General features: G+C 56.4%; 55 protein-coding genes (2 of these 55 cut by a window edge). 15 read left to right on the forward strand and 40 right to left on the reverse strand.

Features of this window, described 5'->3' with window-relative positions:
• The 5 genes from gntK to GT003_RS21025 form a co-directional block, all read right to left on the reverse strand.
• Positions 1–394 carry the 5' end (the start) of a gluconokinase gene (gene gntK, locus GT003_RS21005; RefSeq protein WP_161701492.1) on the reverse strand. 1,157 nt of this gene lie to the left of the window's left edge, so only the first 394 of its 1,551 coding nucleotides appear in the window; the start codon lies at positions 392–394; its stop codon lies beyond the left edge, outside the window.
• A 117-nt stretch (positions 395–511) separates the two neighbouring features.
• Positions 512–1,222: a DNA alkylation repair protein gene (locus GT003_RS21010; RefSeq protein ID WP_161701494.1), complete on the reverse strand. Its 711-nt coding sequence runs from the start codon at positions 1,220–1,222 to the stop codon at positions 512–514.
• A 193-nt stretch (positions 1,223–1,415) separates the two neighbouring features.
• Positions 1,416–3,041, reverse strand: a complete 1,626-nt coding sequence (locus GT003_RS21015) for a glycoside hydrolase family 140 protein (RefSeq protein WP_161701496.1) — start codon at positions 3,039–3,041, stop codon at positions 1,416–1,418.
• 34 nt (positions 3,042–3,075) lie between these two features.
• Positions 3,076–5,436: a beta-galactosidase gene (locus tag GT003_RS21020; protein WP_161701497.1), complete on the reverse strand. Its 2,361-nt coding sequence runs from the start codon at positions 5,434–5,436 to the stop codon at positions 3,076–3,078.
• Between the two features lie 222 nt (positions 5,437–5,658).
• Positions 5,659–6,252 (reverse strand): sulfite oxidase-like oxidoreductase, encoded by a 594-nt coding sequence (locus GT003_RS21025; RefSeq protein WP_420831458.1) that lies wholly within the window; start codon positions 6,250–6,252, stop codon positions 5,659–5,661.
• A 211-nt stretch (positions 6,253–6,463) separates the two neighbouring features.
• On the opposite strand from GT003_RS21025, the gene GT003_RS21030 reads away from it, so the two are divergent.
• Positions 6,464–7,273 (forward strand): phytanoyl-CoA dioxygenase family protein, encoded by an 810-nt coding sequence (locus GT003_RS21030; protein WP_161701498.1) that lies wholly within the window; start codon positions 6,464–6,466, stop codon positions 7,271–7,273.
• 111 nt (positions 7,274–7,384) lie between these two features.
• Here the strand turns inward: GT003_RS21030 and GT003_RS21035 are convergent, their stop codons facing one another.
• From GT003_RS21035 to ilvB, 17 genes are all read right to left on the reverse strand, one after another.
• Positions 7,385–8,146, reverse strand: coding sequence for a sugar phosphate isomerase/epimerase family protein (locus tag GT003_RS21035; protein WP_338045972.1), 762 nt, complete (start codon positions 8,144–8,146; stop codon positions 7,385–7,387).
• Between the two features lie 223 nt (positions 8,147–8,369).
• Positions 8,370–9,695, reverse strand: a complete 1,326-nt coding sequence (locus GT003_RS21040; protein WP_161701499.1) for an MFS transporter — start codon at positions 9,693–9,695, stop codon at positions 8,370–8,372.
• Between the two features lie 41 nt (positions 9,696–9,736).
• The gene (locus tag GT003_RS21045) at positions 9,737–11,299 is read right to left on the reverse strand and encodes a leucyl aminopeptidase (RefSeq protein WP_161701500.1); all 1,563 of its coding nucleotides are present in this window, start codon (positions 11,297–11,299) and stop codon (positions 9,737–9,739) included.
• A gap of 139 nt (positions 11,300–11,438) precedes the next feature.
• Entirely contained in the window at positions 11,439–12,812 is a 1,374-nt protein-coding gene (locus tag GT003_RS21050) for an ATP-binding protein (RefSeq protein ID WP_161701757.1), read from the reverse strand.
• A gap of 3 nt (positions 12,813–12,815) precedes the next feature.
• A complete protein-coding gene (locus GT003_RS21055) occupies positions 12,816–13,214 on the reverse strand; it encodes an ATP-binding protein (RefSeq protein ID WP_161701501.1) in 399 nt (132 codons plus the stop codon).
• Between the two features lie 204 nt (positions 13,215–13,418).
• On the reverse strand, positions 13,419–15,029 hold the full coding sequence (locus GT003_RS21060; protein WP_161701503.1) for an anti-sigma factor domain-containing protein: 1,611 nt from the start codon (positions 15,027–15,029) through the stop codon (positions 13,419–13,421).
• Positions 15,026–15,847 (reverse strand): RNA polymerase sigma factor SigI, encoded by an 822-nt coding sequence (gene sigI / locus GT003_RS21065; RefSeq protein WP_161701505.1) that lies wholly within the window; start codon positions 15,845–15,847, stop codon positions 15,026–15,028. The genes GT003_RS21060 and sigI overlap by 4 nt, the downstream gene beginning before the upstream one ends.
• Positions 15,848–16,003: 156 nt before the next feature.
• Positions 16,004–16,429, reverse strand: coding sequence for a hypothetical protein (locus GT003_RS21070; protein WP_161701507.1), 426 nt, complete (start codon positions 16,427–16,429; stop codon positions 16,004–16,006).
• A gap of 186 nt (positions 16,430–16,615) precedes the next feature.
• Positions 16,616–17,164, reverse strand: coding sequence for a peroxiredoxin (locus GT003_RS21075; RefSeq protein ID WP_161701509.1), 549 nt, complete (start codon positions 17,162–17,164; stop codon positions 16,616–16,618).
• Positions 17,165–17,298: 134 nt separating this feature from the next.
• Positions 17,299–18,378 carry a 3-isopropylmalate dehydrogenase gene (leuB, locus tag GT003_RS21080; protein WP_161701511.1) on the reverse strand — a complete coding sequence of 360 codons (1,080 nt, stop codon included), beginning with the start codon at positions 18,376–18,378 and terminating at the stop codon, positions 17,299–17,301.
• 194 nt (positions 18,379–18,572) lie between these two features.
• The gene (locus GT003_RS21085) at positions 18,573–20,255 is read right to left on the reverse strand and encodes a DUF2339 domain-containing protein (protein WP_161701513.1); all 1,683 of its coding nucleotides are present in this window, start codon (positions 20,253–20,255) and stop codon (positions 18,573–18,575) included.
• A 194-nt stretch (positions 20,256–20,449) separates the two neighbouring features.
• Complete coding sequence (locus tag GT003_RS21090; protein ID WP_161701515.1) at positions 20,450–21,109, reverse strand: response regulator; 660 nt, start codon at positions 21,107–21,109, stop codon at positions 20,450–20,452.
• Positions 21,106–22,470, reverse strand: coding sequence for a sensor histidine kinase (locus GT003_RS21095; RefSeq protein ID WP_161701517.1), 1,365 nt, complete (start codon positions 22,468–22,470; stop codon positions 21,106–21,108). Before GT003_RS21095 ends, GT003_RS21090 begins: the two co-directional genes overlap by 4 nt.
• A gap of 657 nt (positions 22,471–23,127) precedes the next feature.
• On the reverse strand, positions 23,128–24,672 hold the full coding sequence (locus GT003_RS21100; protein WP_161701519.1) for a 2-isopropylmalate synthase: 1,545 nt from the start codon (positions 24,670–24,672) through the stop codon (positions 23,128–23,130).
• 156 nt (positions 24,673–24,828) lie between these two features.
• Positions 24,829–25,821: a ketol-acid reductoisomerase gene (ilvC, locus tag GT003_RS21105; protein ID WP_161701759.1), complete on the reverse strand. Its 993-nt coding sequence runs from the start codon at positions 25,819–25,821 to the stop codon at positions 24,829–24,831.
• A gap of 220 nt (positions 25,822–26,041) precedes the next feature.
• The gene (gene ilvN, locus GT003_RS21110; RefSeq protein WP_161701521.1) at positions 26,042–26,527 is read right to left on the reverse strand and encodes an acetolactate synthase small subunit; all 486 of its coding nucleotides are present in this window, start codon (positions 26,525–26,527) and stop codon (positions 26,042–26,044) included.
• The gene (gene ilvB / locus GT003_RS21115) at positions 26,524–28,269 is read right to left on the reverse strand and encodes a biosynthetic-type acetolactate synthase large subunit (RefSeq protein WP_161701523.1); all 1,746 of its coding nucleotides are present in this window, start codon (positions 28,267–28,269) and stop codon (positions 26,524–26,526) included. The genes ilvN and ilvB overlap by 4 nt, the downstream gene beginning before the upstream one ends.
• Positions 28,270–28,806: 537 nt before the next feature.
• Here ilvB and GT003_RS21120 point away from each other — a divergent pair.
• Positions 28,807–29,253, forward strand: a complete 447-nt coding sequence (locus GT003_RS21120; RefSeq protein WP_161701525.1) for a GNAT family N-acetyltransferase — start codon at positions 28,807–28,809, stop codon at positions 29,251–29,253.
• Between the two features lie 29 nt (positions 29,254–29,282).
• On the opposite strand, the gene GT003_RS21125 is transcribed toward GT003_RS21120, so the two are convergent.
• From GT003_RS21125 to GT003_RS21155, 7 genes are all read right to left on the reverse strand, one after another.
• Complete coding sequence (locus tag GT003_RS21125) at positions 29,283–29,657, reverse strand: hypothetical protein (protein ID WP_161701527.1); 375 nt, start codon at positions 29,655–29,657, stop codon at positions 29,283–29,285.
• A 296-nt stretch (positions 29,658–29,953) separates the two neighbouring features.
• Positions 29,954–31,051, reverse strand: a complete 1,098-nt coding sequence (locus GT003_RS21130) for a M24 family metallopeptidase (protein ID WP_161701529.1) — start codon at positions 31,049–31,051, stop codon at positions 29,954–29,956.
• Between the two features lie 109 nt (positions 31,052–31,160).
• Entirely contained in the window at positions 31,161–31,520 is a 360-nt protein-coding gene (rplT, locus tag GT003_RS21135; protein WP_161701531.1) for a 50S ribosomal protein L20, read from the reverse strand.
• Positions 31,521–31,556: 36 nt separating this feature from the next.
• Positions 31,557–31,760, reverse strand: a complete 204-nt coding sequence (gene rpmI, locus GT003_RS21140) for a 50S ribosomal protein L35 (RefSeq protein ID WP_161701533.1) — start codon at positions 31,758–31,760, stop codon at positions 31,557–31,559.
• A gap of 27 nt (positions 31,761–31,787) precedes the next feature.
• Positions 31,788–32,378 carry a translation initiation factor IF-3 gene (gene infC, locus GT003_RS21145; RefSeq protein WP_161701535.1) on the reverse strand — a complete coding sequence of 197 codons (591 nt, stop codon included), beginning with the start codon at positions 32,376–32,378 and terminating at the stop codon, positions 31,788–31,790.
• A 399-nt stretch (positions 32,379–32,777) separates the two neighbouring features.
• Positions 32,778–34,016, reverse strand: coding sequence for a glycosyltransferase family 2 protein (locus tag GT003_RS21150; RefSeq protein ID WP_161701537.1), 1,239 nt, complete (start codon positions 34,014–34,016; stop codon positions 32,778–32,780).
• A gap of 301 nt (positions 34,017–34,317) precedes the next feature.
• Positions 34,318–35,499 carry a glycosyltransferase family 4 protein gene (locus GT003_RS21155; protein ID WP_161701539.1) on the reverse strand — a complete coding sequence of 394 codons (1,182 nt, stop codon included), beginning with the start codon at positions 35,497–35,499 and terminating at the stop codon, positions 34,318–34,320.
• Positions 35,500–35,743: 244 nt separating this feature from the next.
• On the opposite strand from GT003_RS21155, the gene GT003_RS21160 reads away from it, so the two are divergent.
• Positions 35,744–36,301, forward strand: a complete 558-nt coding sequence (locus tag GT003_RS21160; protein WP_161701541.1) for a phosphatase PAP2 family protein — start codon at positions 35,744–35,746, stop codon at positions 36,299–36,301.
• Here the strand turns inward: GT003_RS21160 and trmB are convergent.
• Positions 36,220–37,005: a tRNA (guanosine(46)-N7)-methyltransferase TrmB gene (trmB, locus tag GT003_RS21165; RefSeq protein ID WP_161701543.1), complete on the reverse strand. Its 786-nt coding sequence runs from the start codon at positions 37,003–37,005 to the stop codon at positions 36,220–36,222. The genes GT003_RS21160 and trmB overlap by 82 nt on opposite strands.
• Positions 37,006–37,215: 210 nt before the next feature.
• The gene (locus GT003_RS21170; protein ID WP_161701545.1) at positions 37,216–37,401 is read right to left on the reverse strand and encodes a hypothetical protein; all 186 of its coding nucleotides are present in this window, start codon (positions 37,399–37,401) and stop codon (positions 37,216–37,218) included.
• Between the two features lie 315 nt (positions 37,402–37,716).
• Between GT003_RS21170 and mnmL the strand changes: the two genes are divergently transcribed.
• The 4 genes from mnmL (at position 37,717) to GT003_RS21190 (ending at position 40,849) form a co-directional block, all read left to right on the forward strand.
• Complete coding sequence (gene mnmL / locus GT003_RS21175; protein ID WP_161701547.1) at positions 37,717–38,685, forward strand: tRNA modification radical SAM protein MnmL/YtqA; 969 nt, start codon at positions 37,717–37,719, stop codon at positions 38,683–38,685.
• The gene (mnmM, locus tag GT003_RS21180) at positions 38,686–39,291 is read left to right on the forward strand and encodes a tRNA 5-(aminomethyl)-2-thiouridylate-methyltransferase MnmM (protein ID WP_161701550.1); all 606 of its coding nucleotides are present in this window, start codon (positions 38,686–38,688) and stop codon (positions 39,289–39,291) included.
• A 95-nt stretch (positions 39,292–39,386) separates the two neighbouring features.
• Positions 39,387–39,785, forward strand: coding sequence for a VOC family protein (locus GT003_RS21185; protein ID WP_161701552.1), 399 nt, complete (start codon positions 39,387–39,389; stop codon positions 39,783–39,785).
• A 98-nt stretch (positions 39,786–39,883) separates the two neighbouring features.
• Positions 39,884–40,849 (forward strand): type I phosphomannose isomerase catalytic subunit, encoded by a 966-nt coding sequence (locus GT003_RS21190; RefSeq protein ID WP_161701554.1) that lies wholly within the window; start codon positions 39,884–39,886, stop codon positions 40,847–40,849.
• 150 nt (positions 40,850–40,999) lie between these two features.
• Here GT003_RS21190 and GT003_RS21195 read toward each other — a convergent pair whose 3' ends face one another.
• The 3 genes from GT003_RS21195 to GT003_RS21205 form a co-directional block, all read right to left on the reverse strand.
• A complete protein-coding gene (locus tag GT003_RS21195) occupies positions 41,000–41,857 on the reverse strand; it encodes a hypothetical protein (RefSeq protein WP_161701556.1) in 858 nt (285 codons plus the stop codon).
• A gap of 19 nt (positions 41,858–41,876) precedes the next feature.
• Positions 41,877–42,941 (reverse strand): hypothetical protein, encoded by a 1,065-nt coding sequence (locus GT003_RS21200; protein WP_161701558.1) that lies wholly within the window; start codon positions 42,939–42,941, stop codon positions 41,877–41,879.
• 109 nt (positions 42,942–43,050) lie between these two features.
• Positions 43,051–44,331, reverse strand: a complete 1,281-nt coding sequence (locus GT003_RS21205; RefSeq protein ID WP_161701560.1) for an ArnT family glycosyltransferase — start codon at positions 44,329–44,331, stop codon at positions 43,051–43,053.
• Positions 44,332–44,449: 118 nt separating this feature from the next.
• Between GT003_RS21205 and GT003_RS21210 the strand changes: the two genes are divergently transcribed.
• Genes GT003_RS21210 through GT003_RS21220 form a run of 3 tightly spaced genes read left to right on the forward strand, consistent with a single transcriptional unit; the run spans position 44,450 to position 45,918 of the window.
• Positions 44,450–45,154, forward strand: a complete 705-nt coding sequence (locus GT003_RS21210) for a glycosyltransferase family 2 protein (protein ID WP_161701562.1) — start codon at positions 44,450–44,452, stop codon at positions 45,152–45,154.
• Positions 45,155–45,187: 33 nt separating this feature from the next.
• Positions 45,188–45,550 (forward strand): DUF2304 domain-containing protein, encoded by a 363-nt coding sequence (locus GT003_RS21215; protein WP_161701565.1) that lies wholly within the window; start codon positions 45,188–45,190, stop codon positions 45,548–45,550.
• Positions 45,547–45,918, forward strand: a complete 372-nt coding sequence (locus GT003_RS21220; RefSeq protein WP_161701567.1) for an EamA family transporter — start codon at positions 45,547–45,549, stop codon at positions 45,916–45,918. Before GT003_RS21215 ends, GT003_RS21220 begins: the two co-directional genes overlap by 4 nt.
• A gap of 124 nt (positions 45,919–46,042) precedes the next feature.
• Here GT003_RS21220 and GT003_RS21225 read toward each other — a convergent pair whose 3' ends face one another.
• Positions 46,043–46,777: a DsbA family oxidoreductase gene (locus GT003_RS21225; protein WP_161701569.1), complete on the reverse strand. Its 735-nt coding sequence runs from the start codon at positions 46,775–46,777 to the stop codon at positions 46,043–46,045.
• A gap of 168 nt (positions 46,778–46,945) precedes the next feature.
• On the opposite strand from GT003_RS21225, the gene GT003_RS21230 reads away from it, so the two are divergent.
• On the forward strand, positions 46,946–47,536 hold the full coding sequence (locus GT003_RS21230; protein WP_161701571.1) for a DUF1349 domain-containing protein: 591 nt from the start codon (positions 46,946–46,948) through the stop codon (positions 47,534–47,536).
• Between the two features lie 68 nt (positions 47,537–47,604).
• On the opposite strand, the gene mgrA is transcribed toward GT003_RS21230, so the two are convergent.
• The 4 genes from mgrA to GT003_RS21250 form a co-directional block, all read right to left on the reverse strand.
• The gene (gene mgrA / locus GT003_RS21235) at positions 47,605–48,600 is read right to left on the reverse strand and encodes an L-glyceraldehyde 3-phosphate reductase (RefSeq protein ID WP_161701573.1); all 996 of its coding nucleotides are present in this window, start codon (positions 48,598–48,600) and stop codon (positions 47,605–47,607) included.
• Positions 48,601–48,702: 102 nt separating this feature from the next.
• Entirely contained in the window at positions 48,703–50,517 is a 1,815-nt protein-coding gene (locus GT003_RS21240; RefSeq protein ID WP_161701575.1) for a B12-binding domain-containing radical SAM protein, read from the reverse strand.
• Positions 50,518–50,663: 146 nt separating this feature from the next.
• The gene (locus GT003_RS21245; protein ID WP_161701577.1) at positions 50,664–52,205 is read right to left on the reverse strand and encodes a stalk domain-containing protein; all 1,542 of its coding nucleotides are present in this window, start codon (positions 52,203–52,205) and stop codon (positions 50,664–50,666) included.
• Positions 52,206–52,346: 141 nt separating this feature from the next.
• Positions 52,347–53,225 (reverse strand): helix-turn-helix domain-containing protein, encoded by an 879-nt coding sequence (locus GT003_RS21250; RefSeq protein ID WP_161701579.1) that lies wholly within the window; start codon positions 53,223–53,225, stop codon positions 52,347–52,349.
• A 175-nt stretch (positions 53,226–53,400) separates the two neighbouring features.
• Here GT003_RS21250 and GT003_RS21255 point away from each other — a divergent pair, with 175 nt between their 5' ends.
• The 3 genes from GT003_RS21255 (at position 53,401) to GT003_RS21265 (ending at position 56,566) form a co-directional block, all read left to right on the forward strand.
• Positions 53,401–54,234 carry a phytanoyl-CoA dioxygenase family protein gene (locus tag GT003_RS21255; protein WP_161701582.1) on the forward strand — a complete coding sequence of 278 codons (834 nt, stop codon included), beginning with the start codon at positions 53,401–53,403 and terminating at the stop codon, positions 54,232–54,234.
• A gap of 263 nt (positions 54,235–54,497) precedes the next feature.
• Positions 54,498–55,550 carry an RluA family pseudouridine synthase gene (locus GT003_RS21260; RefSeq protein ID WP_161701584.1) on the forward strand — a complete coding sequence of 351 codons (1,053 nt, stop codon included), beginning with the start codon at positions 54,498–54,500 and terminating at the stop codon, positions 55,548–55,550.
• A gap of 41 nt (positions 55,551–55,591) precedes the next feature.
• A complete protein-coding gene (locus GT003_RS21265; protein WP_161701586.1) occupies positions 55,592–56,566 on the forward strand; it encodes a helix-turn-helix transcriptional regulator in 975 nt (324 codons plus the stop codon).
• Here GT003_RS21265 and GT003_RS21270 read toward each other — a convergent pair.
• On the reverse strand, positions 56,555–57,256 hold the full coding sequence (locus GT003_RS21270; protein WP_161701588.1) for an MBL fold metallo-hydrolase: 702 nt from the start codon (positions 57,254–57,256) through the stop codon (positions 56,555–56,557). The two genes, GT003_RS21265 and GT003_RS21270, sit on opposite strands and share 12 nt — an antisense overlap.
• A 152-nt stretch (positions 57,257–57,408) precedes the next feature.
• On the opposite strand from GT003_RS21270, the gene GT003_RS21275 reads away from it, so the two are divergent.
• On the forward strand, positions 57,409–57,671 hold the 5' end (the start) of the coding sequence (locus GT003_RS21275; protein WP_161701590.1) for a tryptophan-rich sensory protein. Its footprint extends 502 nt past the window's final position; only the first 263 of its 765 coding nucleotides appear in the window; it begins with the start codon at positions 57,409–57,411; the stop codon falls past the right edge of the window.

Raw genomic sequence — 57,671 nt, forward strand, 5'->3', positions numbered from 1 at the left:
TGCCTGTCCGCCGGTAGACCGCATGGCCGTTCATCTCGTTCTTCAGCCGGTCGGACCAGCTCGCGCTGCGATTGTCCGCCCAGGTCAAGCAGTTCATGAGCGGCTTGCCTGCCGCATCGATCGGAATTACGCTGTGCATGGCCGAACTGAAGGATGCCAGCAGCACGGCTCCCGCTTCGATCCGCGCCATCGCCATCACCTGCTTGACGACCTGGATCACCGCCGCGAATATCTGCTCCGGATCCTGCTCCGCCACGTCCGGCGTCGGCGTGTAGAGCGGATACTCCGCATGCGCCGAAGCCGCGACTTCCCCATTCTCGCGAAACAGCACCGCTTTCGTGCTGGTCGTTCCGATATCAATGCCGATCATATAATTATCCAGCCGTTGCTCCATTGGTTCCCGTACCTTCTTTCCGTCTGTCTGCCTTGCTGCCGTGAATAATTGCTGAACGATTTTTTAAGAATGAATTCGAATGCGGTCCAACCTGGACCGATTTATCCACGCAAGAACTTAACAAATGCAAGTCTTGCGTTTCTGCCCTCGTTTGCCCATGGCGTCCATTTTGGCCAAATAATCCTTGGCGACCGGCACCTTGCAAGCGGTATTGCCGACTTGAACGCGAACCTTGCCGATCGCGGCCGCAGCGGCCGACGCTTCTTCGTACAACGCCTCTACGTAGGCGCCGACCGAAATCACGAACCCGTTCATCGTGTAACGTACCCGATCCCTGGCTTCCCGATGAATCTGCTCCTCTACGGCGCGCAGCAAGTCCTGCAGTTCCCCGACCTGCAGCCGGTCATCCGGCAAGATGGAGACCAGGTTCGCATAGGTGCTCCAGCCGCAGGCTGCGACCAGCTCGTGCGGGGACGCCATCCATTCAAGCGCAAGCTCCCGTCCGTGACGGCTTTCCGCGGCAAGTCCCGCCATCGTTGTCTCCGCCAGCAGGTACCAATTCGCGCGCAGCACCCACTGCCGAAGCTGCACCTTGGTCAGCAGCTCGGGGTCGAGCGTCAGGCCGGCCAAATACATGGCGTCGCTCACGCCCGATTCATATAGGGCAGCCGCAAGCGCCTGATCCTTCTTCACGGACTTGGCCAGCTTCTTCAAGTCGCCGATCTTGACGCCGAAGAGCGGTTCCTGCGCCCCGTGATTCAGGAACGTCTTCTTCGTCTGCTCGGAGCCTAAGCCTTCGAACTGCCCCATGACTTCTTCGTAGGTCATCCTAACGCCCACCGCCTCATAGACAGAAAGAAAGAACGAATGATAGGAGCGGGAAGCCGCCGGCAGGGGAATTGCTTCCCCTCCCGTCCTGCTTGGCTTGCCGATCCAGTCACGCGTTCATCTTCGTATAAGTTATTTAATTACTATAGCATGTTTGGTCCGCAATCTCACTACGAAAGGGAGGAGCTTCGGATTACTTCGCCCGTTCCAGCACCAGCACCCAGTCGTGGAAGACCGGCAGCGGGCCGGTGTACCACGTGCCCTCCGCATCCGGTTCGACGATCCCTCTGTCGGTCTCTTCCCCCGTAGCCGGATCGAACAGGAACGCCCGATAGCGCACGTCCGGCTCGATGCCGCGCACCGTCAGCCCCGGGAACACCATATGAATCGAAGCGTAGATTACCCTGACCTCGCCGGGAATGCCTGCCGCATACGGCCGCGCATAGACGTCGGCATTGTCCGGCACCGGATTCAGCCACTCCGGATGCGCCCTGAACGCCCACCAATCGTAACGTTCAAGCAGCCGTTTGCCGATGCCGAGCTGTCCGGAGCCCGGCAGCTTGGCCGCATCCTTCCAGAAGCTGTGCCCCCAAGCGATACCCGTCGGCGATGCGCCGTACGGCCGCTCTTCGTCGTTCACCTGCCAAATGCCGTTCGCGCCGTACGTATGGCCGCACGCGCCGTTCAGCACGCAGTTCCAGAAAAGCATGCGCTGCGTATCCTGAAAGCTCGTCCCGCCGATGCCCTCGTAGCAGACCTCGGAATTGATAACCGGCGTCTTCGGCTCGCGCGCGACGGAGGATTGGATCCGCTTCGTCGTCGCTTCGACGGTCAGCAAGCCGGAATGCCCGGTTTGGAGCATGTCGAGGTCCAGCATCGAAGCATCCTCGACCATGTCATGGCCGTATTCCGTCGGATGGATCGTCAGGGCGCGGCGGAACGGATCGATGCCCTTGATAAACTCGCCCATCTCCGTCCATTCGACTTTATGCCGCAGCATATAAGTCTCTTTCAACGCAGCATCCTTGAAGGAATCCGACTGGTAGTAAGGCATATTCGCTTCGCCGGCCGCGCACCACATCACGGGATATGCGCCATAGCGCGCCACGAGGTATTCCCAATGCTGGCGAAGCTTGTCTTTTCCAAGAAAATCCAAGTAATAGCCCCAGCTGCCGACGATGCATGGCATCAGTCCGGACTGCACCATCCAATCGATTTTGCGGTCCGCCGCTTCGAAGAAGGCCGGGTTAAGCCGTTGGAAGCCGGGCTCCCATGACTGACCGCCTTCGTTTGTGCCCCGTTCGTCGAACGGCCCCATGTCCGGATAGAGTCCGGCTACGACTTGGATGGCGGTATAACCTTTGTCCACCCGATCCTGGGTCAGCCACTTGAAGTCGTCGGGCCACTGCAGCCGGTCGGTCAGCGACATCCACCACGTATCGGCCAGCCAGAAGAACGGCGTCCCGTCTTCGTGCTCCAGATGCGAGCGGTTCGCGGATGCGTGTACCGCGCCATGCTTGAACAGCGGGTTGTCGCCTTCGTACGCCTCGATGGAGATCACGGCGGACCGAGCGTCCAAGCCTTCGTCGACGTGGTTGGAGCATTTGGTAATGACGCGATGCTCGCCGATCTGCGAGGAGGCGTAACGGATCTTCCACTGTTCGCCGCCGGCCCAGAAGCCTGGGACCTTGAGCGTTTGACCCGAGGGCGTCGAGACGAAGGCCTCGAATTTGACATGGTTGAACGGATCTTCGTAGTCGATGCTGGCATCGAATGTCAGCTCGACCATCTGATTCTGTTTGCTTTGTACGGTTGTCATGGGTATCGTTCCTTCCGGATTCGAAATGGATTGGCTAAGATGATGTCGCAGATAACAAGGTACAGCGATAGACCTGAATATCGTTTGCCGCCAAAGCAATGCGGATCGACTTGCCCTCCACGCTCGCTTCGCCGTCTTGGAACCATGGTTCGCAGCGGACCGGCGTCCTTCCGCTGATGGAGATGCTGCGGACGGCGGGCTCGCCCAGCAGATTTTGCACGAAGAGCAGCGCTTCGGTCGTGCGGCCGCCTTCGCCGGCTTTACTGCCTTCGTCAGCTATTCCGCCCAGGTCCGCGTTTCCGCCCTGGTCTGCGTTTCCTTCTGCTCCAGCACCGGAAAGCTCGCTTCGCTGCATGTCCCGCTCCAGAATATCGACGCGGAACCCGTATCCATCCGCAGCGAGGCCAGGCGCGCAGCCGGCCCGATGCAGCAGCCGTTCCGCCAGATCCCGCGTTTCTTCATCCCGGCTGTGCCAATACGCAGCCCCCATCAGCGTGCCGATCCACGCGGCGCTGCCGCTGCCGTAACGATTCAGCGTAACGGCGGCATTGGCAGCCGCGTTCGGATCAGCACCGGCGCCTGCAGCACTTAAGCTAGCAGCATTTAAGCTAGCAGCTCCCGCGCCGCCAAAGCTTGCGAGGATTTCCGTATCGGGCGACACGCGAATTTCCGATTGGTAATACGCCCCTTTGGCATAACGCGTTTTCGCTGTTCCGTCGGAGTCGTACAGGGCATTCTCTTCTTCATAAGCAACCCGAATATCGTCGCCGCGCCCGTCGATCGTCCGCTCGTGATAGCTGTGATCCAGATGGGCGGCAGCATGGATCCACTCCTCGCGCACGCCGAACACCGCGTCGAACCCGAAGCCCGGTATTTGATAGCTGTGAAAGCCGTTCTCCGCCCGAATCATGCCGAAGGAACACTCGGAGATGAGCGTTCCTCCGCCCGCGATCCACTGCCGCAGCAGCCGACTGTCCGCCTCGTTCAAGTAGATCGGGAACGGCATCCACAGGCAGCGATAGCGTGGCAGCTCGGCCGCCAGATCTCGCTCGTGCACGAATTCGGCTTTATAATTCAGGTCATGAAGCAGCTGGTGCGCACCCTGAAGCGATTCGAAATAGGTGTCCAAATGGCCGAACGCGGCGAAGTTCGCAATCTGCGTCTCCGCGCTGTATAGAATGGCAACGCCGTCGCTGCGCGCGTCATGCCGCAGGATAAGATCCTGGTTGGCCTGTACGATCCGGTTCAATTCCGCCGTTTGCAAGAGCCAGGGCGTCGGGTCTCCGTTCAAATAGGTATGACCCCATGCAGGCGCCTCATAGCCGAGCACCTCCGCACGATATTGCCAGAACACATAGCCGCTGATGCCGCGGGCCAATGGGATCAAGATATGCTCTTTGAGGGTACGCCAATCCAGCTTGCGCGGCTTCAGCGCCGTCGTGCCTGGCATCGCATGGATTTCGGAGTTGATCAGCTTCTTGCCTTTCGCTGCCGATATCAGCAAATCCGCCGCCCATGCCGAAGACCCCAGGCTGTTGCCGAACAGATCGCATGGCTCCGCCAGCTGAAAATCGTCGGAGCCCGCCGTGATCAGATTGAAGATCGGCGCAGGCACGGTATGGCACATGACGGAATGATACGCATCGTACTGCTTTACGACGGCAATCCGCCGCTTCAGCTCGCCTGTCACCGTGTCCGCCATGAACATGCGCCAGTCGACGAGATCGTTGACGATCGCCTGCTGCCGGGGGGCTTCTATCTCTTCCCAATGGACGTAAGTGCGCTGCCACTTGGCGTTGAGCGCGGCAAGACTGCCGTATTTGTTTCGCAGCCACTCGTGAAAGGCCTCCACGGAATGACCGCAGTAACAGACCTGATTCCCGAACGACAGCTCGCGCTTGATGGAAACCGTCAGCTCGGGCTCGTTCCATAGGTCCCATACGTACAACGCCGGATGATCCTTGTATCGGTTCACGGCAGCCGCCAGAAACGCATCCTTCCAAGCGCCCGCTTGCTCATGATGGAAGCAAGGCCCCGGCGCTCCGCCGATCTGCCTGCAGGATATCGCCGTCGGTTCAAGAACCTGCCCGCTCGCCGTGGTCATCTTCGAATCGGGATACCGCATATATACCCATGCGGGGGCGGTATCGAAAATCACGTTCAAAATGACCTTCAAGCCGTGCTTGGCGGACAGATCCATTAATTCGTCCACGTCGCCGAATTCGAAGCGGTCCGGCTCCGGATGGCTCGCGCGCCACTGGATCCACAGCTTCACGGTGTTGAAGCCGAGCGCCGCTTGCTGCGCCAGGTCCTTGTCCCAGTCCGCGCGAACCGGCGTTGGCGAACGATAATACTGGAATCCGAACGGAATGAAATCTTCGTCGATGGACGGCATCTCTCGCTGCGACCCCCTTATAAAAACGTTTTTATTGGCGTTAGCTATTAGGTTTCTGCATAACGCGACAATCTCCTGCCTCTCCACGCAATCGCTTACAAAAAATAATCCTCCCCTTAACGGATCGTCTTCTATCCCGTGCGCCGCGCGCAAAAAAACGAGCACCTCGCTGCATTTTCGCAGTCCGTGCTCGCTTCTTGGTCGCCCGTCGAGAGGCGTCTCTCAGTCGAAGTCGTACCGTTCCTCTTTCCAGGGATCGCCGTACATGCTGTACCCGTTCCGCTCCCAGAAACCCGGCTTGTCGCTGGCCATGAACTCGATGCCGCGCAGCCACTTGGCACTCTTCCAGAAATACAGATGGGGCACGACCATGCGAAGCGGATACCCGTGCTCCGGCGTCAGCAAGGCGCCATTATGCTTAAGGCCGAAGAACGACGTCTCCCGCATGAAATCCGCGATCGGCAAATTCGTCGTCCAACCATGCTCCGCGTGCAGCATGACGTATTTTGCTTCGGGCTTGATCTCGATGCCCTGCAGCACCTCTTGAACGGCGATGCCTTCCCATTCGTTATCGAGCTTGCTCCAGGTCGTGACGCAATGAATATCGTTGTTGAACGTCCGCCTCGGCAGCTGCATCACTTCTTTATAGCTGAGCACCTTCTCCTCCGCTACCAAGCCGAACACCTTCAGATTCCATTTGCTCATGTCATTGTAATACGGCACCTCGCCATGGTGAAGCACGGGAAAGCCATTCGTCAATCGCTGTCCCGGCGGGACTCTGGTTTCGTTAGGGATACTGCTGCTCACAGCAATCACGCTCCATTTTGAATGTTCTTCCAGCCCATACGGTTAGTTTACCCCAATTACGGGTCAAAAGCCCGCAATCGTATTAGTGCCGCAACGGGCTAATTAATCACGCGTCATGATAAATTTTTGGTGATGGAATCGCAATAAAGCTGTTTCTTTTCAAGCAATGCGGCATTTATAATGAGAGATAGAAGAGCGATTCGTGGAGGAGGAAAGAGAAATGGCCCTGCACGGCATGACGATAGAGCAGAAGCTTTCTTGGGAGCGCGACGGATATTTGGTTGTGGAAGGGTTCCTGGACGCCGCTCAGGTAGACTTTTATAACGAACGTCTTGACAGCGCTTTCCAGATATGGGCGACAAAGGGAGGGTTCAATCCGTCCTCCGGCCAACTGCAGAACGTGCAGCAGGTTTGCAATGTCATCGAATACGACGATGCGCTGCTGGAATTGATGGAGAATGCCCGAATGATGAATATACTGCGCGACGCGATCGGCGACTCCTTCGTCATGATCGACAATGACGGTCTCATCAAGCCTCCGCAAAAGGAAGCTCATACGAATTGGCATCGGGACACGAGTACCATGCTGTTCATGAACGAGAAGAAAGTGCCGTTTATGGCAAAGGTATTCTATTTCCTGTCCGATGTGCGGCATGACGGCGGCTGCCTCGCCTTCCTGCCCGGCAGCGTGCATATGACGAACGAGCAGCTGCCGAAGGTGCAAAAGCAGGAGGATATGCCCGCACATGTCCGCATGTCCGTCAAAGCCGGTACCGCCGTCATCTTCAATGGCTATACCTACCATTCCGCGCTCAATAATTTTACCGACGAGACGCGCCGTTCGCTGATTTATAACTACGCGCCTTCATTCCTTCGGACATGGCCCGGCTATGAGCCGTCCGAGACGCTCAAAGCCAAAGCGGATACCCGGCTCCGTCAAATGCTGCTTGGCATGCTGCCCTGGACGGACGACCCGAAAGCGTTCGAAGAACCTGCACCTGTCATTATTCCCGGCAGCGTCGAAGCTTGATAGCGTCTGCCGCGCAAGAATCGCTAGACAACGAAACATCCTGCCGGATCCTCTCCGGCAGGATGTTTCCGTTGGTCCCGCGCCTTTGTCCGTGCGGGTGCCTTTCGCCCCTTACCCTTCCAAACCCAGCTTCTTCAGCTGCGCGAGGCTGATCGCCAAGCTGTCGAACGGATTGCGATCATAGCAGGAATCCTGCTCGACGGCGCCCCATTCCACGCCGATCTCGCGGCAGGCTGCCAGAATGCCGGCGAAATTCATGTTGCCTTCGCCGATCTCGGCATAGCGCTGCTCCCGCGCGCTGGTGACCACCATGTCCTTGAGATGGACGACTTCCATCCGCCCCTTGAATCGGCGAATCCAATCGATCGGATCCGCTCCGCCGGCTTGCGCCCAGTACACGTCCAGCTCGAAGTGGAAGGCTTCCGGATCGGATTGCTCGAGCAGGATTTCCATGCCCGTTCTGCCTGCGAATTTGGCGAATTCAAAGTCATGGTTATGATAGATAAACGTAAGTCCCGCGTCTTGCAAGCGCTTGCCAATCTCTGATGCCTCGCTGGCGAAAGCGGCATATCCCTCCGCGCTCCCCCTGTAGGATTCAGGCAATCCCCCGATCCCAACGTAACGGCATTCCCAATTATGATGCTGCTCGATGATCTCGTCGATCCGAGTCGTTAGATCCGCATACCCGACATGCGTCGCGCAAATCTCCAGACCCTCGCGGTCGGTCAAGGCTTTCAGCTCCCGATGGCCGATAGGGCCGATTCCCGATACTTGAACCGCGTTGTATCCGATCTCTTTCACTCTCTTGAGCGTCGCTGCCATATCTTCGGGTGTCTTCAAATAATCGCGTAACGTATAGAGCTGAGCTGCCACTTTCAATCCATTCACCGCTTTCTATCAGAATGTATCTCTAGTTTTACACAAAAGGGGCATTCTTCCAATAGGAGGATAGGCGGGGATAAGCGCGGAAACGGGCGCACGCGGCAGGCCATCCGCCTGAAACCGGGCCGGATGCCCTGTCATGACGCAAAGAGGCGACCTGCGGTATGCCGCGGTCGCCTCTTGCAATGCGTGAATGGACAGGATAAGGGCGGGATCAACGATCCGCTTCTACTCCCTTGCGCGCTCCTGGCGGTGCCGCCGCCGGAGCGTCATCGCCTCCCGACTTCAATACGAACGGTCCTACCGCAAAGGTCAACGCCAGCAGGCCCACGCCGATGAAGAAGGAAATGCCGTAACTCTGCAGCCAGTACGCGCCGTCTTCGATCCGCCTGTAAATCCATCCGCCCAGCAGCGGGCCGATAAACCCGGTTGCGCCGGTCAGCGCGGAGAATACGGCGACGTACATCGGACGGTCCGACTTCGGGGTATCGCCGATAATGAAATTGAAAATCAATAAATTATAGCCGCCAAGGCCGACGCCGAGCGCGATATTGACGATGATCAACACTAGGATCACAGGCAGGATGGCGATCCCCGCCCAGAGCACGCAGGATGCCGCGATAATCGGCAGCGTCCAGAGCAACAGCGTTCGCGTCGCGTATCTCCCGTTCAGATTGCCCCAGTAATAGTAACTGAACATCGTCACGATCATCTGAATCGTCGTGATCAGCGTGATCCACATTTTGCTAAGGTCCAGCGTCTCCAGCATGACGTACGAGAATAGCGGAATAGCGATATTTTGCAGCAAAATGAATGCCGCAATGAACGCCGTCGCCTTCATATAGGAAGAATCCCTGAGCGGCTTGCCGAACAAGGCCGCTGTGCTTGAAGCCGCCGATCGTTCGAACGGCAGGTCGGGATATCGCCACAGCTCGATGCCGTTCCACGCGGTGCAGATCGCACTGATTCCATAAATCACGATGAACGCGGTGCGTTCGTCCACCTGCTCCAATATTTGTCCGCCGATCAGCAGCGACACGCTCGCGACGGCCCAGTGAATCGTATTGCGGATGCCGAAGTAACGGCCCCGTATTTGAGCCGGCACCAAGTCTGCGACGATCGATGTCCAGAACACCGAGGAGGTGGATGCGCAGATAAAGGAGAGCAGGAACATGCCGATAAACACGTCCACGCGAAGCGATTCCGTAACCAGGAAAGGAATCAGCCCCGTCGCGACCCATAAGGTCCGATGCGTAAGCGCGAAACCGAACAGCAGCATGCGCCGGTTCGTGAAGCGCTGAATATAGAAGGCCGCGACCAGCTGGACCAGGTTGGCAAGCGCGGGAATGGCGACGACCAGCCCGACGTCCGATGCCGTCCCGCCCAGATAAACGACATAAATCGTAAGAATCGGACCGCCCAGCAGATTCGCGATAATATTGGCGGGAATGCCCTCCGTGATGGTCGTAAGCAGACCTTTCCGCTGCACGGACAGATTTTTTCGGCGGAATACCGACGTGACGTGGCTCAAAAATGACATGACCTTGTTTCCCAGCTCCCCATGATTTCCCTAGTTGTACATCAGGCCTTATCGTCAGCCAACAGCTCGCCGAGCGTCCGTACCATAACGCCGGTTCCGCCCTTTACCTCCCATGAGCGGTCCCGTTCGAGCCACGCCGTTCCCGCAATGTCCAAATGCACCCAGGGCCGCTCCTCGGCGAACGCGCCGATAAACATGCCGGCTATGCTGGCCGCGCCGTAACGGCTTCCGCCGTTCTTCATATCCGCCGCCTCGCTGTCCAGCTGCCGGCGGAATTCCGGATACGGCGGCAGCGGCCAGATTCGCTCGCCCGCCTGCTTGGAGGCAGCGATCACTTGCTGCTGCAACGTCTCGTCGTTCGTGACGGAGCCGGTTGCCGTATCCCCGAGCAGCACCATGACGGCTCCCGTCAGCGTCGCGATATCGATCAGCTTCGTTGCGCCGCCGCGAATCGCCGTCGTCAGCCCGTCGGCCAGCACAAGCCTGCCTTCCGCATCCGTGTTCACGATCTCGACCGTCGTGCCGTTCATCATCGTCAGCACGTCCCCTGGCTTGAACGCGCGGTCCGACGGCATATTCTCCGCCGTAGGAATCACGAATAACGCATTGCGCTTCGGTTTCGTTTCGCCGAAGATACGAACGAGGCCCAGCACCGCGGCAGCGCCGCCCATATCCGAGATCATCTCTTCCATGCCGGGACCCTTCTTGAGCGAGATGCCGCCGGTATCGAACGTAATGCCTTTCCCGATAATGCCCCATTTCTCCTCGTCGTCCGGATTGCCGGCGTACGAGATGACGATCATGCGCGGCGGATGGATGCTGCCCTTGCCGACGCCGATCAACCCGCCCATCCCCTGGGCTGCGGCCGCGGTCTCGTCGATAATTTCGCAAGCGAACCCATAACTCTTCGCCAAGCGCTCCGCTTCTTCGGCGAGCTTCGCGGGCACGAGCGTGCTGCCGGGCAGATTCGTCAGGTCCCGGGCATACATCACCGCTTCGGCAAAGATGCTCCCGCGGCGAATGCCGGCTTCCCATTCTTTGGCGACCGCGGCCGCCTCGGCCGCCGGCACCGTAACGGATGGCGCATATTCAACCTGGGCAATCAGCGACTTTCTGCGCGTGTCGACTTTCTTGGCGGTCGTGCGCGTGTACGCGCCGAGCGTATAGCCTTCCGTCAGCGCTTGCGCGGCTTGCTTCGCCGCAATGGTCGGCGTGCCGAACGCCAAATAGACCGGAAGCAGCTGTAAAACCTTGACCGCTTTCAGCCTCTTCGCCGCTTTGGCCGCGGCTGCCGCCGCGTCGCGCAAGCCGTCCGTCGTCAAGCTTTCCTGCGGCGGCAGGCCGACATAGACGACATGCGCGGATGGATACAGACCGAGCGTAGGCAGCACGAGCGTCTCTTTGGGATCGGCCTTGAACAGTTCCTTCGCCGCATGCTGGCGCATCGCATCGTCGAGCACGGTATGAATCCACGGGTCGATCTTCGGCGTCCCGGCGGAATTCGGGACCCCGCCGTTCAGCTCCGGCTTGCTCACGAACGCAAAGACAACGTCGGGGGCATCCTTCTCGTCGATCCGCCCGCCATATGTGAATTGAATGCTCATTCGAATGAACATCCTCCAATCTTTTCAACTAGAAATCCTGCGATTTGACCGCTTTTCCCGATCCGCACCGGCAAATAAAAAAACCGGGTTTCCCCGGTTGGTTATGGTCGGAACCGAGGCTTACCCCGATTCTAATCGTTTATTCAGCTAATGGCAAATAGATATTGAACTCCGTGCCTTCGCCCGTATTGCTGGATACGCGAATCTTGCCGCCATGGTTCCGTACGATGCGATAACTGACCGACAGACCTAAGCCTGTACCCGCCGCCTTCGTCGTATAGAACGGATCGAACAGCTTGGATTTGGTCACGAGATCCATTCCGTTGCCATTATCCCGGATCGTAATCTCGGCATCGCGCCCGTCGCGCCTTGTGATGATATCGATTCTTCCTCCCCGCTCGCCCTTCAGATCGCCGATGGCATCCATCGCATTACGGATAATGTTCAGCACGACCTGCTTGACCTGCTTCACGTCGATGGATACCGCGAGTTCCTCGTCGTAGGTCTCGAAATGAATTTGGCACCCCTTCATCAACGCCTCGCTGTCCGACAAGAGGATGACCTCCTTCAGCAGGGAATTGATCTTCACTTTCTGCTTCATCGGCGCGGATGGCTTGGAAGAATTCAGAAATTCATAGATAATATCGTTCGCGCGGTCGATTTCCGTTAAAATAATACGCGAGTATTCTTCCTTCCCAAGCTGCGTCAGATGGGGGTTCAACAATTGGATAAACCCGCGGATCGAAGTGAGCGGATTGCGGATTTCATGCGCGATCGAAGCCGCGATCTTGCCGAGCATGGCAAGCTTATCGTTCTGATACGCGGACTGCTCGATTTGCTTATACTCCGTCACGTCCTTCACGCTGAACAAATAATCGCCCTCGAGCTGATCCCCGTATGTAACCGTTACTAGCAGCGTGCGCCCGTCTTCATCCACGAACTCCATGTACCGGCTGCGCCGGAGGAAGACTTCCTTATACAACCTCAAAATGACCCGTTTCGTGCTTTTTCGCAGCCTGCTGTGAGACAAAATATTAATTAAATTACAGCCGATCAGCGTTGTCCGGGGAATATCGAGCAGCTTGGCCATTTGAACGTTGATGAACGACAGCATGCCCTCTCCGTCAAAGATCGCGATGCCGCTGTCCATATGCTGCAGCACGTTTTCGTATTTGTTCTTGACCATCCGGAACGAACGGTGCGAACGAAGCATCATATCTCTCATCTCGCTGAAACGCTGCTCCGAAGTTTGTTCCGGCTGCAAGCGGAAGCGAAACGCCACCATAAGTTCGATCAAAAAAATAAAAGAACGGCTATACAGCCGCAGCGCTTCATCCGAATCGACGTTGGCAACCAGCATCTGCATGGATTCTTCATGGACGGCGATAATATCTTCCGGATGAATATTTTCCAGCAGTTTTCCAATTTCCGTTGCTTCAAATAACGATGCTTCACTGCCGCTGCGAATGTACTCAGCCAGCGCAGGGAAGTAACGCATACGTATTGCCTGCATCATTTACTCCTCTCCTGCCGCGTAAATCGGTGAATCGACGCGCAATGGAGCGTGAACCCATTTTTGGAACGTAATCATGGTTCCGCGCGATTGGTCGTGACTGAGCTCCAGGGAGTCCGTCAATTCCTTCATCCATTGCAAATGAATTCGACTTGGCCCCGTGAAATGATCGAATAATCTGACTTCTATCCCACTAGCTGGATCTCCTTTGCAGAGACTTACTGGACGGATCATCATATGCCCTTTCGCCGAGATTGAAACTAGCTTCTGGGCAAGCTCTGATATGGTATATGCGATGATGGTCTGATCAACAAGGCTGAATCCAATCGCTTTGGCGATTTCCCTTCCTCTTTGACGTGCCATGATTGCGTCCGACGTTTCCCAAATATGAAACATTTCCACGTTGTAAGCTCGCCTCCACCCTTAAAAAATGTTCAAGCAAATTCCGAGTTGAGATCGCTTACAGTAATCATAGTTATTTATCCTAATTATTGTCAACAGGAGATCCTGTCGAAAATCATCGATCGAACTCGGTTTTTCTTCACGGCGCCACGGTAAGCGGCTCTTTCGGATTCGAGCGAAAAACCAAAGGAAAAGGCGCTGAAATCAGCGCCCTCTCAAGTTATCCGAGTCATTATTCGCTCGATCGCTTCCGCCCGAGCCTTTGCGATTGCTGTCATCGTTTCCGTTATTCATGCCGTTGTCATTGCTCTTTCTCGTGTCTTTCCCTTTGTCCTCGTTTGCGCTGCCGCGATTTTGATCGTTGTTTCTACTTTTATCTTTATCGTTGTCCCTGCTGCTGGCGGAACCCTTGTTCTTACTGGTGCCTTTGCTGTTTATATTGTTGTTATCCTTGCTGGTATCCTCGCGCTTGTCCTTATCCTGATCTCGCGTATCCGAAAACATATTTCCGGTGCTTGAACCGGCATGCATGCCGACCATTGCGCCGCTGCCTTGGATAACGCCGCTAGGGCGGCTGTCAGAAGCTTTTTTCGCCTCTTCGCCGCCGCCTTTTACTTTGCTGCCCGAATCCTTGGAAGGATTGGAGCCGATATGGGATTGCTGATGAGAAGGTGCTTTTGAAGGCGGTTTATCATTATCGTCCTTCTTCTGACCACCTTTGCTTACGCTGTCATGACCTCCGCCATTATTGCCCGGGGAATGCTCCATGACATTAATGAAGCCGCCCTGCTGCAAGATTCGGCCGCTATCGGATTCGCCGTTGGTGCCGCGGCCATCATCCTTATTTCCTTTATGCGCGCCATGCTTCTCCTGTTCGTGCTTGACCAGCGCTTCGAGCTGCTTCTTCTGCTTCTCCAGCTGCGCTTCTTTCTCCGCTTCCTTCGATGCATCCGACTTGGCCGGCTGCGGCTTGAGCGTCTGTTGTTTAACCGGCGCGGAAGCGGATGGGCCGGAATTCTTCGCTTCGTTATCTTCGCTATCGCGACCGTTCATGATCGCCGCAACGCCGCCCATCTTCTTCGCCGCTTGATGGATGGATTCTTTCTTCAAGTTATCGATGGAAATCCGGTAGCCTTGCTCCTTCGCCATCAGGTAGAACGCCATTTTACCGGAAGATACGCCTTCACGCTTCGCTTCCTCGCGCACTTCCTTCGGCGCGGACAACGTGGTCACTTCGACCTGCAGCTTCCGGCCCTTGTCGGTCTTGGCGAGCGACTTGCGCACGGCCGAGTCCATATGCGCAGTGAGGTTGATTTCCTCCGCCGGCTTCATAACGTCCTGGACGGCTACGCTCGTAATCACGACGTCGCCTTCGCCGCTGTTCAAGTACGGACCTGCGCTGATCCGGTCCATGATGGCCTCGGTAACGGTCTGCAGCGGAAGCCCTTTATATTTCAAGTCCTTCGTTACTTTCTCGCCATCGACATTAATCGGCCTCAGCTCTTCTACCTGCTCATCCTTGTTGATCCCAAGCTCGATACTCGGATTGACATCCATCGTTAAATAAGCGACGACGGAGGATGGCTTCGAGAATTGCTGTGCAAGGAGAGGGGCGAATAGTACGAGCACGATCGCTGCTGCGCCGGCGCTGAAACTGTACAGCTTGCGCGGCCGCTGCATCCGCCTTTGCTCCGAGAAGGTGAATTCTTCGCCGATCTCGGGCTTGAGCGCAGTTCGCACTTTACGGAATTGACCGTCCGGCATCATTACGATGACGTGTTTGCTGCCAGTTTCCATTACGATTCCACGGCTCATGCTCTCACTCCTTCCACTGCGGGCTTTTCCTTTTGCACCGGGTCTTGAGGTTTAATGTACTGCTGTAAGTAAGGGAAATCTCCATTATGTAAAATCGTCAGCGCGATAATATATTTGCGGTTGCGCTCGATGGTCTTACGCGATACGCCGGTAATTTCGCAGAGCTCCTTGATCGGCAGCTTCTGCTTCGTCTCCAAATAAGCGTAGAGCTCGGGGTCGTTCGCCAATCGTCTGCTGATTGCGATCAGCAGCTGCCTGGAATCGGTATGTTTGGGCGAAATATCGGGCAGTTCGGCGAACGCAATGTCGAATGCTTTGAGCTTGCCGTCGTATTCGCCGATCTCGAGTCTTCGGGCTTCGGCCTCCAGCGTTAGCGAATAGCGATGCATCGCCTCGTTCGTTTCGATCGTGTTGACGGTCGATTCCTCTTCGTCCTCTTGATCGAACGCGCTGTAGGGCACCGTTACGTGATGCCTGCTTTCTTTTCGGACATAGTCAATAAGCCTGCGCCGAATGACCGTTTCGGCGAAGCCGAGGAACGATTTTCCTGCCTGACTTGAGAACTGTCCGATCGCTTCGTCGAAAGCAGCGAGCGCGATACTGAATTCATCCGCTCTTGCGGGATCAATATAACGTTTGCAAAATCGGCTCGTTACTTTTGCGATATAAGGCTGGTAAGCGTTGATGAATGCGTCGCGGGACGCTTCTCCACGGCGAATCTGCTCGATCATTTCTTCCGGAGCGATTCGGTTATCGGGGGTGACCGCGGACGTATCGTGCTTGCCGCCGAAAATTCGTTTGAACAGAACGAGTAACAACCAGCTCCACCTCACATGTACAGTATTCGAGTCCTCTTGTTTGGTTTGAGGGGGTAGAGATTAGTGATTTCTAATAATTTCGCGAAAGACCCGGCAATCCAGCAAAACCAAGTCCCGTGCAATAAAAAAGCCCCCTTCGTCAGGAGGCTTTTGCCGCTAACAATATCCTTCAGAGGTTTTGCGTTGTCTGAGCTTGTTGCGCCGTTGATTCAATACGCCAAGCCGCTTCTTTAAATCGCCCTGCCAGCTTTCGTCGCCGATTTGCTTCGCGAAGCTGAGCAGGTCCAGCGCCATGTCGATCTGATTGCTGACGACTTCCAGAGGATCTTCATTCTCGTTATTGACGCAATTCTCGAACAGCTCTTGATCTTCCTGTTCGACGTATTCAATGAAATCGACCTCGGATGCGCCGTCCCCATGCGCATATTCCGCCAGGATTTCATATTCGTTCTCGATTAAATAATGAATTTCGACGCGATGACAAACCGGACAAAACAGAATCGGGACATTGTGAATATGGGTACGAAAATGCTTCAACGTACCGTTCGTGCCAATCATGCTGGCACCGCAGCAAAAGCTCATGCCGGATTCCCTCCTTAACTGCTTACCACAATTCTCGCCTCTTGAAACATGATTTAACTTATTCGCACTGCGACGGCAAAATTCCTGCTTGCGCACGGCAACCTGTTCTAATCCGGTACTTTAGGAATAGGAAGAAAGCCCGAGGTCTGTGAAAGACCTCGGGCTTTGTCGGACATGGGCTCTATATTATTTCGCAACCAGGTTTTTGTCGCCTGGTTTCCAGTTGATCGGGCACAGGCCGCCGGATTGCAATGCTTGCAATACGCGCAGCGTTTCTTCAACGGAACGGCCAACGTCGTTGTGGTTAACGACTTGGTATTTGATTTCGCCTTCCGGATCGATGATGAACAGGCCGCGAAGCGCGATGCCTTCTTCTTCGATCAGAACGCCATAGTCGCGGGCAACGTTTTTCGTGATATCGGCTGCAAGCGGGAAGTTCAGCTTGCCAAGACCGTTGTCATTGACAGGCGTATTGATCCAAGCACGGTGGCTGTGTTTGCTGTCTACGCTGACGCCGAGGATTTCGGTGTTCAGTTTCGAGAATTCTTCAGCCGCCGAGCTAAGCGCCGTAATTTCTGTAGGGCATACAAACGTGAAATCCAATGGGTAGAAGAAGAGTACCAGCCATTTGCCTTTGTAATCGGAAAGAGCAGCCGTGCTGAAATCTTGACCATTGCCTGTTGCGGTCTCCATCGAGAATTCAGGAGCCGGACGACCAACCAAACGTTCTGCCATGTAAAAAACCTCCTAAAAGTTTGAATGATATACGGTTGAGAATGAAACTCATTTGGTGACTACGTTTAGAATAATACCAACTATTAAGAACGAAGTCAATATTGAAGTTATTACTTACTTATAATTATTCTAAATTACTTCTTCATTGCGGCGATGATGAGATCGCCCATTTCGATCGTGCCGATCGCTTTGCTCTTATCCACAGCGATATCGCCGGTACGATGTCCTGCATCCAGTACGGACTTCACCGCATCCTCGATGCACTGCGCTGCTTCAGCATAGCCGAATGTCAGGCGGAACATGAGCGCTACGGACAAAATCGTCGCGATCGGATTGGAGATACCTTGGCCCGCAATGTCGGGAGCCGAGCCGTGTACCGGTTCGTACAGGCCGAAGCTGCCTTCGCCGAGCGATGCGGAGGACAACATTCCGATCGAACCCGTCAGCATTGCGGCTTCATCGCTGATGATATCGCCGAACATGTTCTCCGTTACGATAACGTCGAAACTTGACGGACGACGGAGCAGCTGCATCGCGCAGTTGTCGACAAGCACATGCTCCAATTCGACATCCGGATATTCGACCGCGATCCGATTCACGACTTCGCGCCACAGGCGGGACGTTTCCAGCACGTTCGCTTTATCGACGGAAGCCAGCTTCTTGCGGCGGGTACGCGCGATTTCAAAGCCTTGGCGGGCGATGCGTTCTACTTCCTTCACGTTGTATACGCATGTATCCACCGCTTCTTCGCCGTGCTCGCCCTCGCGGCGGAATTTCTCGCCGAAGTAGATGCCGCCCGTAAGCTCGCGCACGACGATCAGGTCCGTGCCGTCAAGCACTTCCGGTTTCAGCGTGGATGCTTCTTTTAAACAGTCGAACACGTTCGCCGGGCGAATGTTGGAGAACAAGCCGAGCGCTTTACGAATGCCGAGCAAGCCGGTTTCAGGGCGAAGCTCTTTGGAATTGTTGTCCCATTTCGGGCCGCCGACCGCGCCGAGAAGTACGGCATCGGCGTTCTTGCAGATGTCGAGCGTTTCCTGCGGAAGCGGCGTACCTTTCTCGTCGATTGCGATGCCGCCGAACAGGCCGTGCTCGGTTTCGAATTGATAGCCGAACAGTTCTTCCGTTTTCTTCAATACTTTCAGCGCCTCGCCGACTACCTCCGGGCCGATGCCGTCACCGGCGATTACTGCGATTTTTTTTACGTCCGCCATGGAATAAACGCTCCTCTTATTCAGGACCTGCTAGCCGTCCTTGATTATGGTTCTCAGTCTACCCTAGTTGTACCACAACGACGCCATAAAGACAAAGATATGAAAGCTATGACTTTTATAGGCTCAGCATATAAGAGGACGATTCAGACTAGCTTTCGCCGGTCTGCGCGGCCTGGTTTGGTTCTAATTTGGTTCTAATCCGGAGATTGATCGCGCGTTTGTGAATGTGCTTGATCTTGCGATTGAGCTTCTCCATCGAACTCCGGCCGTTCAGACAACTCGGCAAGGTTCGGCTGCGGATGCTGCTGTGCCGCGCCGGCCAGCTCGCGGTCGCGCCACCGCTGGTTCACTCCTGTTATTCCGAAGCAGATCGCGCCAAGCAATGCGAATGCGATGATTTTATAGAACGTATCCTCGCCCGATAAATCGAACAGCATCGCTTTGAAGGCCACGATGACCAGCACGGCCGAGCCGAACCAGCGGAACAAACGTCCTCGGCTGTATGCGCCCCATAAGTAGAGAAGCAATGCATAGACCGCCCATGCGACGGACAACAACAGTCCGGTCCCCATGTGCCAATCGTATTCATCCGCCGCATTCGTAAGCTGAACCGTCAGCAGCCCGCCGACGACCAGATGCGAGAGAATGGCGTACATATGGCCCAGCAGCATATTGTCCGCTTCCCTATGGAGGCTCTTATAGCGGAACATTCTAGAGAAGCAGAAGCCGATGGCGGCCAGCAGCATCCACGCCACAGCGCCTCCGTTCAGAAAAGGTACATAGACCGCGAACCAGTCCATTCTCGGTACGTCCCACGTCGTTCCGAACCAATACGTGCCCGTGAACAGCCAAATCATCGATGCAGCCAGTTTAAGCAGGTCCGATCGAAGCTTCATGCCGGCAATTCCGATCAGCGCCGCCACCAACGACCAGACATAGACACCGATGACGGGATGATATTCCGAGCCTCCGCCGATCTCGGCTAGCCCGATCAAGAGCATGAAGGCACCGAACAGCAGATGCGACCAAAATGCGGTCTTCATTTGTTTGCCGAACTTGATGACGATTTCGCTCATGGCCAAATACAGGATGCCGATCGCCGCGAACAGCAGCGTCATCGACAATCGGCTGCCCAGCAGCGCAGGCGCCCACAAGCAGAAGATGACCGTATTCGCGAAGCTCGCATAGAGGTTCCAACCCGCGAACCCGCACTTCTCCCGCCATGCGGAGACGAAGAACGCGAGCGCATAGAAGACGAAAGCGGCAGAAGCATAGGACATCGGCATCGTAAACCATCCGCTGTCGAGATGCGTGAATTGCATGTAGTACACGGCATACAAGAGCCATGTGGCTGCGAAAGCGCCTATTCTCGGCTCCAGCCAAGACTTTGCGACGCCGATGGCGAAGTACGCGGCATTCACGACCAACAGATACAGGAAGAGCGGGAATACATGGTCCGCATCCGGCCGAAGCACAAGCGGCGCCAGCAGCGCTCCGCCAAGTCCGAGCCCCAACAGCAGCCGGTAATCGAAGCGGTACGCGTAGAGCGTTATGCCGACCGTAATCGCCGTCATGACGATGAAGACGGTGAGCGGCTCCCAGATCGCTTCGTAGACGCCGGCGTACGCGCTGGTCATATACCAGACGGCCGCTCCGAGTCCAAGCAGGATTTCACCGGCGAGTCTTCTCTCGGCGCGCTTGGCGAATGCCAGTCCCGACATGCCGGCAGCGGCTCCGAATAGCATGCCGAAGCCTAGTTTCATAGGTACGGTGATCAAGTCTTGCTCGACGGTGTACTTGAACAGCGTCGCAAGCGCAGCAAGCAGGAATAATACGCCAATCAGCGTCGTCCAATGCCTTTTCCACAATTCATTCATTCGGGCAGCCCCCAGTTGGGATGAAGTTTTAGGATGTGCTCCTAATTCCCATTGTAGAGCCGACAGCCCCGCCTCATAAGTACTAACTTTCTCTGGTACCTGGCCTTTGGCACATCACTTGTCTGCGCCTGCATTTGAAACCGCGACTGTGACTGTATCCGCGACTACAACTGCAACTACAAACTCAGGCCGAATCAAAACAACTCGTGATCCTTCGCTTTCTGCGCCGCATCCTTGCTGCTCTTCCCGCCGATTTTGCGCAAAATATTGCCCACGTGATTCTTCACCGTTCGCAGCGACAGAAACGACTGCTCCGCTATCTGCGTCTGGCTGTAGCCTTCATGGATCATCGACAGCAGCTGTACCTCCGAAGGCGTCAGCATGCGCTTGAATTTGTCCGTCTCGTACTCGCGCTCCACCTTCTTCAGCCTGCGGAATTCCTCCAGCATCTGTCTGGCGGCGAAAGCGTCGATGGCGGAACGGTCCGCCGAAGCTTGCCTGACCGCTTCCGGAATGGCGGCAAAGTCCGACTTTACGAGATAGTTGACCGCGCCGGCCCGGAACGCCTCCGCGACGAATGCCCGATCCTCCATCGACGTTAGCATAATGATGCGCGCCTGCGAGGCTCCGCCCAAAGCGCCCGCCAGCTTGAGCCCTTCAGGGCTGTCCGCGAGCATAATATCAAGCAGGATGACATCCGGCACGGCCTCTGCTGCCAGCTGCACCGCCGCAGCCGGGTCGTCCGTCTCGGAGACGACCGTCAAGTCCGGCTCGTTGTTCAAGTACGCGATCAACCCTCTGCGCCAATCCGGGTCGTCTTCGACAAGCATGACGCGTATCGGTGTGCCGTTCATCGCCGGCCTCCTCTCTGTCTTCGTACGGCGCGGAAATGAAACCGTACGGTCGTGCCCGCCCCGGGCTCGCTGCTTATCCGAAGCTCGCCGCCCTGGCGGCTCATAAGCTGGATGCAATACGCCAGCCCGAGTCCGAAATTCATCGCCTTGCCGCTCTTCGTCGTGAAGAACGGCTCCGTCACTTTGCGGAGCTGCGCCTTCTCGATTCCCGTTCCCGTATCGCGTATTTCGATCGTACTGCCTCGTTTCCCGCCGATCACCGAGATGCTCAGCTGACCGCCTCGGGGCATGGCGTCGATCGCATTTTGCAGCACGTTGTGGATGGCTTCCTTCGTCTGCTCCGGATCCGCTTCGGCGGAAGCGGACTCATCCAGCTGCTCGCGTATGTCAATGCCCCGCTCGGCTGTCTGTGCGGCGATCGCTGCAAGCTGACTGCGAACCAGGCCGGAGAGCTGCACGATGCGCGGCTGAAGCCGCAGCTCCTGCGTTCGCTCGTGAACGCTGCGAATCATGGCTTCGATATGCGCGGCGGCCGTGCCGACCACCTTCAAGTCCGCGCGAAGCCCTTCTTGGCCTTCGGCTTCCCGTCCGATTTTGTCGGCGAACAGCTTAATCTTGCCGATGTCGTTCTTGATCGCATGATTGAGCATGGCGGTACCGCTCGTAATGGCGCGGAAAGAGTAGTCCAGCTGACGTTTCTCAATAAGCAGCTGCACGCCGAGGAAGCCGAAATTGAACAAGGAGAAAATGAAGATGACGAAAGCAAAACCGATCGGCCACACATTGTACACCCATAATCGGTACAATCCGAACAGCGGCAGCACATAATTCATCGCGACCGCGATCAGGACCGCCGGCATGACCGCCAACAGCAACAGCGCGTGCGCTCGCCGTTCCGCGGGATGCACATGCGCCTTGCACAGCAGCAGCACAGCCCCGAGCACGAAATAAGGCAGCGCCCAGGTCGCGAGCCAATTATATTGAACGGGGTAGTGGTTATTAAGCGGAAGAAGCAGCATGCCAAGCGGCGGCACGATTGCCGCGTAAGGAAGCCACCGGTAAATCCCGGCCGGCAGCAGATCCCGGTTATAGGCCGCGCCGAAACACAAGAACCCGAAGGGAAGCCCGTAATAGCTGGTCCACGAACAGCCGCGCTGCATGGAACGCAGCACCTGCTCGCCCGATAAATCGATCGCGCCGCTGTCCAGCCAAGCCGCGATCCAGCCCTCCACCACCGAAGCCAATGCTCCCGTTCCACCGCAAAACGCCACCAAACTCAGCCAGCGCCCCGCCGGATTCCGCCGGTTGGCAGTAAGCAGAAGTCCTGCCGCGACCCAAAGCACGATCCAAACAAACAACATCTTCCGGAAGCTCCCCCAGTGACCTGATAACTGTCTGATTTTCCTACATTATAGCACGGGAAAAGCTAGTCCTTCGCACGGATTTACAACGGCAGTTCTACAACAAACGTACTAGATGGAGGAAGCAAGACGACCTGAGGCTTGCTGCTCTAAGGTCCCGCCCTATTCTTTCACTCTGTTGCCCTAAAGCTCGGCCTCTCTGTACCGCCCTAAGCTCAGCCTCTCTGTCAAGCCCCCAAGGCAAGACGACCTGAGGCTTGCTGCTCTAAGGTTCCGCCTTATTCTTTCGCTCTGTCGCCCTAAAGCTCGGCCTCTGTGTATCGCCCTCACGCCCCAAGGCAAGACGACCTGAGGCTTGCTGCTCTAATCTTGACGCTCCCGATTCGCTCTGTATCGTGTCGCTCTAAGTCTCTGCAGTGCCGCCCCTGAAAAAACAAAAACGCCCCAGTAAGCCCGCGAGGGCCACTGAAGCGTCACCTGTCCTAATCCTTTAAAGGTTCTATTAACAAGAGCGCCCGGAGGGAGGGACGGAGTCGGAGCGTCGCCTTTGTAGTCGGATTTCCACCTCTAAATGTCTAATAAAATGAGGAAATCCGAACTACGACAGCGATCGCAGACCCGTCCCGCCCGCAGGGCGCCCCCTTGTTCAATGAGCCTTTAAATCAGGCTCATTTTGTCGCGCCGCCCCGGCGTCTTCCGTTTCTCCACCAGGCGGTTCAACGCGTCGACGTACGCACGCGCGCTCGCTTCGAGGATATCGGTGCTGACGCCGCGGCCTTGAGCGGACACGTCGCCCTGTTTCAGGACGACATGCACTTCGCCGAGCGCGTCCTTGCCGTGCGTAACGGACTTGATGGAGTAATCCTCAAGCTCCACGGTCTCCGACGTCAGCGCATCGATGGCGTTGTAGATCGCATCGACGGAGCCGTTGCCTTCCGCCCGCGTCTCCTGCACGCTGCCGTCCGCCATGCGAATGCTCAGCGTTGCGTTAGGCGTGGACTGGTTGCCGTAGCTGACTTGAATCTGCTCGAGCGTATACACCTCGGGCGCATCGACAAGCTTCTCTTCCAGCATGGCGCGAATATCTTCGTCGCTGACGTTCTTCTTCTTGTCCGCGAGATCTTTGAACTTGGCGAACGCCCCGTTCACGGCTTCATCGGAAAGCTCATAGCCCAGATCGATCAGCTTCTCGCGGAATGCGGCGCGTCCGGAGTGTTTGCCGAGCACGAGCTTGGAGTCGATCAAACCGATCGTTTCCGGCGAAATGATCTCGTACGTCGTTTTTTCCTTCAGCATGCCGTCTTGGTGAATGCCCGATTCATGCGCAAAGGCATTCGCGCCGACGATCGCCTTGTTGCCCGGAACGACCATGCCCGTCAGTCTGCTGACCAGTCGGCTCGTCTTGGCGATTTCTTTCAGGTTCAGGCCCGTCGTCGCCCCGAAGAAATCGGAACGGGTCGCAAGCGCCATCGCGACTTCTTCGATCGCCGTGTTGCCCGCGCGCTCGCCGATGCCGTTGATCGTGCCTTCGATTTGGTCGGCGCCGTTCAAGATCGCGGCCAGCGCATTCGCCGTCGCCATGCCAAGATCGTCATGGCAGTGCGCGCTGAGCTGGATTTTCTCGATGCCCGGCACTTGCTCTTTCAAGGTTTTGAAAATATGACCGTATTCCGAAGGATTCATGTAACCGACCGTATCCGGAATGTTGATGACCGAGGCTCCCGCCTTGATGGCCATATCCGTCACTTGGCAGAGGAAGTCCAGTTCCGTGCGGCCCGCATCCTCGGCGGAAAATTCGATCTTGCTGAAAAATTGCTTCGCATACCGGATGGCGCGCTCTGCCGTCTCGAGCACCTGCTCCTTCTCCATGCGCAGCTTATGCTTGCGGTGGATCGGAGACGTAGCGAGGAACAGATGGAGGCAAGGGTCCTGAGCGCCCTTCAGCGCCTCGACCACGGCATCGATATCCTGTTCGCGCGAACGGGACAGGCCGATGACCGTCGCGTTCTTCACGGCGCGGGCTACCGCGTTAACCGCGGCGAGATCGCCCGGGGAAGCTGCCGGAAAACCCGCTTCGATGCGGTCTACGCCAAGCTTCTCGAGCTGATAGGCGATTTCCAGCTTTTCTTTCGTGTTCAAGTTCACGCCCGGGGATTGCTCGCCGTCACGAAGCGTCGTATCGAAAATATATATTTTGCGCATTAGTTACACCTCGGACTTCAAGAATAATCCCGGATAGCGAAACGGCCCTGACGTCTATCGCATACGCAAGAGACGCAGGGGCCGGTCCGCATATCCGGGCAACCATGCTTTTATATTTCAAAGGTATGACCGGATCGCCCGGTTCATGAATGTATATTACTTCTTGATCCAGTGCATCAGTTCGCGAAGTTGACCGCCGACCACTTCGATCGGGTGCTGCGCTTCGTTGCGGCGAGTAGCCGACATGAATGCATTGTTGGATTGGTTTTCCAAGATGAAATCGCGCGCGAATTTACCTTGTTGGATATCGGTAAGAACGGCTTTCATCGCTTTTTTCGTTTCGTCCGTTACGATGCGAGGACCTGTAACATAGTCGCCATATTCCGCCGTGTTGGAGATGGAATCGCGCATCGTGGACAGGCCGCCTTCATACATCAGGTCAACGATGAGCTTCAGCTCGTGCAGACACTCGAAGTATGCCATTTCAGGCGCGTAGCCAGCTTCAACCAAGGTTTCGAAGCCTGCTTTAACCAGTGCAGTCGCACCGCCGCAAAGTACCGCTTGCTCGCCGAACAGATCGGTTTCGGTTTCTTCGCGGAACGAAGTTTCGATAACCCCTGCGCGCGTGCAGCCGATGCCTTTGGCATAAGCAAGGCCGATTGCTTGCGCGTTGCCCGTAGCGTCTTGCTCGATCGCGATCAGACCAGGAACGCCGAAGCCTTCAACGTACGTACGGCGAACCATGTGACCTGGCGATTTAGGAGCAACGAGCAATACGTCGTTGTCTTTGCGAGGTTTGATTTGGCCGAAGTGCACGTTGAAACCGTGGGAGAACATCAAAGCTGCGCCTTGTTTCAGGTTCGGCTCGATTTCTTCTTTGTACACGCGCGCTTGCGTTTCGTCCGGCATCAGGATTTGTACGACGTCAGCCAATTTAACGGCTTCGCCGACGGACAATACTTCGAAACCGTCGTTTTTGGCTTTTTCAGCGGATTTGCCGGCACGAAGACCGATGATGACTTTCAGGCCGCTGTCGCGCAGGTTTTGCGCTTGCGCGTGGCCTTGGGAACCGTAACCGATAACTGCGATTGTTTTGCCTTGCAGAACGCTTTGGTCTGCATCTTTTTCATAATACAATGTAACTGCCATGTGTAAATGAAGCCTCCTTTTATTTAACCCTTTTGAGCGGGTGTTACAGGCGGGACGTCTCGGCAGCAAACTGCAAGTCTGGCAAGCCGCTCGTCCAAAATCGCGTCTCCGCGCTCTAACCCCCGCTCAAAAGCGGCGTCTTCGCTCATTTCATTCGTTTGTTACATTCATTCCTCGTCCGATAACGTTACGTTGTCTTGCGCACGATTCGTCCGACGGTTTACTTCGCGTTGCCGCGGGTCATTGCGGTGACGCCCGTACGGGACAGCTCGCGAATGCCGTACGGCTTCATGAGTTCAACCATCGCATCGATCTTCTCCGTATCGCCGACAACCTGTACCATCATGGAGTGCGTGCCGATATCGACGACGGCAGCCCGGAACGTCTCCACGACGCCCATGATTTCCGGACGGGAGGCAGGCTCCGCGCTTACTTTGATCAAGGCCAGTTCGCGTCCAACCATCGGGTTGGCGCTGAGATCGACGACTTTGATGACATCGATGAGCTTGTACAATTGCTTAATGACTTGTTCCAGCGTGTTGTCGTCGCCCGTCGTGACGATGACCATCCGGGACAAGCCGGCTTCCTCGCTTGTCCCGACGGTGATGCTCTCGATATTGAAGCCGCGGCGTCCGAACAAGCCGGATACGCGCTGGAGGACGCCGGGCTGGTCATTGACAAGAACGGCTACTGTATGTCTTTTCATTCCGCATCCCCCATTAACATTTGATCGATCGTGGATCCTTGCGTAACCATCGGATACACGTTTTCATGCTTGCGAACAACGAATTCCACGACAGCCGGACCCGGGTGGTTCATGGCTTCGATCCATACCGCACGCGCGTCTTCCTTATTCGTTGCCCGGAATCCTTTAACCCCGTACGCTTCCGCCAATTTCACGAAATCCGGACTGCCGGACAGATCGATGTGGCTGTAGCGATTCTCGTAAATCAGCTCCTGCCATTGACGCACCATGCCGAGTACTTGGTTGTTGATGATAACAACCTTGACCGGAATGTTGTTGATGGCACAGATCGCGAGCTCCTGCGCGCACATTTGCATGCCGCCGTCGCCGTTGATGGAGATGACGAGCCGGTCCGGATTCGCCATCTGAGCGCCGATCGCGGACGGGAAACCGAAGCCCATCGTGCCGAGGCCGCCGGAGGTAACCCAGGAGCGCGGCTTGTTGAACTTGTAGAACTGCGCAGCCCACATTTGATGCTGGCCGACGTCCGTCGTAACGATCGCTTCGCCTTTGGATTCCTCATAGAGCATCTCGATAACCCATTGCGGCTTCAGCTCGTCTTCGCTGTCCTTGTACCTGAACGGCTTCTCCTGCTTGGATGCCAGCAGCTGCGCGCGCCATGCATCGGCTTTCGCTGCGTATTTCACGTCTTTGTTCGCGATTTGGAGCACCGTCTTCACGTCGCCCACGATCGGAATGTCCGTCGGCACGTTTTTGCCGATTTCCGCCGGATCGATGTCGATGTGAACGATTTTGGCATGCGGCGCAAAGCCGGCCAGTTTGCCCGTTACGCGGTCATCGAAGCGAGCTCCGATATTGATGAGCAAATCCGACGTTTGGATCGCCGTGTTCGCCGTGTACGTACCGTGCATGCCCGGCATGCCGAGCCAGAGGTCTTCGCCGCTTGGGTAAGCTCCCAGACCGAGCAGCGTCGTCGTAATCGGGATACCCGATTTCGCGATGAACTCATGCAGTTCCTCGTGTCCGCCCGAATAGACGACGCCGCCGCCAGCCAGCACGAGCGGGCGTTCCGCTTCCTGAATCGCTTTGATCATTTTGTCGACCTGCAGCTTGTTCGGCTGCACGGTCGGATTGTAGCCCCGAATGTTTACTTCCGTTACCGGCTCGAACATCGTCAGTTCGGCAGATACGTCCTTCGGAATATCGATCAAGACAGGACCTTTGCGGCCCGTATTGGCGATGTGGAACGCTTCGTGGATGATACGAGGCAGGTCGGCTGCCTTGCGTACCAGATAGCTGTGCTTCGTAATCGGCATCGTAATGCCCGTAATGTCCGCTTCCTGGAAAGCATCCGTGCCGATCAAAGTCGTGGCTACGTTACCGGTGATGACGACCAGCGGCACCGAATCCATATACGCAGTGGCGATGCCCGTGACCAGGTTCGTAGCGCCGGGTCCCGATGTCGCGATGCAGACGCCGACTTTGCCGCTTGCCCGCGCATAGCCGTCCGCCGCATGAATGGCGCCTTGCTCGTGGCGGGTCAGCAGATGCTGAAAGTCCGAAAAGCCATGCATGGCGTCGTAGATGTACAGCACCGCGCCGCCCGGGTAACCGAACACGCAATCGACATCCTCAAGCACCAAGCTGCGAAGTAAAATTTCTGAGCCCGAGATGACCTCCGGTTGTCTCAGCTTTTCCTTAATTTCCTCTTTTGACCTTAACGTTGCATGTTGAGCGACCATTAAGTCGTCCTCCCTTCTAAAAAAACAAAAAACCTTTCGTCTCCAGATGCATGCCGCATCCAGGGACGAAAGGTTGATCTTCCGTGGTACCACCCAGGTTGTTATACGCCTCACGGCACATAACCTCATAAGGTAAGAACGACGCAGAGGTCCATTCATACCTTGGCACATTAACGTGTGCCTGACGATTTTCCCTAATGCGTATCGTTGGCAAACGATACTTTTCAGGAAAACAGCTCCGAGGTGAGCTCGTTGAAAAGGGATTTTGGCGTCGGTTTCAGCAGTTCCGCACGCTCTCTGGAGCAAAAGGGCCCTTAACACTTCGTCCTCTTCATAGCCGATCACTTTATGAACCTGCACAATAACGGCAATGCCGTTCTTCTTAGCTTATCGTTTATTATATGCTTCGGGATTCCATCCGTCAAGAAGAAGGATGAGCATTCGGAGAAAAACTTATGTACGCCGGTTTTCCGCGGGAGCACGGCCCTCCAAATCGACATAGAATGTAGCATTATGATAAAGAGAGCGGGATGCCTTATGATTCGAGCACGTCAGGCGCGAACGGATGACAAAGAAATCATTCGGCTGATCAAGCAAGAGCTGATCCCTCTTTCCTATACGGCTTCCCCTCGGGATGCGCAGACCATTCGAGAGCTGCCGAAGCGTCTCGCCGAAGGCGTCTCGCTGGTCTATTCCCGCACGAAGCGCAGCCTGCCTGTGGGCTACATTCATTTCTATATTCGCGAAAGCGTGCTTCTCTACGACCTGCTGGTCGTGCATCCGCAGCATCGCGGCAAGCAAATCGGCACGACGCTCATGAACCAGGCAGAGACGCAGGCGAGAACAAAAGGCGCCAAGCTCGCCCGCCTGTTCGTCGATCACGGCAATCCAAGAGCCCAGCGGCTCTATGCCAGACTGGGCTTTCAGACTGTCCGCTATTATCCCGACTTGCGCTGCTACGAAATGATGAAATCGTTGGTGTAGCTGTTACCGCGTGTCCGACGTTCGCCCGTTTAATAGAATGGCGTGTTAACAAAACCCTGCTGGCAGCATGGATTGCAGCCGTCGAAGCCCGGGCCGCCAAAGCCGGGGCCGAAACCAGGACCCCCGAAACCGGGACCTCCGAAGCCAGGGCCTCCGAAACCGCCGCCAAAGCCGCCTCCGAAGCCAAAAGGCCCCGCGAATAAGCCGATGGCCAGCAGGTCGAACAAGACGAGCGGAATGATCGCTCTCGTCTGAACTTCTTTGCCGTTAACGACCGGTACCAGCTGCAGCTGGTTTTGGTGCATCCGTACGAGCTTGCCCGTAATGACCGATCCGTCCTTGCGAACCGCATAGATGGTCTTGCCGACCAGCTTTTGCGCTTGATCTTTTGTAACGCGTGGCATAGGATTTCCTCCTCATGATTGTACTTCCAATGCTTGCGTCTGCCTTATACGGCAAACATTCCTGCCCTGCATTTGTCTCGGAAGGTAATTCGGCGTTGTCCTATACTCTATTCGCTAGCAGGAGATTTCGATTGTACCGATGTCCATAGGGCAATACACCAATTCAACAAAACCCGCGTCTCTCGGCACGGGTTCGTACAAGCTCACGACGATTCGCATCGAGGTGCATGAATCTATGATCTTACATTGTTTGCGAGCGTCAGGTCGCCCTGCCCGCCTCTATCCCATTCCGCCGGTTAACCGATCACGGTTAATTCTTTCGGATACCGCGTCAACACTTCGACGCCTTGTGACGTTACGAGCACGTCATCCTCGATGCGCACGCCGCCTATGCCAGGGACGTAAATGCCGGGCTCGATCGTGAATGTCATGCCTTCTCGCAGCAATTCCCCGTTATTCCCGTGAATGGACGGATACTCGTGAATATCCAAGCCAAGCCCGTGTCCCAGGCGGTGATTGAATTGCGGGCCATATCCGGCTGCCGTTATCGATTCGCGCGCCGCGCGGTCCAGGCTGCCGAACGACGCACCCGGACGCACCGCCTCGACGGCCCGAAGATTGCCGGCCAGCACGGCGTTATAGATCCGCTTCATCTCGTCCGTGATTTCGCCGACCGCGAACGTTCTCGTAATGTCCGAAGCGTAGCCGTTCGCGAACACGCCGAGATCGAACAAGAGGAGCTCGCCCTCCTTCACGACATTCCGGTCAGGCATGCCGTGCGGCATCGCGGACTTCGCTCCGGCAAGGACGAGCGTATCGAACGACGGACCTTGCGCGCCGCGTTTCTTCATCTGGTATTCCAGCTCCGCGACGAGCTCGATCTCCGTGACCCCCGGCTTCACGAGGCCTATTCCTGCGCGCAGTACATCCTCGACGATCCGCACGGCTTCCCGCATCCGCTCGGCTTCCTCCGGCGCCTTGACCGCGCGCATATCGCGCAGCTGCATGCCGATATCCACGTAAGACTCCGCCCCGATCGCGCCGCTCATCGCCTCGAATCGGCTCACCGTGAGATGCTCCTTCTCGACGCCCAGGCAGCGAACGCCGCTTGGCATGAGACCGCGAAGAATCGCATGCGCATCGTCCGTATCCGCGTGGGTGTGAATGTTCGTCGCGCCGGACGCCGCTTGAGCCGCTTCATAATCGAGCGCGGGCACGAGCAGCTTCGCCTCTTCTCCGCGCGGCAGCAGCAGCCCGAGAAATCGTTCATGGGGCTCGGAGGCGAATCCCGTCAAATAATACACATGCTTAGGCGCGGTGATCAGCATCGCGTCGATACCGTTAACGTCCATGTATGCGTGCAGCTTGTTTATGCGACTGGCTGGGCTATTCATCGTATGACCGCCTTTCCATTCTATTGTACGGTCCCCTTGCGAAAGTATACAGAACGAAATAGCGCCCTCCGCAAGGGAGGGCGCTATTCATCTATGCGCTTCAAGTAAACTAGGCGTTCACTTTTTGTTTCGCAAGGTTAGCAAACGCGTTGAACGAGTTGATGTCGTTCACGGCCAGGTCGGCCAATACTTTACGGTTCACTTCAACGCCGGCTTGTTTCAAACCGAACATGAACTTGCTGTAGGACAGGCCGTTTTGACGAGCTGCCGCATTGATACGAACGATCCACAGTTTGCGAATGTCGCGTTTGTGTTGACGACGGTCGCGGTATGCGTAAAGCAAGGATTTCATCACTTGCTCTTTTGCTGTTTTAAACAGGCGGTGCTTGGAACCGAAATAACCTTTTGCCAGTTTCAAAATTCTTTTACGACGACGTGCGCGGACGAATCCGCCTTTAACTCTTGCCATGAGTAGAAACCTCCCGAGTATTAGTAAGAATAAAAATTAACCTTTGATGTTCGCAAGACCTTGAGCCAGACGCTTGATGTCGCCGGAAGCCATAAGGGGCTGCGTAGCCAGAACGCGCTTTTGACGAGCGGATTTACCCGACAGAAGGTGGTTTCTGTAAGCTTTATAACGCATTACTTTACCTGTACCCGTGATTTTGAAACGATCTTTCAAGCTGCTGTGTGTTTTCATTTTCGGCATTTGGAGTTCCTCCTCAAAGAATGTTGGTTAGGATGGTTTAGGTGCCAAAATCATGATCATGCTGCGGCCCTCAAGCTTCGGAACGCGCTCCATGACGCACAAATCGGCTACTTCGCCTGCAAGCCGGTCCAGAATTTTCTGGCCGACGGAAGCATGCGTGATTTCACGTCCGCGGAAACGAACGGAACATTTCACTTTATCGCCTTCGCCGAGAAACTTCACGACATTGCGGAATTTCGTCTGGTAGTCATTCTCGTCAATGTTTGCACGGAACCAAACTTCCTTGGTGTCGACGATCTTCTGGTTCTTGCGGGCTTCCTTCTCTTTCTTCTGCTGCTCATAACGGAATTTGCCATAGTCCATGATGCGGCACACCGGCGGTTTCGCTGTCGGTGCAACGTTTACGAGGTCCATGTTCAAATCGATTGCCATTTGCAGTGCTTCACGGAAAAGCTTAATGCCGATCTGCTCGCCTTCGGCGCCTACGACGCGGACTTCTCTCGCCCGAATCTCATCATTGATTTGATGTTCCCTGCTAATAACCTGCCACCTCCAAAGTTTATGAATCGAGAAGTCGCCTTCTCTCAAAAAGATCAGAAAAGAATGCGTAACGCTCATACTCGCTGATCTGATCTTCCCAGCAAAAGCAAAAAATGCGGGTCCGCTCGGGACCCGCATTTCAATAACCAAGATAAAAGGCATTCCAATCAGCCGACGGCTGAAGCCTGTTCTTAATCATCGATCGCAAACCGTTCAGCCGCAGCCGAATAGGTGAGAAGCGGGCGCCTCTGCTTGTGCGTAAACATGACGTTCATAATGTCTCAGACACTTTACCGAAATAATATAGCACGTTTCGTTGCCTATAGTCAACCTCAGCGTGAAACCGGATCTTGTACGACGCGGGCGTATAACGGCTTCGTATCGAGATTGCGATGATCGCTCCCGTGGTGCTCCGCACCAAAGTCGTTCTCATTCGCAATCTCGATGCTTCGCCAAACGCCTAAGCAATCGGTTAAGCTACACTTGCTTGCTCTGCACCTCTTCGAGACGAAGCACGCGCGTATGCTGCGTATGGCTCCATTGCTTGTTGTTCTGGGTGAAGAACGCATAGAACGTAATCGGCAGCCACGACAGCTGGAAGATGACCATCGAGAACAGGTGCAAGTACATCTTCCACGATTTGATCCCTTCGAGCATCATGACGAGCGGGAACATGACGACCGTTGCCGTGATGGCCACGACCGCGACCCAGCTCGGCAAATAATAATAAATCGATGCGAACACGTTGTCCGCCGGAATCAAGTTATCCATGTAAAGCAGTGCCGTGACCAGGAAGCCCAGGAACGTATTGTACACCGAGATGGAATACAGCGCCGCGTCGAACTTGACGAAGCTGCGCTCCTTGATGCTCTGCCACAAGAGCGGGAAGAAATAACTGCGCGCCACGGTAAAGTGGCCCTGCATCCAGCGCAGCCGCTGGCGCGCCGAGGCTTTGAACGTAAGGGGCTTCTCGTCGTACACCTTGGCGTCGTAATTGAGTACGGGATGAATGCCGCGTTTCACGCAGCGCATCGAGAACTCCAAATCCTCGACAAGGCTCGTCGCGCCCCAGCCCATTTCCTTGATCAGCTCGGTGTCGAAGCACATGCCCGTGCCGCCGAGGTAATTGGCCATGTTCAGGTTACGGCGGGACAGCTGCCACAGCCGGTTGCAATACCAGTACGTGATGGCATAAGAAGCGGTAACCCAGGAGTCCGTCGGATTCTTCGTATCCAGGTAACCTTGAATGACTTTATGCCCTTCGCACAAATCGTTGTTCATGTGCATCAGGAAGTCGTTGCCCACGAGGTTGTCGGCATCGAACATGACGATCGCGTCGTATTGGCGCGGCATCGCCCACAGTTCCTTCAGCATCCATTCGATCGCGTGGCCTTTGCCGCGAAGATGCGGGTTCTTGCGCTCGCAGGCCGTGACGCCGTAGCTGCGCACGATTTCGGCCGTGTTGTCCGTGCAGTTGTCGCAAATGACGAAGATATCGTAAAGTTCTTTCGGGTAATCCAGTTTCTGCAGGTTCTCGACGAGCGCCCCGACCACTTGGGCTTCATTGTGCGCGGCGACGAGGACGGCAAACGATTTTTGCGGCTTATGCTGAGCGGTTTTGCGTTTTCTGGCGATGCCGAACAGGGAAATGCAAAATTGATAAACCCCTACGAAAGCCAAAAAAACTTGAAACAAAATAATAATGGTGTTGATCATTACGTTTTGTTACCCCCTTGAGACCCCTTTTTGTCATATTCTCTCTGTTCTGTTGGTTGGACAGCCGAGGTATCTATTTTTTGTAAACCACGGCCCTACTGATTTTCCATGCTGAGCATGCATTTGTCAAAAGTGGAAATCGGCGCTGAGCGCCTGAGAAAGCGGAGAAAAGCGCTTGCATCGGAACTGTAGGGGACTGAACCCCTGTTTTCTTCCCGATCGCCCTTATTTTCAGCCATTTACAGCAAAAACATGTTTCATTTTTAATGAACGTGAAAGAAAGCTATTTGGTTTCGCCCGATTAACCCCGTGTGTGACGAATTGATGAACGCGCGGCCGGCTGAATTTCCGTCGTCTGCAGCTTAGCGAGCAGCTCGTCGAATATCGCATCCCACGACTGCCGCAGGCTGTGCGCGAGTCCCCGGGCTATAAATCGGCTGCGCATGCTTTCGTCGCGATACAGCCGTTCCAACGCATCGCAGAAGGCATCCGCATTCCCTTGCTCGCAGCACAGACCGTTCCATTCATGCCGCACCGTATCCGTGACGCCTCCGGTATCCGCGCAGACGACGGGCGTACCGCAGGCCATGGCTTCCAGCACGACGTTGCCGAATGTTTCCGTCGGCGACGGAAATAGGAACACATCCGATGCCGCGTACCACTGCTGCAGTTCCGGCATGGCGGTAAATCCCAGGAAATGCGCGGACACGCCTTCCCGAAGCGCCTGCAGCTTGAGACTATCCATGGAGGGTCCGTCTCCGGCCAGCACCAGCGTCGCTTCCGGGCATACGTCCCGCTGAAACTTCGCGAACGCCGATAGGGCAACGTTGACGTTCTTCTCCGGGGCAAGTCTGCCCGCATAAAATACGATGAACTTGCTGCGCTCCAAGCCGTGTTTGGCCAGCAGCCGCGCTTTGTCCGCATTCGGATGGTAGGCCTTCGTATCGATGCCCCGCGTCCAGACTTCCAATCGTTTCTCGTCCCACCCCCGTTCCTTCAATTCTCGAAGGGTTGATGCGGAGGGTACGAACACATACCGGCAATCGGCATGGAACCAGTCGATATACCTCCATAACATCTTAACCATCCATTGGATATTGTAAAACGCCAGATAGCGGTCAAAATGCGTATGATACGAAGCGACCAGCGGAATTCGGTGTTTTCGGGCGTAACGAATGCCGAGGAGCCCCATGTTAAACGGCGTCGCGACATGGATCATCGTCGGCCGAAACGCATGCAGCGCCCGGCGCACATGCAGCGGATTCGGCAGTGCCAAGCGGCACTCCGGGTAGAGGAAGAACGGCAGGCTGACGAAACGTTCCACAAAGGGTGAAGCTTCCGGCGACGCGGCGGCCGCTGGATCCGGGGCAAACACAAGACAAGGAATGTTCCGCGCGTGCAAGTAATCCGACCAACGCTCCAGCGTTCGTGCTACCCCGTTGATCTCCGGTGCAAACGTATCCGTGAATATAGCCAGCCGCATTCCAAATCGCCTCCGCCGTCCGGCTTGCGCAGTTCTTTCTAGGTAAAAGGTCGCTGCGGCCGGTAGTTTGGAGTGATTGTAAAGGAATTGTATTACCGGGGTATCAAGGCTTCGTGAAGGGTTGATGAAGAATTGGGATTCAAATTAATACCGGGTTAGCAGGCCGTTGATGCAGCGCAAACATTCGCGGTTTATGCTGTGGAGGAAGAGTCCCAAACTACAACGCATACCGGAGGAGATGGCCATGATCAATATGGTTTTCTGGGTGATCGCGCAGGAACAGCGGATATTCTTCTGGGCGAATCGCAGGCCGCCCCATCGGGCCGTGAACGTATGGCTGAGCAGATGGCTAGGTACGATGACCCATATGGGAGGCGCATCGTTCACCCTCCTCACGGCCCTGGCCTGCGCGCTCGCCGCCCCTGGCGCATGGAGCACGGCGGGCTGGCAGTGCGCTGCGGCCGTAACCGTCAGCCATATTCCCGTCGCCGTCGTCAAACGCAAATTCAGCCGGCTTCGTCCGTATCAAGCGCTCGCGGAAGTGCATACATGCAGAAAGCCGCTGCGCGACTCGTCGTTTCCTTCGGGTCACACAACGGCTGTATTCGCCTGGCTCACGCCTTGGCTGCTGATCGATTCCGCGCTGCTTCCGCTCCTCTTGCCGATCGCGGTGCTGATCGGGGGCTCGGTCGCTTGGTCACGCATGTATCTCGGCTTGCATTATCCTTCCGACGTCACGGTCGGCGCCGTACTTGGTTCATTGTCCTCCGTGCTCGTCTCCGCTGCCTGGTCTTTGATCTGAGCCGCGCGCTTCGCAGCCTTGTGAGCAGCGATCGCCTGCTCGCCGATGACGACTTCGACGCGGTGAATATTATTGCCGCGCTCGACGAACTTGCCCTCGTATTCCGTGAGCACGAGATCGTCGCGCAGCTCTTCCTTGTGCAGATGCAGCGAAATGCTGCGCATATGCAGCTCCATATCCGCGAAGCTGTTGAGCGAGAACTCGAACAGGGACTGCGAATCGGTTTTGAGATGAATTTCCCCGAGCTCGTTCAGAATTTCGATATATTTCGCCACGAACCGCGGATGCGTCAGACGGCGGCGCGCATGCTTCGCTTTCGGCCACGGATCGCTGAAATTCAAATGGATCCGCTGCACCTCGCCCGGCGCGAACATGCTCTCGATGCCCTCGATATTCGCGCGAAGCAGCGCAAGGTTCGGAGGCTGCGTCGTTCCGTGCGCCGCTTCCCAGGCATTGCGGGCTTTCTCGCTCGCGCGGCGAATCAGTTCATCGTACATGTCGACCCCGATATAATTAATGTGCGGGTTCCGCACGCTCATGTCGCTGATGAACTTTCCTTTGCCCATGCCGAGCTCGATATAGATCGGGTTGTCGTTCCCGAAAAACTCGCGCCAGCGTCCTTTATGCGGCGCCGCATCCAATACGACCAGCTCCGGCTGGGCTTCGATGCTTTCCAATATTCCTTTTCTTCCTCTAAGGCGCATAATGCATTCATTCCTCCACGTCTTCTTAAGCTAGTCCTTATTGTGCCCGAATTCCGTACGCCTTGTAAAGTCCGAATGCCCTTCGCTTGGCTTGAATCCGGGAACCGGCGGAGACGCATCTAATCTGGAGCGGTTGTTGCAGCTCTATATAAGCAAAATAAAAGCCGAAGGCTCCTCGCCGTCGGCTTCAGTCGGTTTAGGTTGATGATCTTAGTTCAGCAGCTGCCGAGCGGCGCTCTCCTGCGACTCGAGGATATCATGCAGCTTCTTGCGGGCGGATACTTCGATATTATGGTTACCGTGGAAGCGGATCCCTGCCAGCGACATCAATTCTTTTCTCGTTAATTCAACCGTGACTTTCTCGTCGCCCTGCGGAATTTTCACTTGCGTATTCATTCCTCATCACCTCACTGGTTTATTCATGCGAATTTCCAAAAAATCAACTTGCTATGAGGAGTAGTGTGAAGGTGGTAAAAGCAGTGATATTGTTGATCTATCGCCCTTTTAATATAACAGTTCATGTAAGGTTTAGCAAGCCCTTTTTTCAATTTAACCGCTTTCATTTTCCATCTATTTTCCCTGCTTGTACGACAATTTCCAGTGCTTTTTCGGCAGTTCGAGCGGGGTCATCATGGCGTTTTGCGCCGATATTCGTTATGATTGTAGATAAACGCTGGAACGAATTATTGAAGCAAGAGGAGCTGCAAGCACATGCACGTTCAACTCAAGCCCGATGCCGTCTCCCTCTCTCCTAGATTGTGGAGCGACAAAAGGTTTCATACATGGAATCACGAAATGCGCGAGCAGTTCGGAGGCAAAGTGTTCAAGGTCATGCTGGACGCCGGCTTCACCTGCCCCAACCGGGACGGGTCCATCGCCGCCGGAGGATGTACCTTCTGCAGCGCGCGGGGCTCGGGCGATTTTGCCGGAAGCCGCAGGGACGATCTGATCACGCAGTTCAACAAAATCCGGGATTTGCAGCATCAGAAATGGCCGGAAGCGCAGTATATCGGCTACTTCCAGGCCTACACGAACACGTATGCGCCCGTCGAGGAGCTTCGGGAATATTATGAAGCGATTCTTGCGCAGCCCGGCGTCGTCGGCCTGTCGATCGCCACGAGGCCCGACTGTCTGCCGGACGACGTGGTCGATTACCTGGCGGAGCTGAATGAACGCACCTACCTGTGGGTCGAGATGGGATTGCAGACGATTCACGAGTCGACCTCCGCGCTCATTAACCGCGCTCATGACACCGCGTGCTACGAGGATGCCGTGAAACGCCTGCGTGCCCGCGGCATTCGCGTCTGCGCCCACGTCATCTACGGCTTGCCGCAGGAAACGCACGAGATGATGATGGACACGGGACGCGCCGTCGCCGCAATGGATGTGCAGGGCATCAAGATCCACCTGCTGCATCTCATGCGCAAGACGCCGATGGTCAAGCAGTACGAGGCCGGGCTGCTGCGATTCCTGGATCGCGATGAATACGTGAAGCTGATCGTCGACACGCTCGAGGTGCTCCCGCCGGACATGATCGTGCACCGGTTGACGGGCGACGCGCCTCGCGACCTGCTCATCGGGCCGATGTGGAGCCTGAAGAAATGGGAAGTGCTCAACGCCATCGACCATGAGCTGACCAGCCGCGATACATGGCAAGGCCGTCTGTGGGAGGCGCCTTAAATGGGCTTCCTCAGCGTGCTCGGCATGGCGCAGCGGCTGGTGAAGGAGCGTGCGGCACCGGGAAGCGTCGTCATTGACGCCACGTGCGGCAACGGAGTGGACACGCAGTTTTTGGCGGAGCTTGTCGGTCCGCGCGGAACGGTGTATGCATTCGACATCCAAGAAGCGGCGCTCGAGCGGACGCGGGCGCGCCTGCTCAAGTCCGCGGGAGACCCTTCGGCGGCGAGCGCCGGCGCACAGCTTCGTCTCGTGCATGCCAGCCATGCAGATATGGACAAGCATGTTCGCGCCGAGGACCGCGGCGCCATTGCCGCCGTCATGTTCAATCTCGGGTATTTGCCGGGAGCGGACGCGGATCAGACCGTCATCACGGAGCCGTCCTCCACGCTCGCCGCGCTGGAAGCGTCGCTGCGGCTGCTTCGGCCTGGCGGCGTCATTGCCGCCGTTCTCTATCCCGGCCATGCCGGCGGGGCCGAAGAAGCGGAAGCTGTCGCCGCATGGGCCGCATCTCTGCCGCAGAAAGCCGGTCAGGCCATGATCTATCGAATGGTACAGAAGCCCGAAGCGCCTTTTCTTATCGCCATCGAGAATAGACAAGACGGCTGAGGAGCGTTTAACGTCCGTACCGTTCACGCTTTAGTCAGGTTCAAGTTAAGAAGGCAGTCGCAGTCTCGGTATACCACATTAAGGAGGAATTATTCATGGCAGTTCGCAAATTGGAGCATGTCGGCATTATGGTCAGCAATATGGAGCAGTCCATCGCGTTTTACACCGAGGTCGTCGGACTGAAGCATCTCTACACGATGATGCATACCGACGGGGTTATTCGCCTGGCATTCCTGGCGGGAACAGACGGAGAGGAAAGCGAAATCGAGCTGATCGAGAACTATCCCGGCGCGCTGGCCGCCGAAGGCCGCACCCATCATGTCGCCTTCACGGTCGACGATGTCGAAGCGGAATTCGAACGGATCAAGAGCCTTGCGGGCGTGAAGCTGCGCGACGCGGAAATCACGACGCTGCCGAACGGCGCGCGGTATTTCTTCTTCGAAGGTCCGGACGGCGAATTCCTCGAGATGTTCCAGCCTGGCAGAAAGCTGTAAACGAACAAGCCTTTGTTTTATTTAGAAACCGTCCTGACGATGACATTCGTAAGCGGGAATTCCAAAACAGAGAGAGTACATAAAAGGAGAGAATCACATTGACACAAGCTTACCCCCTGCAATTTAAACCGGAAATGAAAGAACGGATCTGGGGCGGCCGCGCGCTCGAGCAATTCGGCCTCGACCTGCCGGAAGGCGCCATCGGCGAAGGCTGGATGATCGGCGACCATCCGAACGGCACGACCAAAGTCATGAACGGCGCGCTGGCCGGCCTCGGCCTCGACGAAGTGCGCGAACGCTACGGACGCGTATTCTTCGGTACGAAAGGCTATGTCGAGAATGGCCGCTTCCCGCTGCTGATCAAGCTGCTGGACTGCAACGACGACCTGTCCATCCAGGTTCATCCGACCGATTCCTACGACCGCCTGCCGAAGGGCGAGCTGGGCAAGACGGAGATGTGGTACATCCTCGCCGCCGAACCGGGCGCTAAGATCATCTACGGGCTCAAAGACGGCGTCGACCGTCCGGCACTGGCCGCGGCCATCGAAGAAGGCCGCGTCATGGATTGCCTGCAGGAAGTGCCCGTAGAGGCCGGCGACGCGTTCTACATTCCGGCCGGCACGATTCACGCGCTGTGCGCTGGCGTTGTCGTAGCGGAGATTCAGCAAAATTCCGATACGACGTACCGGGTGTTCGATTACAACCGCCCGGGTCTGGACGGTAAGCTCCGCGAGCTGCATGTCGAAGACTCCCTCAACGTGACCGCTTATGAAGGCGCCGGCGCAAGCCGCATGAAGACGGACGGCATCGGAGGCAACGAATGGCTGGCCATTGCGGAATCGCCGTATTTCATTGTCGAGAAAGGCCTCGTCCGCGCGCCGTGGAAGCTGGCAACCACGCCGGAATCCTTCGTCATTCTCGTCATCGCCGAAGGCGAAGGCACGCTTGGCTGGGACGGCGGCAAACAGGACGTGAAAGCGGGCGAATGCTTCCTGCTTCCGGCGAGCCTTGGCGGCTACGAGCTGGACGGCAGCATGACCGTGCTTCGCAGCGTAACGCCTTAAGCTAGGGTCGTTATCGCACAAGCAAGAAGGGTTGTTAAAGGCCATAGGGCAACAAGGCAAACAAAGAGAGCCGTTTCAGCGCACTTCCGGGCTGCTGCAGCAAACAAAAACGACGTTTCCGTAAATACGGGACGTCGTTTTTTGGTTCGCTCATTTATTCACGCGGACCACGTAAGGAGCCGTGATGACTTCGCCGCGATATTGAAACTGGGCCCACAGCTTATACGTGCCTGCCTTCGGAAACTCCGTATGGAACATGACGCTGGAGCCGGTGCTCATCTCGGCGGCGGCATGCACGTGCACGTATTGATTGGCGTTCTCGTCCAGGATCACGCAGTGGCCGAACGTGCCGAGATAAGGCTCGAGCACGATCCGCTCGCCCGTACCCGCTTTACTCAAGCTGAAATTCAGCATGGCCATCTCGCCTGCTTTGAACTCGCCCACCTCGGGCATCGCGGACAGCTTGATCTCGATGCCGTTCGAGACGACCGCTTCGGAACCGCTCGCGACGAGCGCCGTCGGGTCCGGCTCTGTCCCCAGGGCGTTCATCCAGGCTTTATGAACGGTCAGCCCTTTTCCGTCCGGCATGAATTCCGATACGAGCAGGAACGGCCCGCCGTGCGGGAAGGTCACCTTCACCCGAAACCGTCCCTCGCCCTCGTAAGTCGGATGAAGATGCTGGAACGAGGACAGGTCCTTGCTGACGACGATCAGATGCATCAGCTTCGTCATATCTTCCGCGAATTCATCGACCGGCTGCCCGGCTGGATTCCGGACCTGCAGCAGGAGCGAGGCCTCCTTGCCGGACTCCGGCTGACCTTCTTCCGCAGTCTCCGTCACTGTATAGCCTCGATCGGATACGTTCGTCATCTGACCCGCTTGCTGCAAATAATGAAGAAGCCCTTTCGCGGGCGGCCGAACCTCTACGCTGTTCATCGTCCCGCCTCCGCAGCCGCCGAGCAGCAAAACCAGCGCGGTTACCATAACCATCGCTCCGTGAAGCGGCATTCGCTGCCTCTTCATCGCCTCATCCCTTTGCAGGCGTCTTCTGCGCGGCGAGCAGCTGCAGCCCCATCGATAAAAGCGCAGCCTCGACGATCGAGCCTGCCCACAGCTCGGTCTCCCATCCGATCCCGTCCGAAATCGCCATCCAAGCATAATAAAAGCTCCACAGCGCAATCGGCACGACCGCCGCGAGGATACGTTCGCCGGACACGCGTCCTTCCCGGACCCGAAGCACGCGATAGAGGATATCGCCGATCAGTCCGGCTCCAAGCGCGATGAAGATGGAGGGATAGTTCTGGAAGCCGTCCAACACGTTCATCATCACCGTGATCAGCGCAAATAACAAGCCCATCGTGCCGATCGGCAGCTGCCAGCGCTTCATGAGCAGGAAGACGGGGAACATGTACACGACCGTATCGATCAAGATGTACGACAACCCGCGGAGTTGATTATTCTCGGCGATGAGGCCCCCGTCTCCGAACTGTACGGCATACCAGTCCACGGACGATGAAGCAGGCAAATTGTAACGGAACGCCCATGCATACATGAGGAAGAAGCTGACTGCGCCCGTCGTGGCAACGAGCGATAGAAAGATGGGCGTGAACGCCGACCATGTCGGCTTCTGCAGGGAAGCATGATGCCAGCCGGCGCGAAAAGGACTGGATAAGATCAAGAGAGCGCCGATAAGGAGAACAAGGTGCGTGGGACTAAGAAGCGCGGAAACGTTTTGTTCAATGCCGAATACGGTGTGCCAAATCATATCGCCCAAACCGCCAAGCAGGAAGATGAATACCCCTGCGAGTCCAAGTCCGTAACCGACCGGCACGGCTTCCCGCCAAGTCGAACCCGACTGGGTTTTCGAGCGATACAGCAGCCAGCCCATCCATATGGCCGATGCCATGAAACCCGAGTACAGAATCGCATGCCACGGAGTGAAGAACGTCTCCACGACGCCATGGTTATGCGCGAAACCATCGACGAACACGCCTCCGATAAGCCAAATGCCGAACAGAATCGTGATGTATTCCTTGTTCGTGGACAATCGGACCTCCGGTCCTCTAGCTGCCGCTAACGATACCTGCATCATTATCCGCCTCCCATGTGTAAACATGAATTGCCATGCGCATGCAGACTGTGCCCGGCTGTATGTTCCAATTGTAACCGCATTCGGAGGCGAAAGAAAAGAGACTGCCGAATCAATCGGCAATCTCTTCGCGGCCTCTCAGTACCCCCCGCGCCTCCAGGATCGAGACGATGGCAAAAGCGGCGAATATGGACATCAAGCACATGAGCGGATAACCATAGCGCCCGAAGGTAATAAATGGTAGATGAATGAACCAATAATAGACAAAGGGCAGCAGAATGGGCAGCACGAGCTTAAAGCGGCGCCGGAGCATCGTCAGGAGGATTCCCGCGAAGCCGGCCAGGACGTAGATCCAATGCACGACATTGATGGCCGGCCGCGGCAGTCCCGGAACCGGGCGGGAGTAGAACGGGTTCTCGAACAGCTGGATGGACTTGCCGACCGTAAACCAGTACGTATAGTCCAGCGTCTGATGCTTGAAGCCGTATGCGATAAGCCTTTTGGCCGTCCGCTTCTGCTCGGTATCGTAGCCGGCGAACAGATTATTGCTGTCTCCCTTGTACTCCGGATACTGCTCGAAGAATCCCTTCGGCGGCGCGGCGCGCTCGATCAGCGCGCCCAGCAGCATCGGATTGCCCGTGGACTTCGTAAACGGAATGAACGCGTGAAAATCATTATAATTGCGAATCCACCAAGGCGTGAGCAGCAGCATGCTGCAGGCGGCGACGATCGCCGTGTATTTGACGATCTCTCCCCAGCTGTAATTGCGGACGAGCCATAGGATAAGCAGGCAGACCGGAATCAGCGCGCACTGCGGCTTCACGTAACAGGCCAGCCCCAGCATGATGCCGGCAAAGACGTAAGCGCCCGCCGTTCGCCGCTTTACCGCGTACAGAAAGCTCGCGATCAGCAACAAAAAGAGCAGTTTGAACGTCGATTCGGTTAGAATCGCACCGGAGGCGAACAAGTTCGGGATATACAGCGCATCGAGCAGCACCGCAGCGACGGCCACTCGCCTGCCCAGCGTCTCGCGGGCCAGGACGAAGATAAGATACACCGAGGCCGCCTGCATGAAGCACTGCAGCAGCCGGAAGCCCATGACCGCGGCGTCGCGTTCCAGGAACGTCATAAAGCCGCTCAGCATGACCGGAATGGCCGGCATGATGAAATTCGTCGGCTGCATGCCGCTGTTGTAGACGAGCGTTCCTTGTTCGACCAGCACCTGCGCGGAATACACGTACTTGACGTCATCGTTGTTGCGCAGTTCGTAGGAGCCCAGCAGGAAATGATCGCCCAGCCACAGCACGACTGCCATATGTACCAGAAGCACGGCCGCCATTACGATCCATATAAACATCCGCATGCGGGAGGTTTCCAAGCGTAGTGAAAACAAAGAAAAGCTCCTTTCCAATAATCTAATAGTCTTTTATAATCGATTTCTATTATACTATATAAGATTCGGCAAGAAGCAACCTCCGCAGCAACGCAGGATAGAAAGAAGGTTTAACCGCATGCAGCAGCAGCGCAACAGCGATATTTTGGTCATCATTCCGGCGTACAACGAAGAAGCGACGCTGGCCCGGACCGTCCATGAGTTGAAGCGGCATACCCCATACGATTTCGTCGTCATCGACGACGGCTCCACCGACCGCACGCCCGATATTATCCGCAAGGAAGGGTTTCCTTCGCTGCGGCATGCCGTCAATCTCGGCATCGGCGGCTCCATGCAGAGCGGCTACAAATACGCGGCCCGCGGAGGATATACGTACGCGATCCAATTGGATGCGGACGGACAGCATCGCCCCGAGGACATCGAGAAGCTGGTCCGCGAAATCGGAAGCAGCGGCTGCGACATGGTCATCGGCTCGCGTTTCGTCGAGAAGAGCAGCTATCGGGGCAGTCTTTCCCGGCGCCTCGGCATCTTATATTTCCACCAGCTGATCCGGCTCCTGACCGGCATTCCCGTCCATGATCCTACCTCCGGCTTCCGCATCGTCGGCCGCGCGGCCATCGAGCAGTTCGCGCGTCACTATCCGACGGATTATCCCGAGGTCGAAGTTCTGGTCAGCTTGTCCAAGCGCGGCTTCCGCATGAAGGAGATCAGCGTGGAGATGCGCAGCCGTCAAGGCGGCACATCCTCCATCAACTGGTCCAAATCGATTTATTACATGATGAAGGTAACCTTGTTCTCGCTCATTCGCAAAAGCTTCTCCTAAGCGGGAACGAATCTTCGAAAGGATCTGCAAGCCATGAACCAGTTTGTCGCCATACTGATTACCGTCTTCTTCCTTGGGCTCATCATCTACTTTACAGTGACGCATAAGCTGAAGGACCGCTATGCGTTCTTGTGGCTCGTAACCGCCGCAGCCGGCGTCCTGGCGGCAGCCTGCATTCCTCTGCTCAACCGGTTTGCCCTATGGATCGGCATCGCCTACATGCCCACGTTCGTGTTTCTCGTCACGATCATCTTCATTCTCGCCCTGCTCGTCCGGCAGACCATCAGCTTATCCAAGCAGGCGGATAAAATCAAAACCCTGACGCAGGAATTCGCCGTCATGGAGAAGAGGCTGCTGGAGCTGGTACGCAAGACGGAAGGACGTGAGCCGCTATGAACGCCGTCCAATTCGTGCTGATTCTGGCGAACACGCTGATGCTCGTAACGGGGCAGTTCCTATGGAAATACGGGCTGATGCAGCGCGACAAGCCGTTCGAATCGCTGCGCGCCATCCTGGAGCTGATGTTCTCGCCCTGGATACTCGGCGGCTTGTTCATTTACGGCTGCGCGACCGTCCTATGGCTCTTTATCGTATCCAAGGTCGATCTGGGCCTCGCGTACCCGATCCAAAGTCTCGCTTACATCATCTCCATCGTCGGCGCGTACTACCTGTTCGGCGAATCGTTGAACGGCCTGAAGATCGCCGGCTGCCTGCTCATCCTGGCAGGTGTCGCCTGTATCGGCCTGTCGGCCAAATACGCGTAACCAGTACGCAAAGCAAACAAAAGCACGACGCAAGCCGAAGCCGCCTGCAGCTGCGATTCGCAGACAGACGCCTAAGCTTGGTCGTGCTTTTTTGTCGATGCATCATCGCACCTGTTAGCCGTGATTATAAGTCTGCGTTCGGATCTTCGAGACCGCAGCTGTCGTCCGTGCACACTTGGCCGGTGCCACGGTTCGTCGATGACGGATCGAGCAGGATCAGCGGCTTCTCTTCTTCCCAGCACGTGTTCAGCACGTCGAGGAACACTTCGCTCGGCTGTGCGCCCGCAACCGCGTATTTGCGATTGATGACGTAGAACGGCACGCCGTTCGCGCCCAGCTGCGAGGCTTCGCGGCATTCCGCCTGCACCTCTTCCGTGAATTCGTCGCTGCTCAGCACCGCTTCGGCTTCCTTCGGATCCAATCCCAGCTCGGCAGCGATATCGATCAACGTCTCCATCCTACCGATCCGCTTGGAATCGGTAAAATACGCCTTGAACAGCAGCTCCGCCGCTTCCGTCCGCTTGCCGAACCGTCCGGCGTAATGGATCAGCCGATGGGCGTCGAGCGAATTGGCCGGATGCGCATGCTCGAAATTGTAGGTCAGCCCCAATTCGGCCGCTTGCTGAACCAAATTCTCGTGCATCGCCTCGGACTGTTCCCGGCTGATGCCGTATTTCTTGGCGACAAGACCGTACGCATCCTGCTCCGGATCCTTCTCCGCGTTCGGATCCAGTTGGAAGCTCCGATACACGACCTCGATCTCTTCCTTATGCGCGAACTTCGCAAGCCCCGCTTCAAAGCGCCGTTTACCGATATAACAGAACGGACAGGCAATATCGGACCATACTTCCACTTTCATCTTCCCAATCACTCCCGTGCTCATAGTCATTCATGGACTGTATTATACCTTCAACCTTCCTCCAGGTCGAATCCTAACCGATGTCGGCCGACAGCGAAAGCAGGAGTCGCCGTCGCTGCCTAGAATTGTACATCCAAGACCATTCCAATTTCGAAAAGAGGCCTGACGGTGCGCAATAATATATTCATCGCGGAAGCGAATAGGCAAAGCTTCACTTGGGATAACGAACCGGAACGCTGGTCGTATACGGAGGACGGCGGACTCTTCGTGCTGGCGCCGGCGAAGGCCGACTATTATCAGGACCCTGCCGGTAAGCATATCGTCAGCTCCGCGCCGTTCCTGCACCGGCCGGCCGGGAGCTCCTTCGAGCTCACGACCAGGCTTGGCGCGGAGATGAAGCACCAGTACGACTCCGGCTGCCTGATGGTGCTCGCGGATGACCGAAACTGGGCCAAGCTGTGCTTCGAGCACAACGGGCGCTATGCGACGATCGTCTCCGTCGTGACGCAGGACGGCGTGTCGGACGATTGCAATTCCATGCGCGTCGACATCGACAAGCCTTATCTGCGCATCGCGAGAGCCGGTGCCTGCATCACCTTCCATTATTCGCTGGATGGCGAACGATGGGAACAGGTCCGATACTTCGGCATGAAGCTGCCGGACGCATGCCGGGTCGGCGTCGTGGCGCAGTCGCCGCAAGGAACGGGCTGCGCGGTCGAGTTCGATTTCCTTACGCTGACCGAACCCGCCGACGAATAACAGCCGTAGACGACACAAGACCGCTTCCGATGATGATCGTCGGAAGCGGTCTTGTTGAGCTGCGGCGTCTAGCCGCGCAGGATCGATTCGATGCCTGCCAGCTCGTCTTCCGTGAACGACAAGTTGTTCAGCGCCGCGACGTTGTCTTCGATCTGGCTGACGCGGCTTGCGCCGATCAGCGCCGATGTGACGCGTCCGCCGCGCAGCACCCAGGCAAGCGCCATCTGCGCCAGCGATTGGCCGCGCTCCTGCGCGATCGCGTTCAGCTTCTGCAGCTTCGCCACGACTTCCGGCGTGACTTGGCCTTCCTGCAGCGCGCCGGTCTTGCTGGCCGCGCGGGAATCGCCCGGAATGCTGCCGCCCAAGTATTTGTTCGTCAGCAGACCCTGCGCGAGCGGGCAGAATGCGATGCTGCCAACGCCATGCTCGTCCAGCACGTCCTGCACGCCGTTCTCGATCCAGCGGTCGAACATGTTGTAGCTCGGCTGATGAATGAGCAGCGGGGTGCCCAGCTTCTTCATGATCGAGATCGCTTCCGCCGTTTGCTCCGCGCCATAGCTGGAGATGCCGACATAGAGGGCTTTGCCGGAACGAACCATATGATCCAGCGCGCCCATCGTTTCTTCGAGCGGCGTCTCCGGGTCGAAGCGGTGGGAGTAGAAGATATCGACGTAGTCCAGCTTCATCCGCTTTAAGCTTTGCTCCAGGCTGGCCATCAAATATTTACGCGAACCCCATTCGCCGTAAGGTCCCGGCCACATATAATAGCCTGCCTTGGACGAGATGATCATCTCGTCGCGGTACGGCTTGAAATCCGTCTGCATGATGCTGCCGAACATTTCTTCCGCAGATCCCGCCGGAGGACCGTAGTTGTTCGCCAGGTCGAAGTGGGTGATGCCGAGGTCGAACGCGCGGTGAAGCATGGCGCGGCCGTTCTCGTACGTGTCCACCCCGCCGAAATTATGCCAAAGTCCGAGTGAGATCGCGGGAAGCTTCAAGCCCGACTTGCCTACGCGATTATAAGTCATGGATGCATACCGTTCTGGATGGGCTGAATAGACCACGAATATCTCTCCTTCTACGATCCGTTTCGAATAGCTCAAACTTCTTACCTTACTTTATCTTCTTACCTTTATTAATCATCTTACCTTACTTTCGGATATGGCTCAAGCCTCGACGGTCTGATTCAGCGGCATCGCGAAGAATTCCGCTTGCCGGTGTTCGCCTTTCCCGCCTCCGCCGTAAACGACGATCAGCAGCGTTTCGGATTCGGACGATACCGTTCCTGCCGCCAGATAACGCTGCAGGTCAAATGGAAGACGCTCGATCACGGCGTGTTTCTGAAGCTCCTTCTCGTTCAAGCCGAGCGCGGCGAATGCCTCCGAGACGTCCGCGGGAGATTCCGCCAGCCGTTTCATCCAGCCGCTCCAATCGCTCTTCTCCATGCTGAAGTCCCACCAGACCTTGCGCGGCTTGTAATTGTGGCCCAGGAAGTAGTCCAGCTTCATGAGTCCGAGCGCGACGTCAAGCGACCATTCCGAATCCGCATGCTCGGCGCGCTTCGCATAGTCGTCCGAGAGGAAGCTCCACAACCGCGAGAACAGATCCTCGAGCTGATGGCCGATCTTCTGCCAGCCGCGTCCTTCCCAGTAATCGCCGAACAATTGGAAGAAATCGAAGGCCGACGGGAACGCCCGCTCGATCAAATAAAGCAGGGCATGGTCCATCCGGTGCGCGTTCCAATATTTTTCCAGCACGTCCTCTACCCGCTTGATCCGCACGATGTCCGAGAACGGCAGGATGTCGTTGCCGAGAATCTCGTAAGGCGCCCGATCCATATAGATATAGCCGTGCTTCTCCGCATCGATCCGCATGCCCGTGCCTCGGAGCATCTTCAGGAAGCCAAGCTGCAGCTCTTCCGGCCGAAGCGCGAACACGTCATTGAACGTATTGCGGAACGAATCGTAATTCTCGTGCGGCAGACCCGCGATCAGATCGAGATGCTGGTCGATCTTGCCGCTTTCCTTCACCTTCGTGACCGTGCGCGACAGCTTCATGAAATTCTGCCGGCGCTGCACCGCTTCGTTCGTCAGGTCGTTCGTCGACTGTACGCCGATCTCGAAGCGGAAGATGCCCGGAGGCGCATGTTCCGCCAAATAGTCCAGCACCTCGGGACGCATGATGTCCGCCGTGATTTCGAACTGGAACACGCAGCCGCGGTGGTTCTCGATGAGGAAACGGAAGATCTCGAGCGCGTAGTCGCGCTTGATGTTGAAGGTCCGGTCCACGAATTTGATCAGCTTCGCGCCGGAATCGATGAGGTACAAAATATCGGATTTCGTCCGTTCCATATCGAAATAGCGTACGCCGACCTCGATGCTCGACAAACAGAACTGACAGCTGAACGGACAGCCCCGGCTCGTCTCGAAATAGACGACGCGGCTGCAGAGACGGGATACGTCCTCGGGAAACCGGTGCGGGGAAGGAAGCGTCGCCAGATCGAGCTTCGGCCGCGGCGGATTGACGATGCATTCGATACGTCCGTCCCCGTGCGCTTTGCGATACGCGAGTCCGAATACCATATGAAGCTTACGAGAGCCGGACAGCTCCGTAAGCAGATGGTGAAACGTCTCTTCGCCTTCGCCGACGACGATGTAATCGACCTGCGGCAGCCGCTCCAGCCAATGCGCCGTATCGTAGCTTACCTCGGGGCCGCCCAGGACGATGCGCAGCTCCGGCTTGATTTTGCGGAGCATGTCGATAACGGTGATCGTCTCCTCGATGTTCCAGATATAGCAGGAGAAGCCGACGACGTCAGGTTCGTGCGCGAACAAATCCGCGACGATATTCATCGCGGGATCCTTGATCGTATATTCGGCGATATCGATATCGAAATCTTTCTCGCTGTACGCCTTCAGGCATCGCAGCGCGAGCGAGGTGTGTATATATTTGGCGTTTAAGGTCGCCAGTACGACTTTCATCTTCGTCATTCCTTCATCGTTACAATTTTGGATTAGCCTCTATTGTACCGGACTCGGACGCAAAAAAGAAGAGCGGTTCCTCCGTCCGCGCCGCGGCCATCATGCCGGCGCTCCGCCCTGGAACCACTCTTTCTTATGCGGATCTCCTACGCGTTGACGCGTACGATCGCATGATCCTTGCCCTGATAGTCGATGACCGGGAAGCGGACGCGCCACTTGCCGTCTTCGAGCGCCGTCACTTCGTCCGCCTCGAAGTCTCTTGGCTCGAAGCTGAACGTTTGCTCGTAATAGACGGTCAGTTGCAAGTTCTCGTCCGGCAGCATGCGGCGCAGCTCATAGCCGGTATTCGTCGCCCAATAGCGCAGGTCCTCGCTTGCCGCATGGCCGTAAAGCATATAGAACGAAGGATCGATCAAGGCTTGAATGACCAGCCAGCCGTCTGCATCCCGCGTTACCTTGAAGTCTTGGAACTCCGTGCCGATGCCCTGCGACGTTTGAATCTCGGCGAAATGGTCTTCCATCAACGTCTGGATCGTTTCCAGCGATGCGCCTTTCAACGTGTCGGGCAGATCGCTCGGCAGGAATTCGATCTTGGTCGGCGGGTTCTCTTCGATATCGTACAGCAGCATCATGACGTGAAGCGCGGAAATGGCGAAATTCAAATTCGCATGGGTATCGTCGATACCCGCCGCAGTAATGCCGATCAGCTGGCCGTAATCGTTGAACAGGCCGCCTCCCGAGCTGCCGTGATCGATCGGCACGCTGATCTGGATCTGGTAGGGATCGTCTTCGAGGGTCGAGATATTGCTGACGATGCCTTCCGAAGCCGTGTTTTGAATGCCGTTCGGACTGCCGATCGCGACGACATGGTCGCCTTTGTCAAGTCCGTACCCGATATCGACAGGCGCGATATTAAGCGGCGTCTTCGTCTTCAATACGGCCAGATCGTTATCTTCGTCGTAGCCGACAATGCCTGCCAGCTCGATTTGCTTGCCGTTCACCAGCGTCACGGTCGCCTCGGAAGCATCCGAGATCACGTGATAATTGGTCAGGATTTGATCCTTGCCGATGACGACGCCGCTTCCTAGCCCCATATCCGTCGTCAGCATGACGACTTTGCCATCGTTCTTCGCGACGATCTGCTTCGTCGTCAGAATCGGCAGATGATCGTCCGCGTGCTCCTGCTCCAGCGCCTCTTCCCGCTTCTTCTGAATGGCTTCGGCGGAGTCGATGCGAATGACGTGCTTCACGGAATCGAACTGCACGACGGCGCCCAATGCCTCGGCGATGAACCGCAGCGGCACCATCGTCGCGCCTTTGATTTGCCGCGGCGCTTCCGTAAGCGCGATCGCCTTGCCGTTCTTGACGGCGCGCTTCGAGCCGATTTGCAGGGAAATGGTCGTACTGCCTTTCACGGCCAAAATCGTCTTCGTCCGCGCTTCCCACGTCACGCTGGAATGCAGCGCCGCGAAGATCGTGCGCATCGGCACGAAGGTCGTTCCTTTCAACGCGACCGGCGCCGGGTTTAACGACAGCTTCACGCCGTCAACGAGTACGGATGTAGTCACAGTCTGCGTCGCAGCCGATACCGTGTTCGATGTGCCAAGCATGGCGGCCGGGGCAGCGATAAGACTTGCGGCAAGCACGGATGAGAGCAATTTCTTCTTCCAGCTGATAGTGAAATCCACGAGTATGTTTCCTCCAATAATCTCCTAATTCTGCGTTACCCCATGGTATCACTGCTATTCTTCTTTGTCTATGAAATCGGCGTGAAAGAAATTGGAAGAATTAGTGAAGAGCGCTCGTATTTACCGCGAATGAATTCGTGCCTATTGCTGCTTGAACTCCGTCGGCGTCAGCCCGGTCTCCTCCTTGAAGTTGCGCGAGAAATAATGAACGCTCGTATACCCCAGCCGCTCCGCGATCGCCTCCATCTTCTCCCCGCTCAGGAGATAGTATTTGGCCTTGCGAATTCGCTGCGAGATGAGGTATTGCTTCGGATTATCGCCCGTGCATTTTCGGAACAGCGACGAGAAATAGATGGCGTGATAGCCGCACAGCGCGGCCAGCTCGGCGACGGTCCAATTCTTCTCCGGCTCGCGGTGGATCGCCTGCAGCGCGGGCTCGATCTTGCTATGCTCCGCTGATTTCGGCCTATCGGCGAGGCGGCTGCGGACCGTCATGAGCAGCAGCTCCGTCATAAGCGAGCGCAGCAGCATCGCATAGCCCGGCTGCTCGTTCATATACTCCTTGACGATCCGCATCAGGATCGGCTCTAAACCGGGAATGGCCATGAACGGCGGCAGCTCCAGCTCCTCGCCGCCCTCGAGCGCCAGCCTGCAGCTGTTTCTTCGGCCGGCCGCCAACGCTTCCTCGGAAGCTTCCTGGATCGAGAAGGCCGGATGTACCGGCACGGGAGATGCTCGCCGGAACAGAAAATGGATGCCGATAAACACGGCTTCCTCCAGGACCGTAATGGAATGCGGGCAATCGGGGCCGTACAGCGCGCATTCGCCCGGGCCGATCGTACGGGCATCGCCGCCGATGACGATGGCCGCCCGGCCGGAGAGCAAATAGAAGAATTGATAGTCGGGATTGATTCTCGGTCCCCAGACCGTCCCCGCCGGGGACAGGGCATGGCTCGCGAAGTTGACCGTCGGCTGCAGCTCTTCCAGCGCTCCGATGAGTATTTGGCTGTCGTCACGCATCGTCAGGCAGCGCCCCTTTATCGTTATTTAATAGCTGTCCGTGCCGCAGGGAGAATATTAGAAAAGTGCAAAGCCCTGTTTTGTCTGTGTAAATACACCGCTTACATCTTAAGGTATTCTTGATTCATGGCAAAGCGGTACACTATTACGAGCGACTCCGGGAGGAATAATAACTATGTTAAGTCAAGCACAATTAACGGAATTTGAAAACAACGGTTTTCTTAAAGGCGATGTCGTCCTAAGCGACGCGGAGGTCGAAGCGCTTCGCGAAGAGCTGGATAAAGTCATGAACGGCGAGACGGTCAAGAAACCGGTGCTGAATCACAACATGCTGGGTTCGGATTCCCCTTACGATAATATGAAAATGATCGCGAGCGAACGCGTCGTCCAAATCGTCAACATTTGGATGGCCAGCGACCTGTACCTGCAGCATGCCGGGAACGCGCAAATCTGCGAGGAAGTCGCGCAGCTTACGCATACGAACTCCCTCCGCATCTGGCATGACCAAATTCAATATAAGCCCCCGGTAACGGGCGGACCTACGGCATGGCATCAGGATCACCCGCTGTGGCCGATCATTCAGCCGTCCGATCTCGTCAGCGCATGGGTGGCGCTGGATGACGCCGTGATCGAGAACGGCTGCATGTGGATGGTGCCAGGCAGCCATAAGTGGGGGAATCACCAGCGTTACCTGTCGAGCACGAAGGATTTCAAGCCGTTCCACAAGCAGCCGGAAATGCTGCCGAACAATGCCGTCGTCGAAGCGGTGCCGTTCGAAATCAAGAAAGGCCAAGTCGGCTATCACCACTGCCTCACGTGGCATGGCAGCCCGCATAACCGTTCCGATATGAAGCGCCGCGCCATCGCCGTCCACTATATGCCGGGCCATACGCGCTACGAGCCTGTCGGCGAACATGCCATGCTCTCCTACGTGAACGTGAAGCCGGGCGAATTGCTGGTCGGCGATCATTTCCCGGAGGTTTACAACAAGCAGCGCGTCCAGATCTAATCGCGGAAAGCGATCGGTTCGCTTGTACGGCCGCGACGTTGTACATGCGGCATTCGCCGGGACGCTCACCTAGAAGGCTGCCAGCAGGTCATGCATCATGACCTGCCGGCAGCCTTTCTGCGTCAGAAGCCGCTTCTTCGCGCCGCGCTTGGGGTCATCCCTGTTCCGGCAGCATGCGAGCGCCGAATGAATCCGTTTGTAAGGCTCGCCTTCTTTCGGTATAGTAAGAGAACAGATTGCATGTTTAGGAGCGTATATCATTCATGGAAAAGAAACGTCCATATAAACCGGCCGCATCCGGCAAGCCGGACGCGTCACGCGGCAAATCCGCGCCGCGCGGAGGCCCGCGCGCGCAGGCGAAGTCCTTCGGCGCCGGCAAGCCATCGCCGGTCAAACCCGCCGTAACCGCGCGCCCCCCTGCCAAATCCGCCATTCGCAGCTTCGAGGTCAAGGAAGCCGCCGAGCTGCTCGCCTTCCTGATCGCGCACGTTACCGGAGAAGGCCGCAACGCCATCAAATCCATGCTGGGCCGCGGCCAGATCGCCGTCGACGGAACGCCGGTGAAGCTGTTCAATCAGCCGCTTAAGCCGGGCCAAACCGTCACCGTATCCAAGGAACGCATCGCCGAGAAGCCTCCGCTGATCGGATTGACCATCCTGCACGAGGATGCCGACGTCATCGTCGTGCTCAAGGACGCCGGCCTGCTCTCCATCGCCTCCGACCAGGAGAGCGAGCTGACGGCTTACCGCCAATTGACGGCTCACGTACGCGCGTCCGATCCGCACAACCGCATCTTCGTCGTGCACAGGCTCGACCGCGATACGTCGGGCGTCATGATGTTTGCGAAGAGCGAGCAGGTGCAGCAGCAGCTGCAAACGACGTGGACGGACAGCGTGGAGGAACGTACCTACGTCGCGCTCGTCGAGGGAAAAGTGAAGAAGCCGGAAGGCACGATCCGTTCCTACCTGCGGGAAAGCAAGACGCTCAAAATGTACTCCTCTTCCAATCCGACGGACGCGCTGCATGCGGTGACGCACTACAAAGTGCTGCAAAGCAGTGCGAATTTCTCCTTGCTGGAGGTCGCGCTGGAGACCGGACGAAAAAATCAGATCCGCGTCCATATGGAAGATATCGGCCACCCCATCGTCGGCGACAAAAAATACGGCTCCCGTTCCAGAGCCATCGGCCGGCTGGGCCTGCATGCCCGCGTACTGGCATTCAAGCATCCGACGACCGGCGAGCATGTCCGGTTCGAGACCGACATTCCGAAGCCGTTTCTGAACCCGTTCAAGGAAGGCTTCAACGCCAAGAAATAAACCCTGCCTCGGCAGGCGACTATCGCCGAATGGGGCGCTCCATGTCCAAAGCAGATAACATGCTAGCCATCCTTTGGCTGCTCAAAGCAAACAAACGCATGACGGCCAAGCAATTGGCCGATGCGCTGGAGATGCATATTCGAACGGTATACCGCTATATCGACGCGCTTTGCGCCAGCGGGGTGCCGATCGTCGCGGATTCCGGGCATAACGGCGGATACAGCCTGCTTGCGCACTTCAAGGAATCACCGCTGTTCTTCGATCTGGAGGAACAAAAGGCGCTTGTGCAAGCCGCCGTCTTCGCGCAGGAAGCCGGCTACCCCTACGGCGAAGCGCTCAAGCAGGCCATCGCCAAGCTCAAACGGTATACGAACGAGGAGCAGCGCACAGCGATCGAGCGTCATCTGGTCGGCTTCGACGTGATCAGCGGCACGGGCCTCGACACGGGCATGGAAGCGGCGCTGCAGCAGCTGGAGCAGGCCGTCGCCGCGAGCAGGACAATGTCGATCGTCCATCATAAAGGAATCGGACTGGAAACACAGCGGCGGCAGATCGATCCTTATGGCATCGTGCATTGGAAAGGCAAATGGTACGTCGTCTCGTACTGCCATCTCCGGGCGGACATTCGCTGCTTCCGCGTGGATCGGATTCAGTCGGTGGAGGAGTCCGGAGCCGTATTTCAGCGGCCGGAGCATTTCTCGGCGCGCGATTACTTGCTCCAGTTCCTGAAGCCCTGGGCCCATGCGGACGGCGAGCAGCTGGCAACCCTGATCGTTCGCGGCCGGCCGGAGGCGCTTAACGCCCTATGCGAAATCGGGCCTTTCGGCGATTCGCTCGTCGAGCGAACGAAAGATCAGGCGCACTTTGTAATGGAAGAAAGCGCAATCGTCACCTACATCCCCTATTACCTGATCGGCTTCGGATCCAAGCTGGACGTTCTTGCTCCCCAGAGCTTGAAGGAGAGACTGATCGAGATCACCCTCGAGCTCCATGAGCATTACGCGTCAACGCGGTAATGAAACGCCTTTTCCCGCATCCAGCCGTTGGCTCTTCTGATAGGCATCGAGCTGGTCCGCGGGATTCAGAACCGAATTCCCGTGACAAACCTCCAGCCGCTTCGGACGAAGCTTCCGCACGATTTCGCTGCTCCGGACCGCTTCCGCCATGTCCGCGGTGAACATCGGCATCGGCTTCTTCAAGCGTCCCTTCTTCGAGGTAAACAAATCGCCAGCCAGCATAACGCCGTCCTGCTCATGGTAATACACGACATGGCCCGGCGAGTGGCCCGGCGTTAAGTGCACCGACAGTCCGCCGATACGCGTCGTCTCTCCATCCGCACTTCCGGCAATCGGCTGCGCCAGCCCAGGCTGGACGGACTGCTGCGCTTTCTTGCGGCCCGGATACGCCATTCTTCCCTCCATATACGGAATTTCAATCTCATGGGCCCATACGCCGGCATCGGGATATTTGGCAAGCAGCTTCGAGATCGCGCCGGTATGGTCGGAATGGCCGTGCGTGAGCACGATGCGCCGCACCGGCTTTCCTAACGTCTTCTCGGCAAATGCGATAATCCCCTTCGACATCATCGATATTCCCGCGTCCACGAGCGTAATCCCATCCTTCTCCGCGACCGCCCATACATGTATCGGAATAATGACCCATGTGCTTAAGCTCCATACATGCTCCGAGATACGTTCAACCTTCATGTTCATCCGCTCCTTTTTATAACCACTGGTTACTAACCCTTGGTTATAATTTATTCTATATCCCCCATCCTGTCAATACTCATTTTCGGAACTGTTTTGATGAGAAGCTCATGGTGTGAATAGAATATGATTAAGAGAGGAGTGGACAACACATGAACGCTTTTACTCGCCTGGCTAATTTAATTGGTCTGGCGGCCGTCATCGCCGTCAATGCGCTCGCGGAATGGCTGCCGATCGGCGGCAAGACGACGAAGGAGCTATCCGATCAGAACCCCGTCCTCGTCACGCCGGCCGGCTATGCCTTCTCCATTTGGTCGCTGATCTACCTGCTGCTCGTCGGCTTCGTTATCTATCAGCTGCTGCCAGCCGGACGGTCGCGGGCTTCGGTGAGCCGAATCGGTCCTTGGTTTATGAT

The organism is Paenibacillus sacheonensis, from assembly GCF_009909195.1.
Lineage (GTDB): Bacteria > Bacillota > Bacilli > Paenibacillales > Paenibacillaceae > Paenibacillus_Z > Paenibacillus_Z sacheonensis.

What these genes read in the sequence shown, in the direction of transcription:
- GT003_RS21010 (WP_161701494.1), bottom strand. Translation starts at nt 1,222, where the DNA reads ATGACCTACGAAGAAGTCATGGGGCAGTTCGAAGGCTTAGGCTCCGAG.
- GT003_RS21015 (WP_161701496.1), bottom strand. Translation starts at nt 3,041, where the DNA reads ATGACAACCGTACAAAGCAAACAGAATCAGATGGTCGAGCTGACATTC.
- GT003_RS21020 (WP_161701497.1), bottom strand. Translation starts at nt 5,436, where the DNA reads ATGCCGTCCATCGACGAAGATTTCATTCCGTTCGGATTCCAGTATTAT.
- GT003_RS21030 (WP_161701498.1), top strand. Translation starts at nt 6,464, where the DNA reads ATGGCCCTGCACGGCATGACGATAGAGCAGAAGCTTTCTTGGGAGCGC.
- GT003_RS21040 (WP_161701499.1), bottom strand. Translation starts at nt 9,695, where the DNA reads ATGTCATTTTTGAGCCACGTCACGTCGGTATTCCGCCGAAAAAATCTG.
- GT003_RS21045 (WP_161701500.1), bottom strand. Translation starts at nt 11,299, where the DNA reads ATGAGCATTCAATTCACATATGGCGGGCGGATCGACGAGAAGGATGCC.
- GT003_RS21050 (WP_161701757.1), bottom strand. Translation starts at nt 12,812, where the DNA reads ATGCAGGCAATACGTATGCGTTACTTCCCTGCGCTGGCTGAGTACATT.
- GT003_RS21060 (WP_161701503.1), bottom strand. Translation starts at nt 15,029, where the DNA reads ATGAGCCGTGGAATCGTAATGGAAACTGGCAGCAAACACGTCATCGTA.
- GT003_RS21070 (WP_161701507.1), bottom strand. Translation starts at nt 16,429, where the DNA reads ATGAGCTTTTGCTGCGGTGCCAGCATGATTGGCACGAACGGTACGTTG.
- GT003_RS21075 (WP_161701509.1), bottom strand. Translation starts at nt 17,164, where the DNA reads ATGGCAGAACGTTTGGTTGGTCGTCCGGCTCCTGAATTCTCGATGGAG.
- leuB (WP_161701511.1), bottom strand. Translation starts at nt 18,378, where the DNA reads ATGGCGGACGTAAAAAAAATCGCAGTAATCGCCGGTGACGGCATCGGC.
- GT003_RS21085 (WP_161701513.1), bottom strand. Translation starts at nt 20,255, where the DNA reads ATGAATGAATTGTGGAAAAGGCATTGGACGACGCTGATTGGCGTATTA.
- GT003_RS21090 (WP_161701515.1), bottom strand. Translation starts at nt 21,109, where the DNA reads ATGAACGGCACACCGATACGCGTCATGCTTGTCGAAGACGACCCGGAT.
- GT003_RS21095 (WP_161701517.1), bottom strand. Translation starts at nt 22,470, where the DNA reads ATGTTGTTTGTTTGGATCGTGCTTTGGGTCGCGGCAGGACTTCTGCTT.
- GT003_RS21100 (WP_161701519.1), bottom strand. Translation starts at nt 24,672, where the DNA reads ATGCGCAAAATATATATTTTCGATACGACGCTTCGTGACGGCGAGCAA.
- ilvC (WP_161701759.1), bottom strand. Translation starts at nt 25,821, where the DNA reads ATGGCAGTTACATTGTATTATGAAAAAGATGCAGACCAAAGCGTTCTG.
- ilvN (WP_161701521.1), bottom strand. Translation starts at nt 26,527, where the DNA reads ATGAAAAGACATACAGTAGCCGTTCTTGTCAATGACCAGCCCGGCGTC.
- ilvB (WP_161701523.1), bottom strand. Translation starts at nt 28,269, where the DNA reads ATGGTCGCTCAACATGCAACGTTAAGGTCAAAAGAGGAAATTAAGGAA.
- GT003_RS21120 (WP_161701525.1), top strand. Translation starts at nt 28,807, where the DNA reads ATGATTCGAGCACGTCAGGCGCGAACGGATGACAAAGAAATCATTCGG.
- GT003_RS21125 (WP_161701527.1), bottom strand. Translation starts at nt 29,657, where the DNA reads ATGCCACGCGTTACAAAAGATCAAGCGCAAAAGCTGGTCGGCAAGACC.
- GT003_RS21130 (WP_161701529.1), bottom strand. Translation starts at nt 31,051, where the DNA reads ATGAATAGCCCAGCCAGTCGCATAAACAAGCTGCACGCATACATGGAC.
- rplT (WP_161701531.1), bottom strand. Translation starts at nt 31,520, where the DNA reads ATGGCAAGAGTTAAAGGCGGATTCGTCCGCGCACGTCGTCGTAAAAGA.
- rpmI (WP_161701533.1), bottom strand. Translation starts at nt 31,760, where the DNA reads ATGCCGAAAATGAAAACACACAGCAGCTTGAAAGATCGTTTCAAAATC.
- infC (WP_161701535.1), bottom strand. Translation starts at nt 32,378, where the DNA reads ATGAGCGTTACGCATTCTTTTCTGATCTTTTTGAGAGAAGGCGACTTC.
- GT003_RS21150 (WP_161701537.1), bottom strand. Translation starts at nt 34,016, where the DNA reads ATGATCAACACCATTATTATTTTGTTTCAAGTTTTTTTGGCTTTCGTA.
- GT003_RS21155 (WP_161701539.1), bottom strand. Translation starts at nt 35,499, where the DNA reads ATGCGGCTGGCTATATTCACGGATACGTTTGCACCGGAGATCAACGGG.
- GT003_RS21160 (WP_161701541.1), top strand. Translation starts at nt 35,744, where the DNA reads ATGATCAATATGGTTTTCTGGGTGATCGCGCAGGAACAGCGGATATTC.
- trmB (WP_161701543.1), bottom strand. Translation starts at nt 37,005, where the DNA reads ATGCGCCTTAGAGGAAGAAAAGGAATATTGGAAAGCATCGAAGCCCAG.
- GT003_RS21170 (WP_161701545.1), bottom strand. Translation starts at nt 37,401, where the DNA reads ATGAATACGCAAGTGAAAATTCCGCAGGGCGACGAGAAAGTCACGGTT.
- mnmL (WP_161701547.1), top strand. Translation starts at nt 37,717, where the DNA reads ATGCACGTTCAACTCAAGCCCGATGCCGTCTCCCTCTCTCCTAGATTG.
- mnmM (WP_161701550.1), top strand. Translation starts at nt 38,686, where the DNA reads ATGGGCTTCCTCAGCGTGCTCGGCATGGCGCAGCGGCTGGTGAAGGAG.
- GT003_RS21185 (WP_161701552.1), top strand. Translation starts at nt 39,387, where the DNA reads ATGGCAGTTCGCAAATTGGAGCATGTCGGCATTATGGTCAGCAATATG.
- GT003_RS21195 (WP_161701556.1), bottom strand. Translation starts at nt 41,857, where the DNA reads ATGCCGCTTCACGGAGCGATGGTTATGGTAACCGCGCTGGTTTTGCTG.
- GT003_RS21200 (WP_161701558.1), bottom strand. Translation starts at nt 42,941, where the DNA reads ATGATGCAGGTATCGTTAGCGGCAGCTAGAGGACCGGAGGTCCGATTG.
- GT003_RS21210 (WP_161701562.1), top strand. Translation starts at nt 44,450, where the DNA reads ATGCAGCAGCAGCGCAACAGCGATATTTTGGTCATCATTCCGGCGTAC.
- GT003_RS21215 (WP_161701565.1), top strand. Translation starts at nt 45,188, where the DNA reads ATGAACCAGTTTGTCGCCATACTGATTACCGTCTTCTTCCTTGGGCTC.
- GT003_RS21220 (WP_161701567.1), top strand. Translation starts at nt 45,547, where the DNA reads ATGAACGCCGTCCAATTCGTGCTGATTCTGGCGAACACGCTGATGCTC.
- GT003_RS21225 (WP_161701569.1), bottom strand. Translation starts at nt 46,777, where the DNA reads ATGAAAGTGGAAGTATGGTCCGATATTGCCTGTCCGTTCTGTTATATC.
- GT003_RS21240 (WP_161701575.1), bottom strand. Translation starts at nt 50,517, where the DNA reads ATGAAAGTCGTACTGGCGACCTTAAACGCCAAATATATACACACCTCG.
- GT003_RS21250 (WP_161701579.1), bottom strand. Translation starts at nt 53,225, where the DNA reads ATGCGTGACGACAGCCAAATACTCATCGGAGCGCTGGAAGAGCTGCAG.
- GT003_RS21255 (WP_161701582.1), top strand. Translation starts at nt 53,401, where the DNA reads ATGTTAAGTCAAGCACAATTAACGGAATTTGAAAACAACGGTTTTCTT.
- GT003_RS21260 (WP_161701584.1), top strand. Translation starts at nt 54,498, where the DNA reads ATGGAAAAGAAACGTCCATATAAACCGGCCGCATCCGGCAAGCCGGAC.
- GT003_RS21265 (WP_161701586.1), top strand. Translation starts at nt 55,592, where the DNA reads ATGTCCAAAGCAGATAACATGCTAGCCATCCTTTGGCTGCTCAAAGCA.
- GT003_RS21270 (WP_161701588.1), bottom strand. Translation starts at nt 57,256, where the DNA reads ATGAAGGTTGAACGTATCTCGGAGCATGTATGGAGCTTAAGCACATGG.